Annotated in this window: 62 protein-coding genes and 1 tRNA gene (2 of these 63 cut by a window edge); 32 read left to right on the top strand and 31 right to left on the bottom strand. The window is 45.4% G+C overall.

All coding sequences use genetic code 11. The features are described 5' to 3' along the window. Nucleotides 1-615, bottom strand: partial view of a TonB-dependent receptor domain-containing protein gene (locus tag K0O23_RS13430; protein ID WP_219877940.1) — the beginning only. Its footprint begins 1929 nt before the window's first position; only the first 615 of its 2544 coding nucleotides appear in the window; it begins with the start codon at nt 613-615; its stop codon lies off the left edge, out of view. A 452-nt stretch (nt 616-1067) separates the two neighbouring features. Continuing rightward, nucleotides 1068-1787 carry a hypothetical protein gene (locus tag K0O23_RS13425; RefSeq protein WP_219877939.1) on the bottom strand — a complete coding sequence of 240 codons (720 nt, stop codon included), beginning with the start codon at nt 1785-1787 and terminating at the stop codon, nt 1068-1070. 270 nt (nt 1788-2057) lie between these two features. On the opposite strand from K0O23_RS13425, the gene hpf reads away from it, so the two are divergent. Then, a complete protein-coding gene (gene hpf / locus K0O23_RS13420; protein ID WP_219877938.1) occupies nt 2058-2363 on the top strand; it encodes a ribosome hibernation-promoting factor, HPF/YfiA family in 306 nt (101 codons plus the stop codon). A 99-nt stretch (nt 2364-2462) separates the two neighbouring features. Here hpf and K0O23_RS13415 read toward each other — a convergent pair whose 3' ends face one another. The 8 genes from K0O23_RS13415 to K0O23_RS13380 all read right to left on the bottom strand — a co-directional run bounded on the left by K0O23_RS13415 (nt 2463) and on the right by K0O23_RS13380 (nt 6624). Further along, complete coding sequence (locus K0O23_RS13415) at nt 2463-3707, bottom strand: DUF4153 domain-containing protein (protein ID WP_219877937.1); 1245 nt, start codon at nt 3705-3707, stop codon at nt 2463-2465. 90 nt (nt 3708-3797) lie between these two features. Beyond that, entirely contained in the window at nt 3798-4088 is a 291-nt protein-coding gene (locus tag K0O23_RS13410) for a hypothetical protein (protein ID WP_246597096.1), read from the bottom strand. Between the two features lie 74 nt (nt 4089-4162). After that, nucleotides 4163-4453: a hypothetical protein gene (locus tag K0O23_RS13405; RefSeq protein WP_219877936.1), complete on the bottom strand. Its 291-nt coding sequence runs from the start codon at nt 4451-4453 to the stop codon at nt 4163-4165. 44 nt (nt 4454-4497) lie between these two features. Next, complete coding sequence (locus tag K0O23_RS13400) at nt 4498-4827, bottom strand: hypothetical protein (RefSeq protein ID WP_246597095.1); 330 nt, start codon at nt 4825-4827, stop codon at nt 4498-4500. Between the two features lie 54 nt (nt 4828-4881). Continuing rightward, nucleotides 4882-5220, bottom strand: a complete 339-nt coding sequence (locus tag K0O23_RS13395; protein ID WP_219877935.1) for a potassium transporter KefB — start codon at nt 5218-5220, stop codon at nt 4882-4884. Between the two features lie 53 nt (nt 5221-5273). Then, nucleotides 5274-5603: a hypothetical protein gene (locus tag K0O23_RS13390; RefSeq protein ID WP_219877934.1), complete on the bottom strand. Its 330-nt coding sequence runs from the start codon at nt 5601-5603 to the stop codon at nt 5274-5276. An 81-nt stretch (nt 5604-5684) separates the two neighbouring features. Then, on the bottom strand, nt 5685-5993 hold the full coding sequence (locus tag K0O23_RS13385; protein WP_219877933.1) for a winged helix-turn-helix domain-containing protein: 309 nt from the start codon (nt 5991-5993) through the stop codon (nt 5685-5687). Nucleotides 5994-6000: 7 nt separating this feature from the next. Next, a complete protein-coding gene (locus tag K0O23_RS13380) occupies nt 6001-6624 on the bottom strand; it encodes a hypothetical protein (RefSeq protein WP_219877932.1) in 624 nt (207 codons plus the stop codon). Between the two features lie 143 nt (nt 6625-6767). Between K0O23_RS13380 and K0O23_RS13375 the strand changes: the two genes are divergently transcribed. The 3 genes from K0O23_RS13375 (at nt 6768) to K0O23_RS13365 (ending at nt 9270) form a co-directional block, all read left to right on the top strand. Continuing rightward, nucleotides 6768-7550: an SDR family NAD(P)-dependent oxidoreductase gene (locus K0O23_RS13375; protein ID WP_219877931.1), complete on the top strand. Its 783-nt coding sequence runs from the start codon at nt 6768-6770 to the stop codon at nt 7548-7550. Nucleotides 7551-8045: 495 nt separating this feature from the next. Continuing rightward, the gene (locus K0O23_RS13370; RefSeq protein WP_219877930.1) at nt 8046-8684 is read left to right on the top strand and encodes a DsbA family protein; all 639 of its coding nucleotides are present in this window, start codon (nt 8046-8048) and stop codon (nt 8682-8684) included. A 226-nt stretch (nt 8685-8910) separates the two neighbouring features. Beyond that, the gene (locus K0O23_RS13365) at nt 8911-9270 is read left to right on the top strand and encodes a DUF1801 domain-containing protein (RefSeq protein WP_219877929.1); all 360 of its coding nucleotides are present in this window, start codon (nt 8911-8913) and stop codon (nt 9268-9270) included. On the opposite strand, the gene K0O23_RS13360 is transcribed toward K0O23_RS13365, so the two are convergent. Continuing rightward, nucleotides 9267-10196 carry a cation diffusion facilitator family transporter gene (locus K0O23_RS13360; RefSeq protein WP_219877928.1) on the bottom strand — a complete coding sequence of 310 codons (930 nt, stop codon included), beginning with the start codon at nt 10194-10196 and terminating at the stop codon, nt 9267-9269. The genes K0O23_RS13365 and K0O23_RS13360 overlap by 4 nt on opposite strands. Nucleotides 10197-10355: 159 nt before the next feature. Here K0O23_RS13360 and K0O23_RS13355 point away from each other — a divergent pair, with 159 nt between their 5' ends. The 3 genes from K0O23_RS13355 to K0O23_RS13345 all read left to right on the top strand — a co-directional run bounded on the left by K0O23_RS13355 (nt 10356) and on the right by K0O23_RS13345 (nt 14133). Continuing rightward, nucleotides 10356-11033: a response regulator transcription factor gene (locus tag K0O23_RS13355; RefSeq protein WP_219877927.1), complete on the top strand. Its 678-nt coding sequence runs from the start codon at nt 10356-10358 to the stop codon at nt 11031-11033. A 3-nt stretch (nt 11034-11036) separates the two neighbouring features. Beyond that, entirely contained in the window at nt 11037-12428 is a 1392-nt protein-coding gene (locus tag K0O23_RS13350; protein WP_219877926.1) for a HAMP domain-containing sensor histidine kinase, read from the top strand. Nucleotides 12429-12564: 136 nt separating this feature from the next. After that, nucleotides 12565-14133 (top strand): SulP family inorganic anion transporter, encoded by a 1569-nt coding sequence (locus K0O23_RS13345; protein WP_219877925.1) that lies wholly within the window; start codon nt 12565-12567, stop codon nt 14131-14133. Nucleotides 14134-14232: 99 nt separating this feature from the next. Here K0O23_RS13345 and K0O23_RS13340 read toward each other — a convergent pair whose 3' ends face one another. Next, on the bottom strand, nt 14233-14838 hold the full coding sequence (locus K0O23_RS13340) for a porin family protein (RefSeq protein ID WP_219877924.1): 606 nt from the start codon (nt 14836-14838) through the stop codon (nt 14233-14235). A gap of 189 nt (nt 14839-15027) precedes the next feature. After that, nucleotides 15028-15972 (bottom strand): SWFGD domain-containing protein, encoded by a 945-nt coding sequence (locus K0O23_RS13335; protein WP_219877923.1) that lies wholly within the window; start codon nt 15970-15972, stop codon nt 15028-15030. A 503-nt stretch (nt 15973-16475) separates the two neighbouring features. Between K0O23_RS13335 and K0O23_RS13330 the strand changes: the two genes are divergently transcribed. Continuing rightward, the gene (locus K0O23_RS13330) at nt 16476-16877 is read left to right on the top strand and encodes an Ig-like domain-containing protein (RefSeq protein WP_246597094.1); all 402 of its coding nucleotides are present in this window, start codon (nt 16476-16478) and stop codon (nt 16875-16877) included. Nucleotides 16878-16947: 70 nt separating this feature from the next. Here the strand turns inward: K0O23_RS13330 and K0O23_RS13325 are convergent, their stop codons facing one another. Next, a complete protein-coding gene (locus tag K0O23_RS13325; RefSeq protein WP_219877922.1) occupies nt 16948-19389 on the bottom strand; it encodes a type IA DNA topoisomerase in 2442 nt (813 codons plus the stop codon). A gap of 421 nt (nt 19390-19810) precedes the next feature. Here K0O23_RS13325 and K0O23_RS13320 point away from each other — a divergent pair, with 421 nt between their 5' ends. Both K0O23_RS13320 and K0O23_RS13315 read left to right on the top strand, forming a co-directional pair. Next, entirely contained in the window at nt 19811-20029 is a 219-nt protein-coding gene (locus K0O23_RS13320) for a DUF2905 domain-containing protein (RefSeq protein ID WP_219877921.1), read from the top strand. Between the two features lie 73 nt (nt 20030-20102). Further along, entirely contained in the window at nt 20103-20888 is a 786-nt protein-coding gene (locus K0O23_RS13315; protein ID WP_246597093.1) for a YdcF family protein, read from the top strand. Nucleotides 20889-21214: 326 nt separating this feature from the next. Here K0O23_RS13315 and K0O23_RS13310 read toward each other — a convergent pair whose 3' ends face one another. Continuing rightward, a complete protein-coding gene (locus K0O23_RS13310) occupies nt 21215-22579 on the bottom strand; it encodes an NAD-dependent succinate-semialdehyde dehydrogenase (RefSeq protein ID WP_219877920.1) in 1365 nt (454 codons plus the stop codon). 264 nt (nt 22580-22843) lie between these two features. Here K0O23_RS13310 and K0O23_RS13305 point away from each other — a divergent pair, with 264 nt between their 5' ends. From K0O23_RS13305 to K0O23_RS13285, 5 genes are all read left to right on the top strand, one after another. Further along, the gene (locus tag K0O23_RS13305) at nt 22844-23179 is read left to right on the top strand and encodes an arsenosugar biosynthesis-associated peroxidase-like protein (RefSeq protein WP_219877919.1); all 336 of its coding nucleotides are present in this window, start codon (nt 22844-22846) and stop codon (nt 23177-23179) included. Between the two features lie 3 nt (nt 23180-23182). Beyond that, nucleotides 23183-24250, top strand: a complete 1068-nt coding sequence (gene arsS / locus K0O23_RS13300) for an arsenosugar biosynthesis radical SAM (seleno)protein ArsS (protein ID WP_219877918.1) — start codon at nt 23183-23185, stop codon at nt 24248-24250. Nucleotides 24251-24258: 8 nt separating this feature from the next. Then, entirely contained in the window at nt 24259-24771 is a 513-nt protein-coding gene (locus tag K0O23_RS13295; RefSeq protein WP_219877917.1) for a rhodanese-like domain-containing protein, read from the top strand. Then, complete coding sequence (locus K0O23_RS13290; protein ID WP_219877916.1) at nt 24764-25378, top strand: TIGR04282 family arsenosugar biosynthesis glycosyltransferase; 615 nt, start codon at nt 24764-24766, stop codon at nt 25376-25378. The genes K0O23_RS13295 and K0O23_RS13290 overlap by 8 nt, the downstream gene beginning before the upstream one ends. Nucleotides 25379-25754: 376 nt before the next feature. Further along, on the top strand, nt 25755-26330 hold the full coding sequence (locus K0O23_RS13285; RefSeq protein ID WP_219877915.1) for a DUF3109 family protein: 576 nt from the start codon (nt 25755-25757) through the stop codon (nt 26328-26330). An 81-nt stretch (nt 26331-26411) separates the two neighbouring features. Here the strand turns inward: K0O23_RS13285 and K0O23_RS13280 are convergent, their stop codons facing one another. The 10 genes from K0O23_RS13280 to K0O23_RS13235 form a co-directional block, all read right to left on the bottom strand. Further along, nucleotides 26412-27362, bottom strand: coding sequence for a DUF6340 family protein (locus tag K0O23_RS13280; RefSeq protein ID WP_219877914.1), 951 nt, complete (start codon nt 27360-27362; stop codon nt 26412-26414). Nucleotides 27363-27466: 104 nt separating this feature from the next. Continuing rightward, nucleotides 27467-28810 carry an acetyl-CoA carboxylase biotin carboxylase subunit gene (gene accC, locus K0O23_RS13275; RefSeq protein WP_219877913.1) on the bottom strand — a complete coding sequence of 448 codons (1344 nt, stop codon included), beginning with the start codon at nt 28808-28810 and terminating at the stop codon, nt 27467-27469. Between the two features lie 124 nt (nt 28811-28934). After that, nucleotides 28935-29414, bottom strand: a complete 480-nt coding sequence (gene accB / locus K0O23_RS13270) for an acetyl-CoA carboxylase biotin carboxyl carrier protein (RefSeq protein WP_219877912.1) — start codon at nt 29412-29414, stop codon at nt 28935-28937. Nucleotides 29415-29417: 3 nt separating this feature from the next. Further along, nucleotides 29418-29981 carry an elongation factor P gene (efp, locus tag K0O23_RS13265; protein WP_219877911.1) on the bottom strand — a complete coding sequence of 188 codons (564 nt, stop codon included), beginning with the start codon at nt 29979-29981 and terminating at the stop codon, nt 29418-29420. A gap of 311 nt (nt 29982-30292) precedes the next feature. Next, nucleotides 30293-31291 (bottom strand): beta-ketoacyl-ACP synthase III, encoded by a 999-nt coding sequence (locus K0O23_RS13260; protein ID WP_219877910.1) that lies wholly within the window; start codon nt 31289-31291, stop codon nt 30293-30295. 141 nt (nt 31292-31432) lie between these two features. Further along, nucleotides 31433-32374 (bottom strand): phosphate acyltransferase PlsX, encoded by a 942-nt coding sequence (plsX, locus tag K0O23_RS13255; protein WP_219877909.1) that lies wholly within the window; start codon nt 32372-32374, stop codon nt 31433-31435. Between the two features lie 49 nt (nt 32375-32423). Continuing rightward, the gene (rpmF, locus tag K0O23_RS13250; protein WP_219877908.1) at nt 32424-32621 is read right to left on the bottom strand and encodes a 50S ribosomal protein L32; all 198 of its coding nucleotides are present in this window, start codon (nt 32619-32621) and stop codon (nt 32424-32426) included. Nucleotides 32622-32674: 53 nt separating this feature from the next. Continuing rightward, the gene (locus K0O23_RS13245; protein WP_219877907.1) at nt 32675-33223 is read right to left on the bottom strand and encodes a YceD family protein; all 549 of its coding nucleotides are present in this window, start codon (nt 33221-33223) and stop codon (nt 32675-32677) included. Between the two features lie 66 nt (nt 33224-33289). After that, on the bottom strand, nt 33290-34312 hold the full coding sequence (gene pdxA, locus K0O23_RS13240; protein WP_219877906.1) for a 4-hydroxythreonine-4-phosphate dehydrogenase PdxA: 1023 nt from the start codon (nt 34310-34312) through the stop codon (nt 33290-33292). Between the two features lie 7 nt (nt 34313-34319). Then, entirely contained in the window at nt 34320-35753 is a 1434-nt protein-coding gene (locus K0O23_RS13235) for a leucyl aminopeptidase family protein (RefSeq protein ID WP_219877905.1), read from the bottom strand. 160 nt (nt 35754-35913) lie between these two features. Between K0O23_RS13235 and rsmA the strand changes: the two genes are divergently transcribed. From rsmA to K0O23_RS13210, 5 genes are all read left to right on the top strand, one after another. Further along, nucleotides 35914-36699: a 16S rRNA (adenine(1518)-N(6)/adenine(1519)-N(6))-dimethyltransferase RsmA gene (gene rsmA, locus K0O23_RS13230; RefSeq protein WP_219877904.1), complete on the top strand. Its 786-nt coding sequence runs from the start codon at nt 35914-35916 to the stop codon at nt 36697-36699. A gap of 1 nt (nt 36700) precedes the next feature. Next, nucleotides 36701-38050: a magnesium transporter gene (mgtE, locus tag K0O23_RS13225; protein WP_219877903.1), complete on the top strand. Its 1350-nt coding sequence runs from the start codon at nt 36701-36703 to the stop codon at nt 38048-38050. A 249-nt stretch (nt 38051-38299) separates the two neighbouring features. Beyond that, entirely contained in the window at nt 38300-39241 is a 942-nt protein-coding gene (locus tag K0O23_RS13220; RefSeq protein WP_219877902.1) for an NAD(P)-dependent oxidoreductase, read from the top strand. 433 nt (nt 39242-39674) lie between these two features. Further along, nucleotides 39675-40148, top strand: a complete 474-nt coding sequence (greA, locus tag K0O23_RS13215; RefSeq protein ID WP_219877901.1) for a transcription elongation factor GreA — start codon at nt 39675-39677, stop codon at nt 40146-40148. Between the two features lie 3 nt (nt 40149-40151). Next, a complete protein-coding gene (locus tag K0O23_RS13210) occupies nt 40152-40550 on the top strand; it encodes an HIT family protein (RefSeq protein WP_219877900.1) in 399 nt (132 codons plus the stop codon). A 215-nt stretch (nt 40551-40765) separates the two neighbouring features. Here the strand turns inward: K0O23_RS13210 and K0O23_RS13205 are convergent, their stop codons facing one another. The 4 genes from K0O23_RS13205 to ruvC form a co-directional block, all read right to left on the bottom strand. Continuing rightward, complete coding sequence (locus K0O23_RS13205; protein ID WP_219877899.1) at nt 40766-41794, bottom strand: MlaD family protein; 1029 nt, start codon at nt 41792-41794, stop codon at nt 40766-40768. Then, nucleotides 41795-42574 (bottom strand): ABC transporter ATP-binding protein, encoded by a 780-nt coding sequence (locus tag K0O23_RS13200; protein WP_219877898.1) that lies wholly within the window; start codon nt 42572-42574, stop codon nt 41795-41797. It lies immediately after the preceding gene. Between the two features lie 5 nt (nt 42575-42579). Further along, nucleotides 42580-43398 carry an MlaE family ABC transporter permease gene (locus tag K0O23_RS13195; RefSeq protein ID WP_219877897.1) on the bottom strand — a complete coding sequence of 273 codons (819 nt, stop codon included), beginning with the start codon at nt 43396-43398 and terminating at the stop codon, nt 42580-42582. A 227-nt stretch (nt 43399-43625) separates the two neighbouring features. Continuing rightward, nucleotides 43626-44195 (bottom strand): crossover junction endodeoxyribonuclease RuvC, encoded by a 570-nt coding sequence (ruvC, locus tag K0O23_RS13190; protein ID WP_219877896.1) that lies wholly within the window; start codon nt 44193-44195, stop codon nt 43626-43628. A 25-nt stretch (nt 44196-44220) separates the two neighbouring features. Here ruvC and K0O23_RS13185 point away from each other — a divergent pair, with 25 nt between their 5' ends. The 9 genes from K0O23_RS13185 to K0O23_RS13145 all read left to right on the top strand — a co-directional run bounded on the left by K0O23_RS13185 (nt 44221) and on the right by K0O23_RS13145 (nt 52919). Then, nucleotides 44221-45210 carry a lysylphosphatidylglycerol synthase domain-containing protein gene (locus K0O23_RS13185; RefSeq protein WP_219877895.1) on the top strand — a complete coding sequence of 330 codons (990 nt, stop codon included), beginning with the start codon at nt 44221-44223 and terminating at the stop codon, nt 45208-45210. Beyond that, nucleotides 45123-46340: a glycosyltransferase gene (locus tag K0O23_RS13180; RefSeq protein ID WP_317195692.1), complete on the top strand. Its 1218-nt coding sequence runs from the start codon at nt 45123-45125 to the stop codon at nt 46338-46340. The genes K0O23_RS13185 and K0O23_RS13180 overlap by 88 nt, the downstream gene beginning before the upstream one ends. After that, on the top strand, nt 46337-46594 hold the full coding sequence (locus K0O23_RS13175) for a hypothetical protein (protein WP_219877894.1): 258 nt from the start codon (nt 46337-46339) through the stop codon (nt 46592-46594). Before K0O23_RS13180 ends, K0O23_RS13175 begins: the two co-directional genes overlap by 4 nt. Nucleotides 46595-47400: 806 nt before the next feature. Then, a complete protein-coding gene (locus K0O23_RS13170) occupies nt 47401-48624 on the top strand; it encodes a GAF domain-containing SpoIIE family protein phosphatase (protein ID WP_219877893.1) in 1224 nt (407 codons plus the stop codon). 104 nt (nt 48625-48728) lie between these two features. Further along, nucleotides 48729-49364: a polysaccharide deacetylase family protein gene (locus K0O23_RS13165; protein WP_219877892.1), complete on the top strand. Its 636-nt coding sequence runs from the start codon at nt 48729-48731 to the stop codon at nt 49362-49364. Further along, complete coding sequence (locus K0O23_RS13160) at nt 49361-50452, top strand: glycosyltransferase (protein ID WP_219877891.1); 1092 nt, start codon at nt 49361-49363, stop codon at nt 50450-50452. Before K0O23_RS13165 ends, K0O23_RS13160 begins: the two co-directional genes overlap by 4 nt. Before the next feature lie 472 nt (nt 50453-50924). Further along, nucleotides 50925-51692, top strand: coding sequence for a TatD family hydrolase (locus tag K0O23_RS13155; RefSeq protein ID WP_219877890.1), 768 nt, complete (start codon nt 50925-50927; stop codon nt 51690-51692). Between the two features lie 2 nt (nt 51693-51694). Beyond that, a complete protein-coding gene (locus K0O23_RS13150) occupies nt 51695-52762 on the top strand; it encodes an asparaginase (protein WP_219877889.1) in 1068 nt (355 codons plus the stop codon). 69 nt (nt 52763-52831) lie between these two features. After that, nucleotides 52832-52919, top strand: a tRNA-Ser gene (locus K0O23_RS13145). A gap of 96 nt (nt 52920-53015) precedes the next feature. Here K0O23_RS13145 and K0O23_RS13140 read toward each other — a convergent pair. Continuing rightward, nucleotides 53016-54074, bottom strand: a complete 1059-nt coding sequence (locus tag K0O23_RS13140; RefSeq protein WP_219877888.1) for an acyltransferase family protein — start codon at nt 54072-54074, stop codon at nt 53016-53018. Between the two features lie 483 nt (nt 54075-54557). Between K0O23_RS13140 and K0O23_RS13135 the strand changes: the two genes are divergently transcribed. The 3 genes from K0O23_RS13135 (at nt 54558) to K0O23_RS13125 (ending at nt 55801) form a co-directional block, all read left to right on the top strand. After that, nucleotides 54558-54980 carry a PKD domain-containing protein gene (locus K0O23_RS13135; protein WP_219877887.1) on the top strand — a complete coding sequence of 141 codons (423 nt, stop codon included), beginning with the start codon at nt 54558-54560 and terminating at the stop codon, nt 54978-54980. A gap of 29 nt (nt 54981-55009) precedes the next feature. Next, nucleotides 55010-55390 (top strand): Ig domain-containing protein, encoded by a 381-nt coding sequence (locus K0O23_RS13130; protein WP_219877886.1) that lies wholly within the window; start codon nt 55010-55012, stop codon nt 55388-55390. A 66-nt stretch (nt 55391-55456) separates the two neighbouring features. Then, the gene (locus K0O23_RS13125; protein ID WP_219877885.1) at nt 55457-55801 is read left to right on the top strand and encodes a T9SS type A sorting domain-containing protein; all 345 of its coding nucleotides are present in this window, start codon (nt 55457-55459) and stop codon (nt 55799-55801) included. Between the two features lie 255 nt (nt 55802-56056). On the opposite strand, the gene K0O23_RS13120 is transcribed toward K0O23_RS13125, so the two are convergent. Further along, nucleotides 56057-56233, bottom strand: the 3' portion of a protein-coding gene (locus K0O23_RS13120) for a bifunctional metallophosphatase/5'-nucleotidase (protein ID WP_219877884.1). Its footprint extends 1479 nt past the window's final position; the window shows 177 of its 1656 coding nt (coding positions 1480-1656); the start codon falls outside the window, past its right edge; the stop codon is at nt 56057-56059.

The following is a 56233-nucleotide window of genomic DNA, read 5'->3' as shown; positions in this document are numbered from 1 at the left end:
GTTGTTGATAAGTACGCGTACGTTAGAGCTGCCGCGCAGCTGCACGTTACCATCGTTATCCAGCGACAGCGACGGTACTTTCTGTAGCACATCGGCTGCATTGCCACCTGCATTGGTTATGTCTTTTTCTGCGTTGTAAACGGTGCGGTCAATTTTTTCTTCAACCAAAGGCTTCTCGCCAGTAATAACCACTTCGCTCAGGCGCTTTGCATCCGATGCAAGAGACACAGTGCCTATGTTCAGGTCGGCATTGTCGGAATTTACTGTTACATTTTCAATGGTCTGCAGCTTATAGCCCAGAAACGACACGTTCAGTTTATACTGGCCTGCCGCCACTTTGGTAATGGAGAACCTGCCTTTATCGTCGGCCATGGTACCGTCTATGGGCTTACCGGTAGCTACGCTAATAAGTGCCACGGTAGCAAACTCAACAGGTTTGCCGGTTTCAGCATCCAGAATTACACCGCTGATTTTGGCGTTGCCTTTTGGTGCTGTAGTGCCAGGCACGGCAGCCGATTGCTGTTGTGCCGGGCGTGCCTGCTGGCTAGCCGGTGCCTGCGCAAAAGCAGGTGCGGTGCTAAGGCCAAGCAATAATAGTAATAGGTGCTTCTTCATAGTTTTAAAAGGAAAAGAAATTTGCAGATAGTATTTCTGTCTTATTCATATTTAAGTACAAGCAGTTTTATCGCCTCTTTACACAAAGTAAATCTGCTTTTATGACCTGTTAAAACAGAATATACCAGCACATATTAATTCTATATAAATAGGCATAAGTAACCGATGAGCAGTTGGTAGAATTATTTCGGGCTTTGATCGGTTTACTTTGGTGCAATGAAGGGGAAGAAGGAAGGGCAATCAGTCTGATTTCCAGATTGCAAACCCGCGCCAGCGAAAGGCGAAATAAGAGAATGAAACGGCCCTGCTCTTGAGAGGGACGATTAGTAGCTGCAGGAGATACATTTACAGAGAAGATATAAAACAGGACAAGGCATTGCCGCTCGCGCCATGGGTATATTTTACCAGAGCTGTTAAGCTCTGGCATTAAGATGGGGTAAAGTAAGTATAATTTAAGCAGCCAATTGTGCCACATACTTTACCAGCGAGCGTTTGGCAATAGGAAGCAGCGAATGCTCCAGGGGCACCGGGATTTTTGAAACGATGGCAAATGTAGCAGGGTTGGGCAACTCCTGGCGCTCGCGTAAAAGCCTCACTTTCAAATTCTCATGTGTAATAGCCAGCCCTCGCCGTACTGTTTGCAAATGCTGTGTATTTATGCCGCGGTACTTTTCGTAGGTGTTCTCAAAAACGGTAATGCGGTACATGTATACTTGTGTCTCCTTGCCCGGAAAGGCCTCCAGAAAAAGATAGCCTTCGTTGTGGTAAATAGGCGTAATACCCACGGGGCTTATCTCGAGGTGGCGCTCTACAAAATCGTACAGTTCCTTTCCCGATTCCACTGCCTCGCCAAAGAGTGGGGAAGCGTATTGGATGATCTCCTCGATCTGCTGCATCGTCTCATCATCTGCTACAATCTTCTCATACACCAGCTCCAGTTTCTCAAAATCGGCGCGGCTGATGCGCTGCGGAAATGACTCGTACACCAGTTTTTTGTGCTCTTTAACCTGCAGCAGGTTGCGGTAATGCATGATCAGGTCAGAAAATACGGGGTACAGGCGCTGCTGCCCGAATTCTTCTTTAGCTGCCTGCAGGTAGGCCAGCAGCAGGTATTTTTTATACTCAAAATCTATTAGTCCTTCTGTTAGCCAGTTGATGGGGAGGGTGTTCATAGGCCTTCAACTTTAAGGTTTATCTTTCTGTTTTAACGATAAGTAAACAGGTTCGGGTTTGGTACAACGCCTGTTTTTTTGACCACATGAAACGCTTTGTTTGTAGCAAATCGGTACTTCATCATACTTTACCATTTTTCTGCTGTATAAAAAGAGCTCTCTTTAACAAAAGGGAGCACCTTACGTTAATATGGCAATACTGTAAGAAGAGGCTCCGCAGGTTATTGCGCCATGGGCTTCTATAACATTAAATACTAACTACAAAAATTTATGAACTATACAGAGAACTATGAAGGCATCCGGCTTGATGTGCAGGCCGTGGATATTACCATTTCTGAAGATTTACAGCAGCATGTACGCAGCACGATAGATAAGCTTCGCCGGCACTCCAAAAAGATAGACTCGGTGGATGTATACTTTAAAGAGGAAGCGAACCAGGCCACAGACTCCAAGAAAATAAGTATGCGTGTTGGCATACCCGGCAATGATGTATTCGCAGAAGACCAGGGAGGCAACTGGTATGAGCAACTGAAGAACGTAGAAGATAAACTGGCAAAGCAACTGCAAAAACGCTAAACTGCTAAATTATAAAAAGGCGCTGCCACAGTAGCGCCTTTTTTTGTTTTCTCGATTTCTCTGAGAAATTAATTTATACTATACGAGTGGCTATACAATCTACTTAAACCCTAAAAGCACCGGAAACAGAAACACGACAATAACAGTCCAGATAAAGTAGATGGGCAGGAACCTGGCAATGGAGCTCCCCACATTAGTTGTTTCGGACTTTCCCGTTACCGACCTGAACAGCTCAACAGTTACCAGCACAAGGTTTACAAGTATCAGTATATTGCCGCCCAGCACAGCCAGCCTGTTTGGGGTAATGCCCCATTCTGCAATCCTGAACAGGATGGCCGACAGCGCAATACCATTTACAATTATCGTTACCGCAGATAAAAGGAGAAGAACCCAGTTAGCAGTGGTGCTTTCCTTAGTTTTAGAGCTTTCTGCCACCGAAAAGAAAATGATGGCCATAACCCCGATCAGCAGTAGATTAAAGATGATCAGGAATTCACGATCGTTGTAAGGATCTTTGCCGGAGTAAAGTATGGCAAACAGATAAATTACAAGCATTATTAAAACCAGCGGACTGAAGATTTTGGCTATTACCGGCGATACTTTATTTACCAGCTGCGGATTGGTTTGTGTGAGGTAAGTGCCAACGATAGGCGCTGCTGCCAGTCCAAAAATAGCCACATACTCAAAGTAAAACTGCTCTATCTGAAATCCTATCAGTGAAAAAAGGCCAATCGTGAGCCCGGTCATGATGCCGCCTGCAATCAGGATAAGCGTTGTCATCACGATCAGGTCGCCGTTGTATCGTAAGTAATCAAGGCGTTTGTTCTGGTCCTGAAGGTTATTGCCCACAAATGCAGCGCCTAGTAACACCCACAGCAGCAAAGGCAGATGGATACAGGCAAGTATGAGTGTGTCGCTTGTGGTGGAGACAGGGAGGGCATTGATGTAGATAAGCGAGACGAGAATCACCCCGTATATTACAGCGATATACTTCAGTTGCAGGTTATTTTTCCAGGCAAAGTATGCCATTAAGAGTGGCAGAAAAATAAAGCCGATGTTTCTGGGGTAAAAGAACTCAGCGTCTATCTGGAACATAGCTGGTATTTTGGCAATAGTGCCTGCGATTAGGGCAGTTATTATCAAAAGCAATATCTCTCTGCCGGTGCCCCAGTTAATTTCGTCACTTTCGTAATATAGTCTTTCATTCCAGAAATCAGCGAGTGCGTTTCCTTTAAGCTCCGGGTACAGTGTACTAAACTCCCGCTTAAAAGGTGCTTTGTTACTGCGGTACAGCTTTTCGAGTTGTCCGGGGTTATTTAAATGTGTTAATATTTCATCTTTCATGGCTGATCTGTTTTATCTGAAGAAAGTATACTGCTTACCTTTTTACTGACTGGTATTTACCCAACTCTGGCGTTATTATCTCCGCTAGTTTTACAGCTTGTCAATCATATCGCCAAGGTCACTCACCCCTAATGTGAAAAAGAAAATAGCTACACCCAGGATAAGCTTTACTGCAAGCGGTATCGGGAAACCAGTCTTTTTCCTGAAATAGGCATTAGCAGGCGGTAAATAAATTAAAGAGAGCAGGAGGTAGGCTATACCCGGCACCAGGTGTACCAGAAACATATTTAGCAGGCCCACTATAAGCATAACTATTCCAAATAGCCAGCCGCTTATACTCCAGATATCCAGCCTGTTTTCCATTGCTGTGTTATTTCCCATTATTATTTGCTTTTAAATGTTGGTTATACTTTTGTGCAAGCCTCCTGGCTCCAATGTATATTATGTGTTACTGCCTAACTTCCGGCAAAAGGTGTCCCGAAAATGCCGACTGCCAGTTCTGCCCACATCAGGAATAGCACGAAAAGTAAAACTGCAATCAGGCCGATCCTGTAATTCCAATTCGTGACCTTTCGCATGACAAGTTCACAGAGGAGCCCGGTGCCGAGCAACAGAATACCCATGATCACGAAATCTGCCAGTTCCCAGTCTACTTCATCTGTAAACTGCATGGCTATTAAAGGAATGGATAGTAAAAATGCTACTCCGAGCACAATACCGGTAAGTCTTTTGTTTTGCGTTACCATAATAATAAGGTATAAATTTTTGTATATAATTGATCGTTAGTTGTTTAAAAGCTATTCATCATAAGTTCTATCTTGTCGAACAGTTCACCGACGCCCATTGCCGCCCAGATAATAAAGATGCCCAGAAGAATTTTTAGCAGGCGCAGCTTAGGAATTGTGAAGCCGGCTATTTTCCTGAGGATGTCGTTTACCGGAAGAAAGTAAACGAAGGAGAGCAGAAGTATAAATATCCCGAACCCAGGATCGTTTCCCCAAAATGTGTTTACTACACCAATTGCAAAAGCAATTATACCGAACAGCCAGCTGATGATGTTCAGGGCCATATCGCCGTCATTTACAGCTACATCTTCCTTATATCTTTTTTCGTTTTCCATTATTTTATACTTTAAATTTTATTGTTAATAATCAGATACTGATCATTTTGGCATTTAATCCCACATGGTGCCGTTTAGCCCCAGTACAGTGCCCAGCCACAATATAACAAGGAATACAACCAGGCTGATGCTATAAGCCAGTGCCGTTCTCCAGCCGCCCTGTGCGCGAAGATGATCCATGTTGTAATAGAATAGTCCTCCTAATGCGCCGGCTGCCGGAACCACAAGCAGCGGTTTTATCCACCAAAGTTTTAGCCAGGATGGGTCTGGCTCTCCGGCTCCCACCAGGAAAAATGAGATAAGTATAAGGCCAATTATAGCACCCTGCAGCATGCGTTTGCCAACTGATGCTCCATGTATCGGACGGTGTTGTGAATCGTTTCTTAGTGCCATGCTAGTAGTAGTAATAGTTGTGGATTTAAATGGTAGTGAAGTGTTTATCTCCCTTAGTCAGGGCCATTCATGCTTAGTGCAAAACTTATGGCCACCAGCAAAATATAGACAAGTAAACTCAGGATATTAGGGAAGGTAGTATTCCAGCCACCTTTATAGCAGAACAAGGCCAGCATATAATAAAAAGCACCACCAAGCGCACCAGCCGCAGGAGCAAGTGTAACAGGCAGCAGCCACCAGAATTTGGGGGCACCAGCGTTAGGTTCGCCACCTGGCAGCAGAAAGATAATAACCAGTAGCAAAGCTAAACTTGACCCTTGCAAAGCATGCTGGCCAAGTGGAGCCGGTGGTAGCGGTTTTCGGAGTTGGTCTTGTTCAGTCATGAGCTTTATATGTTTAGCGTACTATTTTATACTTTGGTGTTAAAGTACTTTGAATTACAAAGTGTAGCTGCAAAAAAAATATCAGGTGTCTTTCCTGTTGTTTAAAATAAGTTGTTCCAGTGCATCTAAGTGGCTCGTGAAAGCTTCGCGGCCTTCGTCGGTGGCATGGTAGGTAGTGTTTGGTTTACGGCCAACAAACTGCTTTTCCACGCGCAGGTATTTTGCCTCTTCCAGTGCACGCAGGTGGCTGGCAAGGTTACCGTCTGTTAGCTGCAAGGTTTCTTTCAGGGTGTTAAAGTCTACCTTATCATCCACCATTAGTACCGACATAATGCCCAGCCGTGCCCTGCTTTCAAAGGCCTTATTTATATTTTCAAGATAATCTTTCACGGGTCTGCTAGCGTTCGTACTTATAATACACCAACACACCATATACTATGTGCAGTACACCAAACCCCACCGTCCAGGCAAGTAACCCATAACCCACGAAAAAGCTGGCCACCAAACCAAGTATAATCTCAAGTATTCCCAGGTAACGGATGTCGCTTAAGGTATACTTACTTGCATTTAACAAAGCGCATCCATAAAAAATCAGCATCACAGGGGCCACCAGGTACAGCAGGTCGTGGTAAACAAGTATGGCACAAAAAGCTCCGCCGGCTGCCAGGGGTATAAACAGGTTAACAAGCATCCGTTCGGTTTTGCTGTCCCAAACCCGGTAGCTGTTCTTTTTGGCGTTGCGAGCGGTAAAGTATGTAGCCGAGCAAAAGGCAAGTATAAACACAAGGCCCGCTACCGCAACCAAAAAGAGAATAGCATCCCGGGTAAGGTTAAGGCCCAGCGATTGGTTATAGTTTATATTGTGCGAAACCAGGTACCACTTTACAACAGCTGCCCCTAAAAGAGCCGATACACCGGCTGCCACTCCTGAAAGTCCGCTAAGCGAAATAAACCGGGAAGAGCGATCCATGATCTTACGGATCTCGTGCAGGTCTGCTAACTGGTCTTGCTGTTGGTTCATGTTAAAGTACTTTGAATTTCAAAGTTAATACTGCTTTACGTAAAGTCAAGTTAAAAGGTATAAATATTTTACAAAGCTCATATTTATATTTTTGTAAACCGTAAACCTCACCAATTGAGTTTACCAGTTTAAAAGTATAACCTATGAGTAACACATACTATAAAAGCAAAACTGTATTGATTACCGGTGGCGCACAAGGCATTGGCCTGGGCATGGCTGAGGCGTTTACCCGCGAAGGAGCAGCAGTTATCATAACCGATGTAGACCAGGAAGCAGGAAAAGAAGCAGTAAAAAGGCTACAGCAAGGGAAAGGGAATATTGAGTTTATACTTTGCGATGTAAGTGCCGAACATGAAGTTGTGGCGCTGATGGAAAAGGTGGGGGAGAAGTATGGGCTGCTGGATGTACTGGTAAATAACGCAGGTATCGCCGATCCTTTTATGGGTAACCTGCAGGAAATGCTTATGTCTGAGTTCGATAAGATAATGGCCGTAAACCTGCGCGGCCCGGTGATGTGCGCCAAGTATAGTCTGCCGCTTCTTAAAAAGTCAGGATATCCGGTCATTCTTAACATCAGCAGTACCAGGGCGTTTATGTCGGAGCCCAATACATTTGCCTACTCAGCCTCTAAAGGAGGACTCGAAGCATTAACGCACTCGCTGGCCATTAGCCTTGCAGTAGACAGGATACGAGTAAACGCCATTGCACCCGGCTGGATAGAAACAGGTGACTGGCAGAAAAAAAGCCAGAAGTATAAACCGCAGCACAGCAAAGAAGATAAAGAGCAGCACCCCGTTGGCCGCGTGGGAACTCCTGAAGATATCGCCGAGGCTGCGTTGTACCTGTGCTCTGCTAAAGCAGGTTTTATTACCGGCCAAAGTATAACCATAGACGGCGGCATGACTGTGAAGATGATTTATAAGTGATTAATTGCTGTTGTTAGTTGTTGCTTGTTAAATGGGTGGATGGTTTTTTGTTAATGGTTGATCGTTGATTGTTATTCGAATGTAGAGATGCAATACTTTGCGTCTTTTTCTTAAATGTATAGAAGGCTTGCTCAAAGACCTCATAGTGTTTTAAAAACCTGTGAGTGTCTGTGCCCGTGGCCTTTGCTTCGCTTAGACAAGACGCTCACAGGTCTGGAGGACGCTGTGAGGTCATCTCAGCGCATCCTAAAGTATGGATTTATACTTTGCAGAAGTTGAAAGTATGGCTCATGGAAGTCTGAAGACCTCCCATTATGCAGAGTCACAAGTCACCGCTATTGCTAAAGACTTGCGCCAGAAACTTTAATAATTCAACAATCAACAATTCAACCATTAAGCAAGCAACAATTAGCAACCACCAATTAGCAACCACCAATCAAAACCACAACCAAGTGCGGCTACAATCGGTAAATACATAGGCAAAAAGTATAGCCTATGGTTAAAGTATCCGATAATCCGCAGTTGATCTACGTTACCAACCCCATGTGCGTCTGGTGCTATGGTTTCACAGCAGTGGTGCGCCGCCTGCAGGCTTTATGGCAAGGCAGATTAAGAGTGCAGGTGCTGTTCGGCGATTTGCATGCCTATACTAATTCTCCTTTGCAGCAGTCAGAGAAAGACCAATTAGCAGTTAGCTGGCACCAGGTACAGGAAAGAACTTACCTCCCTTTTGATTACCGGTTTTTCAGGCAAGAGAATTTTGTTTATAATACAGAACCGGCCTGCAGGGCAATGCTATGTGTACGTTTACTGCGGCCTGTGCTAACCCTGGAAGTATTGCGCGCTATGCACTCCGCATTTTATGCAGATGGCATGGACATTCGAAACCCGGCAGTTCTTGCCAGAATAGTAGGTATGTTTGGGATCTCTGAAAATCTTTTCCTTACCCTTTTCGAGTCCGAAGAGATTATACAGCAAATGGAAGATGAATTTGGTTATGTGGACGATATTGGAGCAGATGCCTTTCCTAGTATCTTCCTGCTAAGCAACCATGGGGTAGAGCAAATAGCTAAAGGCTACACCGAACTGCACGAGCTGGAGCAGCGCATTTTGCAGGTGCTGGAGCATGCCTGATAAAAAAGAATTTATTCCTGTCCTTTTCCAGTCTTAGATTATCCTTATACATGATGTTGCATATAAGCTTGACAGACAGGGTTATACTTACCTGTTGTGATGGTTTGTCTGTTCGTTTTAGCACACTTCTTTCCTGTAAATGATTTCTGTATTTTTTGTCTGAATATTCAAATGTTTGTATATTTAGCAGCAAGAGCTCTTTTGTGCTGTAACAGAGCTAAACCTTATGAGAAGCAAGACAACAACAAACCAAGTAGACGAGTATCTCGAAAACCTGACTCCTGAGAAACAACAATTGGCGAACGAAGTACGCCGTATCATTCAAGCTTCTGTGGCGCACCTGGAGGAATGCGTACGCTGGGATTGTGCCTGCTACTTTTTTTACGGCCCGGTTTGCTATTTCGCCTCATCGCGCAGCGGCATCCATTTTGGCTTTTTTAGGGGTAAAGAGCTCTCTGATCCGCACCGCAGGCTGGTAAGCCGCAACGGGCAGAATCCGCATGTTAAAATCCGTACGCTGGAAGATATAGATGAGAACTATTTTGTTGAGCTGATACGCGAGGCAGTGCACCTGAACCAGAACTAGGCAGGAGGCTCGCAGCCTTCAAAACTGCATACTTCGCCGGGTACTTCCAGCTCAATTGTTACATGGCTGATGCCTATGTCTGCCATTTCTTTTCGGATTGCCTGTTTTAGTGCGCTGGTTTGCTCAGGCGATATAGTATGCGGAACCACAGCATGCACGCTCATAATGTTGTAAGTGCCGTCCATTGTCCAGATGTGCAGGTCGTGTACCGATGCAATATGCAGCATGGCTTTCAGTTTTGCTTTCACATTTTCAGTACTGATATTAGCTGGTGTACCCTGTAAAAGTATTTTTATACTTTGACGCAGGTTGCGCACTACATTGTATAGCACAAACACTGTAATGCCCAGCGAAAGCAGCGGGTCAATCACTGGCCAGTCAAAAAAGTATAATATAATACCACCTATCAGCACGGCTACCCAACCCAGCACATCTTCCATCAGGTGCAGGCGCACCACTTTTTCGTTTATCGATTCTCCTCCTTTTAAGCGTAGCACCGCAGCACCGTTCACAACCACACCTAGTACAGCAAAGCCCATCATCCCGACTGCGTTTACAGGCTCGGGGTTCCAGATGCGGGGAATGGCCTCGGTAAGTATAATGATAGAGCCTACCAGAAGTACAACCGAGTTTATGACAGCGCCCAGCAGCGAAAAGCGTTTGTAGCCAAAGGTAAATTTAGCGTCGCTCTGCCGCTTAGCAACTTTTTCAAAGTACCAGGCCAGGCCCAGCGAAAGCGAGTCGCCCAGGTCGTGCAGGGCATCCGATAGTATGGCTACGCTGTTTATCCAGAGGCCGCCGATAAGCTCGATAACAGTAAAACTGAGGTTAAGGAAAAATGCTACCTTAATGTTATCGCCGGCTTGATGGTGGTGATGCCCGTGTCCATGCCCCTCTTCGTGCTTATGTATGTTGCTGTTTGCCATTGTATACTTGAAACGAGTGTGGCTAAATTTTGATACCTTCGTAAACTTACCGGTAGCCAGATTGTTCGGTCTTTGGGGATTGCTATATATCTTGCAGCTGTTAAAGTAATTGATACACCGGAGCAAATCCACCCTGCCTGTGCTGCTAATACTGTATTTATGAGAATTTTACTTGTTGAGGACGAACCAAAGGTAGCCGCCTTTATTAAAAAAGGGCTGGAAGAGCAATCCTATGATGTAGATCAGGCTTACGACGGCACGTTTGGCATAAAAATGGCGCTTCAAAATGAGTACGATATCATTTTGCTGGACGTAATATTGCCTCACATGAACGGCCTGGAAGTGTGCCGGGAAATACGGAAGCATAACAGCACTGTGGCCATTATCATGTTAACGGCTTTGGGCAGCACCGACGATAAAATTACCGGGCTGGATGCCGGTGCAGACGATTACCTGACCAAACCTTTTGAGTTTAAGGAGCTGCTGGCACGCCTCAGGGCCCTGACCCGCCGCGGTTCTGAGAATAGCTCTGGCGAAAAGCTGAGCATAGCCGACCTGGAACTGGATGTGTCGAAGAAAACAGTGAACCGAGGTGGTAAGCCTATCAACCTTACAGCCCGGGAGTTTGCCCTGTTATACTACCTGCTACGCAACCAGGGCAAAGTAGTATCCAGGGTAGATATAACCGAACAGGTATGGGAGACATCCTTTGATACGGGCAGCAATGTAATAGATGTGTACATTAACTTCTTGCGAAAAAAGATAGACAAAGGATACGATAACAAGCTGATCCATACTTTGGTAGGTATGGGATATGTGCTAAAAGAGCAGGAGTAATGCATGAAAATAAGGTATAAGCTTTCGCTGCAGTTCACCAGTATATTTGCCCTGATACTGATCTTTTTCTCGCTGGTAATCTACTATTTTACCTCTATTTACCGGCAAGAGGATTTTTATAAGCGCATACACCGGCGTGCGCTTATTACAGCAAAGTATATACTTGATTCTGATAAAATGAGCCCGGCGGAGCGCCGGCAGAGCCAGATAAACTATTACCAGGAATTGCCTTACGAGGCGGTGCGCGTGTATAACAGCAACGGCGATTTATACTTTGCCGAAGGCGACGGCGAAGTAGGCATTAACCCGAAAGTGCTAAGTCGGATTAAGCAGCAGAAGATAGTAGAGTATGAGCAAGGTGTACGGCAGGTTGTAGGTATCTATCATACGGCACAGGCTAGTGGTTTCTATGTGCTGGCCTCTTCAGTGGATGCCTATAGTCTACGTAAATTGCAACACCTCAAAGTGATCCTGATTGTAGGGTTTCTGGGGTCCATGGTGATTGTGATAATAGCCGGATGGGGATTTTCACAACAAGCCCTGAAGCCGATTACTAAGGTTGTAAGTGAGGTAGAAAAAATAAGTGCCAGTGACCTGCACATGCGCCTGAGCAATGCCGATGGAAAAGACGAGATATCCCATCTTGCCCAGACCTTCAATAAAATGCTGGACAGGTTAGAGCTATCCTTCGAAATGCAGAGCACTTTTGTGTCCAGCGCCTCCCATGAGCTGCGAACACCCCTTACAGCCATGATAGGAGAACTGGAAGTTGCCCTGATGAAGCCGCGCGAACCGGAAGAGTATGCACGTGTGCTGCGATCAACCTTAGAGGACGCCCGCCTGCTTACCGAACTCTCGAATGGCCTGCTGCAGATCGCGCAGGCAAGCTTGGACCCCTCCAAGATAAAGCTATCCTACCTTCGGTTTGACGAACTGGTCTGGACAGCCCATGACCAGGTACTTAAGCGTTTGCCTGATGCCCACATAAGTATAAACTTTGCCAATTTTCCGGATGATGAGGACCGACTGATGGTAAAAGGCAACGAAGCGCTTTTGCTTATAGCCGTGGTAAACGTACTGGAAAACGCCATTAAATTTACACCTACAGGCCAAACGGTTAATGCCCTGATCATACTTCGTGACAGCGAAGTGATATTGGAGGTAACCGACCAGGGACTAGGTATTAAAGAGGAAGACCTGAAACATGTATTTGTGCCGTTTTTCAGGGCAGAGAACGTTAGAAATATAACCGGACATGGCATAGGCCTGCCTTTGGCCGAGCGCATACTTAAACTACATAAAGGCCAGATCGTAGTAGATTCCATCCTTGACAAAGGCACAAAGGTTACCATCAAATTACCACAGGCTTACATGTTTATTCCGGCAGTTCCCTGATTTTAATCTGTTTTTAATGTCTTTTTAATTCGCCCTTAATCTCACGGTTATACCTTTGTACCTACATTAAATAAAGTGTGCTCTTATTCTTTCTGTTAGGGTAATCCCACTTTTAAATAGCGTGCAACTTAAACGTATGAATTCAAAAAGATCTACAAATTACATGGCCACGCTAGGTAAGGATATACCTGCAGGACTTGTTGTGTTTTTAGTGGCTTTGCCACTGTGCCTTGGCATCTCTCTTGCCTCTGGGGCGCCACTTTTCTCAGGTATTTTAACTGGTATTGTCGGGGGGGTAATTGTGGCTCTGCTAAGCGGCTCGCAATTAAGCGTTAGTGGTCCGGCGGCTGGCCTTACCGTTATTGTTCTTAATGGTATCGAAACACTGCAAAGCTTTGAGGGTTTTTTACTTGCCGTTGTGCTGGCTGGCTTTTTACAGTTGGTACTGGGCTTTATCAAAGCAGGCGTTATCGGCCTGTACTTTCCGTCATCTGTCATCAAAGGTATGCTTGCCGCGATTGGTCTTATACTTATCCTGAAGCAGATACCTCACTTTATGGGCGCCGACGATGATTTCTTCGGTGAGATGACCTTTATTCAGCCGGATGGCAGAACTACTTTCTCTGAGTTGTTTCATGCTTTTACAGCGATCAATCTTGGTGCCCTGATCGTGGGCATAGTTTCGTTAACTATACTTATCGTATGGGACACAGCGTGGCTTAAGCGTTACAAGTTCTTTAAGCTGGTGCCTGGCGCCCTTATTGTGGTAGTGTTGTCTATTGCCATGAATGAGATGTTTAAGAGCATGGCACCTGGCCTGGCCATCTCATCGTCGCACCTGGTGTCGCTGCCCGTAATCGGCAGTATTACGGATATGGGCAACGAACTCCGTTTGCCAGACTTCTCCATGCTTACCAACCCTCAGGTGTATGTGGTGGCTATTACCATTGCCATTGTAGCCAGCCTTGAGACACTGCTTAGCGTAGAGGCTGTCGATAAACTTGACCCACACAAGCGTCGCACACCAAATAACCGTGAGTTAAAGGCACAGGGTGTAGGTAATATTTTGAGCGGTATGATCGGTGGTTTACCTATGACAGCCGTAATCGTGCGCAGTTCAGCGAACATTGCAGCAGGTGGTGTAACCAAGATGTCGGCTTTTGTGCATGGTATTTTCCTGTTGTTGTCAGTGCTGTTCCTAGCTAACTTTCTTAACCTGATTCCGCTTTCAGCGCTGGCTGCTGTATTACTTGTTATAGGTTTTAAGCTAACAAAGCCAAGCCTGTACAAGTCGCAGCTCAAGATCGGTTCTGAGCAGTTCATTCCATTTGTAGTTACTATTCTTGCTATCCTGTTCACTGACCTCTTGGTAGGTATCTGTATTGGTCTGGCTGTTGGTATATTCTATATCCTGAAGGCTAACTATAAATCGCCATACTTTTACCACAAAGAAGAGCAGCAGGACAGAGAGATTATCCGCATTAAACTAAGTGAGCACGTCTCCTTCCTGAACAAGGCCAGTATTGTTCTTACTCTGGAACACATGCCGAATAACAGCCATGTGATCATCGATGGCGAAAACTCTGAGTACATAGATTATGATGTACTGGAGGCGATACAGGCTTTCAGAAAAACAGCACACGAAAGAAATATTACAGTAGAGGTGCTTAATGTACCGGAAGTATCTGTAATGGATATGCACTAACTCTAAAATGTATTGCGGCTGCCCGACAGCTAGTTCATTACTGTTTTTAACTAAAAAGCCCCTGTTTTCAGGGGCTTTTTAGTTAACTGACAATTAGTGCTACCAGAAAAGATAGCTAAGCATCAGGTTAAAGTGAGAGTTGCGGCGCTGTATACCAACTAATGGACCCTCATCGTCAATTTTTTTAAGGCCGCCGTTATAGCGAAGTTCAATACCGATATTATTCGATGCCCTGAATCCGATGCCAGCTACATAACTGAAGTCTATAGTATAAGGATTATCGGTAATATCAGTTTCAACGGTTGTGGTAGTGCTGTTTGTAGTAGTCTCGCTTATGCGCTTTGCACTTGAGATAAACGATGCCTGAGGCCCTAAATCAATAAACATACCGCCTGCAGATAAATGCAGCATTACCGGAACATCTACATAATTCAATCTGTAAATGTTGTTTATTTCCGTATTTCCGGTTTTGTTTTCAATCTTTGCGCCTTTAGAAGTATAAAGCGCCTCTACCTGCACCCCTACAAGATCAGTGATATGCTGCTGCAGCATTACACCTGCCGTGTATCCTAATCTGTAGTCGTAATTCTTGGCGTCATCGCCTTTAAATGTAGCATAAGTAGCACCTGCTTTCACACCCAGCTGCTGGCCAAAGCCAGTAGAACTTACCAGTGCAAATGCAACTAAGAATAATAGTTTCTTCATAAACGGGTTTAAATATCTTTTAGGGTTTTCTTAAAGTGCAAATGTAAAAAAAGCTAACCGGTTCAGAATCATTTAAACATAAAAAACCCCGCTGCTTTTGCAGCGGGGTTTCCTTGTGGAGTTACATCCACTATCCTAAGTAGGAGTTACCAATGGTAACCGCGGGAAAACGGCTGCCTGTTGGTGTCTCTACCACTCATAGTCTCTTCTCGAAGATGATCCGTAAGAGTAGGGAGGTCCGCTATAGGTGTTTCCGTACGAAGAGGAGCTTCTCCCATATCTGTTGTAATCGCTGTCATGCTCACGGTCGCGCATTTCGTCCATTCTTCTTCTGCGCTCGGCTTCATCATCACCAAACCATGATTTTATCTCATCGCCTGCTCTGTCGAAGAAACCACGCTCATGTCTGTCTCTGTCATAGTCTGAACTATGGCGGTCTCTGTCGTAAGACGACGAAGAGCCATAGCCGCTGCCGTAATTAGAGCCTGATCCGTATCCGGATGAGCCATAGTTAGAAGACGATCCATAACCAGATGATCCGTATCGAGATCCTGAACCGTAACCAGAACCATAGGTATTATAGTTGCGGTTTCTGTAGTCATCTCTGTCATTATCATCTGTTGCTCTGTCCCAGGCATTAGATACGCGGTTCTTGGTGCGCTCCCAGGTATTCTCTATACGGTCGCCGGCGCGATCCCAGGAATCACGTCCAGAGCGGTCTCTGTCGGAACTGCCGCTGCTGTAACGGCTGCTGCCATATCCAGATGATCCGGAACCATATCCTGATCCATAAGAAGAGCCGGAACCATATTGTGATGAGCCATACGATGATGGGCTGGAGCCATAGCCAGAACTTCCGTATCCGGAAGAGCCTGATCCATAGTTAGATGATCCTGAACCATAGTTAGACGAGCCAGCAGAACGACCATAGTTTGATGTGTTACCGTAACCGGAGTTTGCATAAGAATCTCTTCCTGAGCCTAGATCACCGGTTCTGTAGTTAGAGCTACCATAGCTGCGGCTGCGAGGTGAGCTGTCAAAATCACTTGATGAATAGTTTCTGCCTGAGCTTCTTGTCTCAGACCTATAATTGTCGTTGTACGGGTTGTAGCCCGAGTTCTCATAGCTTCTCATAGTTGTTTTTTTATGGTTAAACTTAAAAATTCTACTTACGTGGCATTTATGAAGTGCCGCGACGTGCTTTTTTACGGAGGTAATTCCGTTTAGTTATCAATGCATTAGCTTACTTGTGTTTTAAAATCAGCGATTGCCTCTTCTAAAACTACTTCATTAAATATGCTCACATGTCTTTTGCAGGCAATGGTTGGACCTAACCAGACTCGTGCTTCTCACGATTTTGGACTTTTCTTCTTTGGTATAATATCAAGCTATATGTTGACTTGTCTGTGTTTAGCTCTGTTTCAGTAGATTTGGATGAACTATTATTGTACTTTATTTGATTGTGTAATATGCTTAAATTGTAATGATTACAGCTCGGTGTGTTTTGTAATTCTTATTTTAATTGTAAGTTTACGCCGTGCAACATTAGCCTGTTGCAAGGTGAGATTAGTAAGGTAAAACTACCTGCTTATGCCACCGCCAAAGGAAAATTGAGTTAACTTTTAGTCAAAATATTCATGAAATTGAAAACAATGCTTGCTTCATTGGCAGCCATATGTATGCTTACGGCATGCGAAGATCTTTTTGAGGATGGAAGCATGCAGGCAGATGGTTCAAAGCCAAGCCTTACGATTAATAATCCTTCTAATAACCAGTCTATTTCAACTACACAAGGCCTGCGCGTTAATGTAACGGTTGTAGATAAGGATTTAGTTAAAGACCTTCAGTTTACGGTTAAAGGAGTTAATTCAGAGACGGCCCTAGTTACGTTCTCAAAGTTTCCGGAAAGGAATGTGGTAGAGTTTGATACTACCATTGCCCTTAATAATGTATCTCCGGGCGAGTATAAATTGCAGGTAGCCGCAACAGACAAGCGCACTAACCTGGAGCAAAAAGAGGTACTGTTTACTGTAAAGTAAGTTAAAGGTATACAAAAGTATAAGGGCACCGTGAGGTGCCCCTTTGCTGTTTTAGCATATGCTGTATACTTTAAAACTGGTAAACTACCTGCCACTGCTCGTTAAAGCTTAGTGCGGCATCAAACGGTTCTCCTGTCTTTTCAGAAATAAACCCTTTTATCTTAGGTGTTTTGCCTTTTAAGAGAAGCGCTGCTATCTGTTTATCACTAAGCTCTTTTCCACCTTTTTGGAAGGGTACCAATAGCTGGCAGCCCTCTTTAAACCTGCTGCAGCCATAAGCTGCCTTGCCTTTAAGCAAGCGTCCCTGTTTGCAGCGGGGGCACTGCGCAAACGGATCTGTCTCGGCGGCCTTCTCAATTTTGCTTAACATCGGTTGCATTTTGGCGTCAAGGGTAAGTATGGCATCGTAGCTTTCGCCTTGCTCATTTTTAAAGCCTTTTATCACAGGAGTTTTGCCTTTGCTTAACAGGGCCTGCACCTGCTTCTCTGTTAAGGCCTTACCCTGTTGTTCTATAGGAATCAGAAAACGGCAGCCTTCTTTAAACCGGATACAACCAAATGCCTTGGAGCCCTTAAGTATATGGCCTTCTTTACAGGCCGGGCAATACCCTAAACCTTTTGTGGCTGTCTGTTCTTTTTTAGGAGTGGCTGTAGTGGCCTTTTTCTTTGCAGCGGCTGGTTTGGCCTCTTCCTGTGCTGGTTCCAGCGTTACAGTGGCTTTGTCATACTTTACTTCCTGCACAAGGCTGATAACAAAATCCTGCAGTTCCTTTAAGAAATCCTCTGCCTTAAACTCGCCACCCTCTATCTGCCGCAGTTTGCGTTCCCATTGCCCGGTCATCTCTGCCGACTTCAGTGTCTGGTTCCGGATAACGCCGATCAGGTCTATGCCCATTTGGGTAGGGATGATCTTCTTCTTCTCTTTCCGGATGTACTGGCGTTTGAAGAGGGTTTCGATGATGGCGGCGCGGGTAGATGGCCTTCCGATGCCGTTTTCCTTTAATGCCTCTTTTAGCTCATCGTTATCTACTTGCTTGCCGGCTGTTTCCATGGCGCGTAGCAGCGTAGCCTCGGTATACTCTTTAGGCGGATTGGTCATCTTTTTGTCGAGCAGGGGTGCGTGAGGGCCGTGTTCACCTTTGTCAAAGTGAGGCAAAACGCCGGTTGCTTCTTCCTCGTCTTTATTCTCGCCTTCCTTGCCTGTTGTGTCGGCTTTTACATCTTCGGCACCATACAGTACACGCCAACCCGGTTCCAGTATCTGCTTGCCTCTTACCCTAAAAGAATAACCCGCCGACTCTGCCATAACTGTCGTGTTGCTTACGATACAATCCGGATAAAAAGCAGCTAAAAAACGGCGGGTGATAATGTCATATACATCCGCCTCACGGCCATACAAGCCACCTGCTGCGGCACCTGTAGGTATAATGGCATGGTGGTCGGTTACTTTATTGTTGTTAAAGACCTTTTTTGTTTTCCGGATCTTGGATTGTAAAAGTGGCTCTACTTCCTGTCTGTAATTGCTCAGACCCTGTAGTATACCAGGAATTTTAGGGTAAATATCGTCTGGAAGAAAGGTGGTATCCACACGTGGATATGATACCACTTTTTTCTCGTACAGGCTCTGAACTGTTTTCAAAGTCTCATCGGCAGATAAACTTAGCTTGTTGTTACACTCTATTTGCAATGAGGTCAGGTCGAATAGCTTTGGCGAAGATTCTGTACCTTTTTTTGTCTCGACGTCTGTAATGGTCAGTTCCGCTTCTTTGATCGCCTCCATTATCTTCTGTGCCTCTTCCTCTTTCTGAAAACGGCCGTTGGTGCTGGAGAAAGTGGTGTCGCGGTAAACGGTTTTAAGCTCCCAGAAAGGCTGCGGCACAAAGTTGGCAATCTCGTGGTGGCGGTTCACGATCATGGCCAGGGTAGGGGTTTGCACCCTGCCAATGGAAAGTGTCTGACGGCTGCCGTTGGCATACTTCAGTGTAAACAGGCGTGTGGCATTAAGGCCTAGCAGCCAATCGCCGATGGCGCGGCTTTTACCCGCCTGGTAAAGCGAATCGAAATCAGATCCAGGTTTAAGTTTGGCGAATCCCTGTCGGATAGCGTCTTCGGTGAGTGAAGATATCCAAAGGCGTTTGAAAGGTTTTTTATACTTTGCCTCAGTTAATACCCAACGCTGAATCACTTCACCTTCCTGGCCGGCGTCACCGCAGTTTATCACTTCCTCTGCCTTGTCCAGTAACTGCTGAATGATCCTGAATTGCTTTTGCACTCCGGCATCTTTCATCAGCTTTATGCCGTAACGCTCCGGGAGCATGGGCAGGTCGTAGAGGCTCCAGCGCTTCCACTCGGGGCGGTAGTCGTCGGGTTCGCGTAAAGTGCAAAAGTGCCCAAAGGTCCAGGTTACCTGATAGCCGTTGCCTTCGTAATAACCGTCTTTTTTGGTTTTGGCACCAATTACCATGGCTATTTCACGGGCAACACTCGGTTTCTCAGCAATACAAACTTTCAAGCGAATAGGGATTTAGTTATCTTAACAGATGTCAAATTTAACCTTTTATGGCGTTATTTCCGAAGGTTTTTAAGGATCAGAAGTGGGGTGTTTATTCGTTATTGATTGTTGAAGTGTTGGTGATTAAATTGTTGAATTGTTAAATGGTAATTCGTTGGTCGAATACTTTGTCTTTCTTTCCGCTGATGATAAAGACCTCGCAGCGTCCGGAGGTCCTGCGAGCGTCTGAGATAAAGGCTTTGGATCGTGGGGTGGGTTATTGCTTTGTAACAGGCAGGTTAGACGCTCGCAGGTCATAAAGACGCCGCGAGGTCTTTGTCATTTATCCTTATACATATACAAGGCGTAACATTATTAAGACGTAATAGTATTACGTTTTGCAATCCGAACAACAATCAACTAATAACCAGGATCATAAAAGATGCAGGCCGGAAAAATAATTGTTATCATAGGTATCATTGTTGTTGTTATCGGTCTGCTAGTATGGCTGGCCGGCGATAAGTTTAGCTGGTTTGGGCATTTGCCCGGCGACATCAGAGTAGAGCGGAAGAACATGCGTTTCTTTGCACCTATTACAAGTATGATCTTGCTAAGTATACTACTGTCTATACTCTTGTGGCTGTTCCGCAAATTCTTTTGATCAGATTTAAACCAGGCTATACTTTTAGTATATTTGGCACTCTAAAGCACCTGCTCTAAAGTTTGGTGTTATAATGATCCCAGAGTCCTGCTACATGTTTTTTATACTTTCAAAAACCCTTCATTTCCTGCTGATGCCCATTATCTGGGTGGTGGTATTGTTACTTTTAGCGGTGTTTCTGAAATCACCAAAATGGAAACGTAATTCACTGCTGAGTGCGCTGGGTTTGTTACTGTTATTTTCTAATCCGCTTATCTCAAACGAAGCATGGCGAGCCTGGGAGATAGAAGCAAAGCCTATCAGCGAAGTAGACAACTATGATGTAGCTGTTATACTTACAGGGGTTACCTCGTACCGCGAAGATGTTCCAGACCGCATTCATACTTCCAAAGGCTCTGACCGCTTTCTGCACCCTTTACAACTGTATAGGATGGGAAAGATCGATAAGATCCTTATAACTGGTGGAAGTGGCTATGTGCTGGCAGACAGGATTCCGGAAGCAGAGCAAATCGAAAAAATACTGTTGATGGCAGGTGTGGCTGAAGAAGATATCTTAACCGAAAGCAACAGCCGCAACACCCGCGAAAATGCCACGAATACAGCGGCCTTTTTACAAAAGCACCCCGGTTTTAATAAGGTTTTATTGGTAACCTCAGCTTTCCATATGCGGCGGGCAGCTGCCTGTTTTGAGAAGGCAGGGGTAAAGGCCGATAGTTTTACAGCCGATTTCTATGGGTACGAACGCCGCTTTACACCCGATGAGCTTATCATTCCAAACGCATCAGCCTTTAACACCTGGCATGTACTCATACACGAAGTGGCAGGCTACCTGATCTATAAGTTGTTGGGGTATTGCTAGACCGGTGATTAAGGAGATTAGGATAGATTAAATATGATTTTTTGGATGATTGTTCTTTTAGATTAAGCTGCGGGATTTATAGCAAGTACGTTTAAAGCAGCTTTGGCTAGCCTACCTCTAGTCACCAATAAATGCTCTTCCGGCATCTATGTCTGGAAGCAACCTGCCGGGGACATCTGTGTCCACGGAATATGCGGACACGGATGTCCGCAGCAGTTTTTATTTCGGACATGAATGCCCGAAACAGCAATAAGTTTTAAATAGATTTCTCCCAAAGGTCGAAATAGCTAACCCAGCTTAAGCTAGGTTAGCTTATTAACATACTCCTAAGCTACCCATATACTTTTCTGGTTTACAAACTCACGGATGCCCAGGTAAGACAACTCTCTGCCATAGCCTGATTTTTTAACGCCCCCGAATGGCATTTCCGGAGTGGAGGCAACTAAGGCATTTACGAACATGGCTCCGGTTTCTACTTTACGCGCTACACGCAGGCCCTTTTCTTTGTCCTGTGTCCAGACGGCACCACCTAACCCGAAGCGTGAGTCGTTGGCTATCTTGATGGCTTCTGCTTCGTCTTTTACAACCATTATGGCAGCAACCGGACCAAACATTTCTTCATCGTAGGCAGGCATGCCAGGCTTCACGTTTTTCAGGATCATCGGCTTAAAGTAAGCACTGTCATCTCCGTTGCGGCCACCATCGAGTACTATTTCTGCGCCTTTGGCAACAGATTTCTGCACTTGCTTCTCCAGGTCTTCGGCCAGGTCTTTGCGTGCCAACGGGCCGTAATCTGTCTCTTCTGTTAATGGGTCGCCGGTCTTGAGACTTGCCATCTTTTCCTTCATCTTGTCTAGAAAGGCATCGGCTATACTTTCTACTACGATGAAGCGCTTGGCGGCAATGCAGCTCTGCCCAGTGTTCACCATTCTGGATTTTACAGCAACCTCTGCTGCTTTATCCAGGTCGGCATCTTCCAGTACAATAAATGCGTCGCTGCCGCCCAGTTCCAGTACTGTTTTCTTTATTTCGCGTCCGGCAATGCCAGCCACCTGTGCACCTGCTCCCTCGCTGCCGGTAAGGGTAACAGCCTTTACTATGGGGCTCTCAATTACTGCTTCTACTTCTTTAGAGCCTATGAGTAATGTCTGGAATACGTTTTCAGGAAAACCGGATCTTCTAACGATCTCTTCAACAGCCAGGGCGCATTGCGGCACATTAGAGGCATGTTTCAGAAGTCCAACATTACCCGCCATCAGTGCAGGGGCAAGAAAACGGTATGCCTGCCAGAACGGGAAATTCCAGGGCATAATGGCCAGGACCACGCCCAATGGCTCATATGCGATCATACTTTTAGATGCCTCTGTCTCGATAAGCTCATCCTCCATAAATTCTGCAGCATGATCAGCATAGTAACGGCAGGCTTTGGCGCATTTTTTAACTTCGGCTATGGCATCTTTCAGTGGTTTGCCCATTTCCAGGGTAATGATCCTGCCGTACTTTTCCGCTTCCTGCTCCAGAATATCGGCTTGTTTGTGCATGTATTTTGCACGTTCATCAAAACTTACTTCTTTCCATTGCTGGAAGGCTTTCTCGGCAGCTTCTACTTTAGCGGTAACTTCTTCAGGGCTATCAGCCTGAAAGGTTTTAATAACTTCTCCGGTTGCTGGATTTATACTTTGTATGGCCATAGTTTTGTGTTTGCTTGCGGGATAAATATACAGCTTTACGCGATAATGGTTGGCTTTAGAGGCTAGTAGCCTTTTTTATACTTTGTAAACAGTTCTTATAGTTTTGAGTTATCTGTTCTATGTTTACATAGTTGGTATTAACTACTTTCTGCTTTAAAACTATGACGTGTCTTACACTGTTTCACAATTATAAATCCTAAACCCAAACAATTGTCGTATTTTAACTCTCGTATTTAAATAACAGTAAACTTATACTTCGAAACCATGGATAAGACTTATTATAACCCAGCAGACTTAGCCAAATTTGGAAACATTACAGAGTGGCAGCCTGAGCTAGGCCGCAAATTCTTTGACTACTACGCTGATGTTTTTAAAGAAGGCGCCTTAACTGCACGCGAGAAATCTTTAATTGCGCTGGCAGTTGCCCATGCTGTTCAGTGCCCTTACTGCATAGACGCCTATAGCACCGACTGCCTGGAGAAGGGTGCCGATGAGGCTCAGATGATGGAGGCGCTGCATGTAACAGCAGCTATAAAAGGAGGAGCCGCACTGGTGCATGGCGTGCAGATGATGAACAAGGTGAAAGAAGTAAGTATGTAGCCTATGGTGTTTTCCACAAAGTCTTTAAAAGGGCAGCAACACGAACTAGCCAATTCGCTTTATCAGTTAAATGTACTGCAGCAGCCTAGCAGCCACGGAGAGCAATTTCCGGCGTTTGCAGCACGATTACGTGAGCATGATCTTTTTCCGCTAACACCCACAGGCACTACTATTTTGCAAATAAACGTTGGCAAAATGTGCAACCAAACCTGCAAGCACTGCCACGTAGACGCCGGACCGGACCGCAAAGAGATTATGACCCGCGACACCATGCAGTTGTGTTTAGACGCGCTGCAGCACTCCCCACAAATTACGACTGTAGACCTGACAGGTGGCGCCCCGGAAATGAATCCGGACTTCCGCTGGTTTGTGAAGGAACTTACTAACTTGGGGAGGCAGGTGATCGTGCGCTGTAATCTCACTATTATACTTGCCAACAAAAAGTATAACGACCTGCCTGAGTTCTTTAAACAACATAATGTACACGTAGTATCGTCGCTGCCATATTTTATGGCTTCGCGAACTGATGCACAGCGTGGAGATGGCGTTTTCGAGAAATCGGTTAAGGCACTGCAGATGCTGAATGCCGTTGGTTACGGAAAGGAGGGAAGCGGCCTGTTGCTTGACCTGGTATACAACCCAACCGGGGCCTTTTTGCCCAGTGGGCAAAAAGCGTTGGAAGCAGAGTTTAAGCGCCGTCTTAAAAGTGGCTTTGACATAGAATTTAATAGCCTGTTCTGTATTACTAACCTGCCCATCAGCCGTTATTTGGATTACCTGGTGCAAAGCGGCAACTACGAAAGTTACATGCAAAAGCTGGTAGATGCCTTCAACCCCGCTGCTGCTGCCAGTGTCATGTGCCGTAATACGGTTTCGGTGGGTTGGGATGGCTATCTATATGACTGCGACTTTAACCAGATGCTCGACCTGGGAGTAGCACAAAGTGCACCGCAGCATATCCGCGATTTTGAAACCCATGCATTGGATAACCGCCACATTATACTTAACCAGCACTGCTATGGCTGCACCGCCGGGGCAGGCTCCAGCTGTGGCGGCGAAACCGTGAAATAGTCCGTTACATGATCAGGAAAACAGCTATACTTTTAGCATTCAAATTTATCCTAGTGTTCAATACATTTGGGCAAATCAAAAACAGTGCGTATCATACTGTGCTTAAAGGTTTGTATAATAATACAGTACCTGTTATTACGCCTGCACGTCTGCATCAGAAGCTAGGCAGCCAGAACAATGTTGTGTTGCTGGATACCAGGTCTAAAAGCGAGTACGAAGTAAGTCACCTGAAGGGGGCACTATTAGTTGATTACGATAGCTTTGTTATGGAGCAAGTGCGACATCTGCCTAAAACAACTCTATTGGTGGTATACTGCTCTGTTGGTTACCGCAGCGAAAAGATCGGTGAAAAACTAAAGAAGGAAGGCTATACTAACGTATACAACTTGTATGGCGGTATTTTTGAGTGGGTGAACAACGGTTTTGCTGTTTATAATGCCAAAGGCTCCACACAACGAGTACATGCTTATTCCACCGCCTGGGGTATTTGGCTAACTAAAGGAGAAAAGGTTTATGAGTAATAAAAATTTACTGATGCTATTTGTGCGCAACCCGGAACTGGGAAAGGTTAAAACCCGCCTGGCAGCTTCTGTTGGCCCTGAAGAAGCACTTGCCATTTACATGCACCTGTTGCAGCACACAAAACAGGTTACAGAAAATCTGCCAGTAGATAAAGTTGTATACTACTCCAACGAAATAGATCAGCACGACCTGTGGCCAAACGACAAGTATAAAAAACAGGTGCAGCCCGCCGGCGATTTAGGCGAAAAGATGGAAGTATCCTTCAGAGATGCTTTTGCTCGTGGCTATACTTCTGTGGTCATCATCGGCAGCGATTGCCACCAGCTTACTCCTGATATAATTGAAAAAGCGTTTGATGAGCTTAAAACACATGAGGTCGTAATCGGCCCTGCGCTGGATGGCGGATACTATTTGCTTGGCATGAATCACCTGCACGCGGAGTTGTTCCAGAACAAACGCTGGAGCACCGAACATGTTTTCCCGGATACTTTGTACGATATCGAAAGGCTGCACTTATCCCATAAAGTATTGGCGGAGCTCTCTGACATAGATCATATCGAGGACCTGGATGAGGATTTCTGGGAGCGGGTAGGAGGGGAGGCTTAAGTCATCTACCATTTATAATCTTCCTCTCAAGTATCGATTAGGGCACAAGTATAAATCGTGCTTTGCTCTGCGGGATTTGTAATCCCGAAGCACCTACTATGAGGATTTGCAATCCAATTTTCAGCCGCAGTTCATCAACTGGCAAAGTATGAACACACCCCTATCCTTCTCAAGAGGGGAATGTCTGCTTTAGTGAGCTTAAAAGTATAAGTTTTATAGCAATGCCGTTCATCGGACAGGTCATGACCTGTCCCTACGAGTTACTCTATACTTGCCCATCCATTCAATCATTACCTCTATGCTGGCCCTAAGCCCAGCTGCACCGGAAAATAAACTTATTTCTCCTTACCTTTGTCTCCTTATTTAAATACCACCCATGATAGTACTCCAGAATACCGTTATCAGTGATGACATCCGTGATCAGTTTTTTGTTTGCAATCTTGAGAAATGCAAAGGCGCCTGCTGTGTAGAAGGTGACCTGGGAGCACCTTTGGAGAAAGATGAACTGGCCATTCTGGAAGAAAACTATGAGCACATAAAGCCTTACATGACAGGTGCCGGCAAGCAGGCAGTGGAAGACCAGGGACTTTATATCCAGGATTTTGAAGGCGACTATTCTACACCTACTATCGACAACAGGGAATGCGCCTACGCCATCTACGACGAAAACAAAACATTAAAGTGCGCCATTGAGCAAGCATACTATGATGGCAAGATAGGCTGGAAAAAACCGATCTCCTGCCATTTGTACCCGATACGGGTTACAAAGTATGATGATTTTGAAGCGTTGAATTATGACCGCTGGGGGATTTGCAGCGCTGCCTGCAGTTTTGGTCAGGACCTTGGGGTACGTGTATACCAGTTTCTGAAGGAGCCGCTTATCAGAAAGTATGGCGAAGGTTGGTACAGCGAATTGGAACAACTGATGCAGGAAAAAGAACAGAAAGCATAACAAAGTTTAGAGTATAAAAGCAAAGGCCCGGTTAGTAGCCGGGCCTTTGCTTTTATACTCTATACTCAAAAGGGCATGCGTTTATCTGTCAGTATACTTCTCCAGGTCAGGGAGTAGTAGCATAGCTAATTTATTTCCTTTATCTGCTGCCTGTCTTGCCCATTTTTTAGCTTCGCCTATATCTCCTTTTGCTTCGTGAATTATGGCGAGGTTATAAGCTGCCCTGGCGGCATCTTTTCGTTTTTTTCCTGAAGCAATGGGCATGAGTAAAGCAGTTGCTTTATCCCATTCATTGGCAGCCATACTAAAAGCGGCAGGTGTTAAGTCTTGGCTGGAGTAGTATAAGCGCTCAAAGTATACATGTTTGGGGTGCAGGCGCTGCCAGTAGTCCTGCCCGGTTTGCCAGGCTAACTTGTTTACAACAGGTCCAGCATTTGCCATGGATGGGCCAATGGCAAGCAAGCCACTTAACACGCCTATGGAATTGTACAGCTCATTTCTGGAGAGCGTTATATTATCCAGTACAGTACCTGTGCTGTCATACAGGCTCCAGCTGGTGCGGGTGATCAGGGTGTAAATAGCAGTTTTGGAAACAGATCCGTCGCTATCTTTCTCACGTACCGTTTCCTGGTCAAAAAAGGCCTCGAAGTTTTCCAGCGCCAGTATCAGGTGATTCGGATATTGACTGTAAATAGAGAGCACCTGCTCTGACGTTAGCTTCTTGTTTGGGGCTGTGTGTTTATAGTGCGAAGATGTATCTATGGCTGCCAGGCTAAAGGTTTTGTCTTCTACGATGGCATCTGTAGCACTATAAAGTGCTTCGTTTGCTCCAATCTTAAACACCTCAACCTTTTTGTCTTGGTTAAAAGGTAGCAGGTCAGGGTTAAAACGGTTAACTGCTACCACTTTCCATTGGTTATTGGTAACAGCTACCTCAGGAGGCAAAGTTGTATTGATTTGAAGTACAGAAATGCAACTGTATTGCGTTAAAACGATGGAACAATAGAGCAGTTTCTTTAGTAAGGTATTCATGCTAACTAGAGTATAAAATTAACAGGCAGGTTGCATGGGAGCTATAAAAAACCTCAACTAGCTGGTAGTTGAGGTTTTTGATATATCGTGATACTTAACTTTCCTTACAGGCTGCTGAAATCGTAATTGTCCAGGTAAGCAGTTGTAAAGTTACCTTCCTTAAAGCCTGGGTCATCCATCAGCTTCAGGTGGAATGGAATTGTAGTGTTAATACCTTCAATCACAAACTCACTTAAAGCACGTTTCATCTTTACAAGGGCTTCCTCACGTGTCTGCGCGCTTACGATCAGTTTGGCGATCATAGAGTCGTAGTTTGGCGGAATAGTATACCCTGAGTAAACGTGAGAGTCTACGCGTACGCCATGGCCTCCTGGCATATGTAAGTTAGTAATTCTGCCAGGGCTTGGGCGGAATCCGTTCTTAGGATCTTCGGCGTTAATGCGGCACTCGATAGCGTGCATCTTCGGGTAGTAGTTTTTACCAGTGATCTTCTCGCCGGCAGCTACCTTGATCTGCTCTTTAATAAGGTCGTAATCAATTACCTCTTCCGTAATCGGGTGCTCTACCTGTATACGCGTGTTCATCTCCATAAAATAGAAGTCACGGTTTTTGTCTACCAGGAACTCAATGGTGCCTACACCTTCGTAGTTGATGGCTTTTGCACCGGCAATGGCAGCCTGGCCCATGCGCTCACGAAGATCATCGGTAATGAACGGAGAAGGTGTTTCTTCTACCAGTTTTTGGTGGCGGCGCTGAATAGAGCAGTCACGCTCAGAAAGGTGCGCTACCTGGCCATGCTGGTCACCGATCAGCTGAATTTCAATGTGGCGTGGCTCAACCACAAATTTCTCCAGGTAAATGCCATCGTTACCAAAGGCTGCTTTTGCTTCAGCACGCGCATCTTTCCAGCCTTTCTCAAATTCAGCATCATTTTTAGCAATTCGCATACCCTTACCGCCACCTCCGGCAGTTGCCTTCAGTATAACCGGGTACTTAATCTTATTAGCCAGCTTAATACCTTCCTCCATCGACTTTAACAAGCCATCAGAGCCAGGTATGGTTGGTACTCCTGCTTTCTTCATGGTGTCTTTCGCAGAAGCCTTATCACCCATCTTGTTGATCATTTCTGGGGAGGCACCAATGAACTTAATGTTATTTTCAGCACATATACGTGAGAATTCAGCATTCTCTGACAAGAAACCGTAGCCTGGATGGATAGCATCGGCATTGGTAATCTCGGCAGCTGCGATAATGTTTGGTATGTTCAGGTAAGACTGTGCGCTTGGAGGAGGACCTATACAAACGGCCTCGTCTGCAAAGCGAACGTGCAGGCTTTCTTTATCTGCGGTAGAGTATACGGCCACCGTTTTTACACCCATCTCTTTGCAGGTACGGATAATGCGAAGCGCTATCTCGCCACGGTTAGCAATTAGTATTTTTTTAAACATATAATCAGATTTGGGGATTTGAAGATTTGTAGATTTGAAAATTGTAAACAATGAAAATGGAGACGTTAATCATAGCATCTCCATTTTCAAATTTTCTCATTTTCAAATTTTCAAATTTGAGATATTAGCTAGGATCAACCAGGAACAATGGCTGGTCATACTCTACAGGAGAAGAGTTATCTACCAACACTTTCACGATTTTACCAGAAACTTCAGACTCGATCTCGTTGAATAGCTTCATGGCCTCGATGATACAGATAACCTGGCCTTTTTTTACCTCGTCGCCAATATTTACAAAGGCAGGAGTTTCAGGGCTTGAAGAACGGTAGAATGTTCCAATCATTGGTGCTTTGATGGCAATGTACTTGCTATCGTCAGAAGCGGCCGGAGCTGGTGCAGCAGCCGGAGCTGGGGCAGGGGCCGGGGCAGCAGGAACTGGTGCTGCCTGCAGGGCAGGAGCCGGGGCTGGCTCGCTAACATACTTTACTTTCTGGTTTGGATCGCGCTGTACAGATATCTTAAATTCTTCTGTCTCGATGTTAACTTTGTTCAAGCCGGATTTGGCGATAAAGTCGATCAGGTCCTGGATTTCTTTAGCTTTCATGGGTTATTTTACTCTTTCTGCGTATGAATAAGTACGAGTGTCTACTTTTATTTTTTCGTCCTGGCCAATGAAAAGCGGCACCTGAATGGTAGCGCCTGTCTCTACAATGGCTGGTTTTGAGGCGTTGGTAGCTGTATCGCCTTTAATGCCTGGCTCCGTATACGTAATTGTCAGCTCTACAAAAGGAGGGATCTCGCAGGTAAGCGGAGTCTCTGTCTCTGCATGGAAAAGTATAGTTACTTCCTGGCCTTCTTTCATCAGATCTGCAAATGGAACCATAGCCTCATTTAACGTTACCTGCTCAAAGGTGTTCATGTCCATAAAGTTATAGCCCATGTCATCTTTGTAAATAAACTGGTGAGGGCGCTGCTCTACACGGGCAGTTACGATCTTGTGACCAGCTGAGAAGGTATTGTCTAATACTTTACCGGATCTGATGTTTCTCAGCTTGGTTCTAACAAACGCAGGACCTTTTCCTGGCTTTACGTGCTGGAAGTCGATTACCTGGTAAAGGTCGTTGTTGTATTCAATCACAACGCCGTTTTTAATATCAGCTGTGGTTGCCATAGGTTATGGTTATGTTTTGTAATGTAAATTTACAGGGTAAAAGTATATCTCAAAATGCTGTGTTGCAAGCAAAGTTAGTTAATATGCCCAAAATGTTATTAAAAAAGACTGCTAAATAGCAGGGTATAAGATAGTGACACCCGCTGCCGGCAAGGAGTTTAGCTAGTGATAATCTTGTATTTGGTTGCTGTAGCTATACTTTCAAGTCCAAAGCTGCGGCGTTAATCAGTTCTTTTACTTTGTTTGGGCGCAGTTACAAAAAAAGCGGCCATTGGCCGCTTTTAGACAAAAAGTTTAGTTTAAGTTAGCTGTTACTTTGGATCGTAGGCCCACTTCAGGTAGATGGCGCCCCATGTAAAGCCACCGCCAAAAGCAGCCAGTACAATGTTATCGCCTTTCTTCAACTGGTTTTCGTACTCCCACAGGCAAAGCGGAATAGTGCCGCTGGTTGTGTTGCCATACTTGTGTATGTTCAGCATTACCTTTTCGTTGCTCAGGCCCATGCGGTTAGCTGTAGCCTCGATAATACGTTTGTTTGCCTGGTGAGGTACCAGCCAGGCCACATCGTCGCCGGTAAGTTTGTTGCGTTCCATTACTTCTGCCGATACGTCGGCCATACCTTTTACCGCAAACTTAAATACCTGCTGGCCTTCCTGGAAAGCATAATGCTCTCTTGCCTGTACAGTTTCTATAGTTGCCGGTTTACGGCTACCGCCTGCTTTCATGTGCAGGAACTGGGCACCTGTACCGTCTGATTTTAGTACAGAGTCAATTATACCGTAGCCTTCTGTGTTTGGCTCCAGCATAACGGCACCGCCGCCATCGCCAAAGATAATGCAGGTAGCTCTGTCGGTATAGTCCACGATGGCAGACATTTTATCGGCACCTACTATAATTACTTTTTTATACTGGCCAGACTCAATAAATTTAGAACCTGTAGCCAGTGCGAACAAAAAGCCTGAGCAGGCAGCCTGCAGGTCGTAACCAAAAGCATTAACGGCTCCTACTTCTGCTGTTATCAGGTTAGCCGTAGCCGGAAAAACCATGTCAGGGGTAGTAGTGGCGCAGATAAGCAGGTCTACTTCTTCCGGCTTTGTATTTGTCTTTTTAAGCAAGTCTCTAACCGCAGGCACCGCAATGTGCGATGTGCCAAGGCCTTCACCTTTCAGAATACGCCTCTCTTTGATACCTGTGCGCGATGTTATCCATTCGTCATTGGTCTCAACCAGTGTCTCAAGTTCTTTGTTTGTGAGCACGTATTCTGGAACATAGCCACTTACACCTGTTATAGCGGCAGTGATTTTACTCATGGTAATGATATTTCGGTTAGAATTAAGTAAGAGGGCAAGTTAACAAAAAAAAATTGGCATAACCTGTCAGATTCTGTAAAAAGAATTGATGAAACAGATTAAGCCAATTAAATATGAATCTATTACCGCTTTAGGTAAAGATTATACGCTGTATTTTTTGTGGAACCGCTCTGAAAGTTTAGAGGATACCATTTTCTGGGCTTGCAGTACCATGTTGCTTATAGCCTTAGGGCTTGATACGCCATGGCCGATAACAGCATTGCCGTTTATACCCAGAATAGGACTACCGCCAACAGCCTCATAGTTAAACTTATCGAAGAATGGGTCATGCATGTTCTTCTCGTTCAGAATGTCGTAGATATTCTCCGCCATCTTGAGGATAATGTTGCCGGTGTAGCCGTCGCATACAATAACATCTGCTTTGTCATTAAAGATATCACGACCTTCAATATTACCGATAAAGTTGATGTTACTGTTAACTTTCAGGCGCTGGTGCGCTGCCTGCGTAGCTACGGTGCCTTTGCCCTCTTCCTCGCCCAGGTTCATTAAACCTACTTTCGGATTCGGTATCTCCAGCACATACTTGGCATAGATAGAGCCTATCTCGCCAAACTGCTCTAACACTTCAGGTTTACAATCAGCGTTGGCGCCCACGTCCAGCATTATTCCATAACCACCGTTTAGTTTCGGAATAAGGCCTCCAATAGAGGGCCTTAGTATACCTTCTACCGCTTTTACACTAAACATAGCCCCTACCAGCATTGCCCCGGTATTACCTGCGCTGCAAAAGGCATCAGCCTTCTGCATTTTGAGCAGGCCGTAACCTACGGCTATGCTGGAGTCGGTTTTTTGGGAAAGCGCCTTTGTAGGGTGCTCGCCCATTTCGATAACCTGACTAGCATGAACAATTTTGATGTTGTTCCCAGCGTAATTGTATTCGTTAAGCAAGGGTTGAATGACGTCCTCTTTGCCTATTAGCAAAATAACGTCATCTTTCTCCAGTTGCTCTGCGGCAAGTATGGCACCTTTAACGACAGCCTCTGGTGCATAGTCGCCGCCCATAGCGTCTAAGGCGATCCTCATGTATGGATGTAGTTAATTATACAGAACTAAAACTAAAGCAGGTTAGTGCTTACTGTGCGTTAGCTGTATAATTTTTGATAGCCAGCTTGCCTTTATGGAACAGGTCACCATCAACCACATAAGCGTGGTGGAAAAGGTGAGGCGTGTCTGTAGTAGGGCAGATTGCGATGGCTTTCTCAGAAAGTTTATAATGAGTTCTTCTCTTATCTCTTCTGGTCTTCGAAATCTTACGTTTAGGATGTGCCATTTTTTAGTTGAAATTACTTACTAGTTTATATTTTTTATACTTCTGAAACTCTTTTAGTTAAGGTTTTTGAGTGCGTCCCAGCGCGGATCTGTGTCCTCGTCATCGTCGTCCTCATCTTCGCCATCGCTTTCGCTTCGCGAAGAATAGATCAGGATATCATCCTCACTTTCTTCATCCTCCTCGTCCATGTCCTCTACAAACCGCGGATGCAGTTTTTTCATAGGCAATGACAGGCTGATGTAATCATATAGGTGCTGTGCAATGTTGATAGCCTGTGTGCCACTTGTGATCTGCCACAGGTCATCGGCAAGCTCCGTGTTTTCATCGCCATACTTTACTCTGAAAACTTCTTGTACATCTACCGGATGGTCAAATTCATCCAGGCTTCTGTCGCAGGTGAGGCGCACATGCCCTTTTATGTCAATTTTGAACGTAAGCAGCGACTCTGTTTTGTCAAGCTCCACGTTAGCCAGCAGTTTTCCTCCTGAAATTATTTCCTTCCCAAAAAGGTCAAAGAAAGAATCGTCCATCTCAAACTCGTAGGTATGTACCTTGTTGCTGAGTTTGGCAATGCCGATTTCATAATCTTTTAGCTTTTTCACAACCGACTTTTTATTGCAAGACGCAAAATTAGGATATAAATCTGATAAAAAAAATACCTGACGCTATTAAACAGCCGGCATTTGTTCTTCTTTACGCATTTTTACAATGTCGCAGGCAAGGAACAACGCTTCCCGGAAAGAGGTTTCATTTGCAATGTGCTTAGCTGCAATATCATAGGCCGTGCCATGGTCGGGAGAGGTGCGTACTATGGGTAAACCTGCCGTATAATTTACGCCGTTCTCAAAGGCTAAAGTTTTAAAAGGTATGAGTCCCTGGTCGTGATACATGGCCAACACCGCGTCTACTTGCTTGTACTGTTGCATGCCAAAAAAGCCATCCGCCGGGAATGGGCCGAACACCAGGTGCCCGCGCTCTTTCATCTGTTGTATGGCAGGACGAATGATTTCCACTTCCTCAGTACCCAGAAGGCCTTCTTCACCGGCATGCGGGTTTAAGCCCAGCACCGCAATGCGCGGCTTCAATATGCCAAAATCCTTTCTAAGCGACTCCAAAAGTATGGTCATCTTGCGGATAAGCAGCTCTGGCGTGAGTTTAGAAGCTACATCTTTTACAGGCATGTGCCCGGTAACTGTTGCCACTCTTAAATCTCCGCTCACTAATAGCATCAGGCTTTCCGGCGCATCGAAGTAGGAGGTAAGAAACTCGGTATGGCCCGGAAAGTTAAACTCCTCGGCCTGTATGTTGTCTTTATTAATAGGAGCAGTAACCAATCCATCCAGTTTTCCGGCTTTCAGGTCGCGGCTAGCAGCTAGTAAGGAATCCAGGGATGCTTTACCTGACTCAGGGGTTGGTGTACCCGGGTTTACTTCCAGTTCTCCGTCCCAGCAGGTTACCAGGTTTATCTTACGCGGTACCAGTGCATCAGCAGAGTTTACCGGCTGGTAAAAGAAGTGCTCTGCACTTAAAGCCTTTCTAATTCTGTTAAGCACACCAGGGGCAGCGTAAATTACCGGTGTGCAGTAATTAAGTACGCGCTGGTCGCTAAGGGTTTTCACGATCACCTCGGGACCAATGCCGTTGGTGTCGCCGATGCTGATGCCTAATTTTACTTTATACTTTGTATCCATTTTATACTTATCGTGCCTGGGTGCTTAGGTAGTTGTAAACCAAACGAACGCCTGAGCCTGTCGCTAACTTGCCTCTGTATGAATCCTCGGCGTGGAGGTAGGCTGTACCGGCAATATCAAAGTGCACCCAAGGGTAATCTGTAAACTCTTCTAAAAACTTGCCTGCCGTAATATGGCCAGCATCTGCGCCACCAAGGTTTTTCAGGTCTGCAATGTCGGAATCAAGTTGTTTTCTGTACTCATCCCACAACGGAAATTCTACGGTACGTTCGTGCACGTTGTCTCCAGCAGCTTTAAGGCCAGCCATTATTTCTTCGCCTGCAGTGCCCATTACTACGAGGCCTTCTTTGCCAACTGCCCGCATCGCAGAGCCAGTTAAAGTAGCCATGTCTATCACCAGTTCCGGGTTATACTTTTTGGCAAAACTTAAAGCATCTGCAAGTATAAGCCTGCCTTCAGCATCCGTGTTCAGTACTTCCACTGTCATGCCGTTGTGCATGGTGATTACATCGCCTGGGGCTACAGCCTGTCCGCCAGGGCGGTTATCGGTTGCCGGAATCAATGCTATAATATGTAAAGGCAGATTGTTTTTAGCAGCGGCATAAAGTACACCGGTTACAGCAGCGGCGCCGGCCATATCAGACTTCATGTAATCCATGGATTGCGGTGTTGGCTTTAAGCTTAGTCCGCCGGTATCGTATACCACGCCTTTGCCTACCAGCACGTAAGGTTTTGAGTTTTTGGCGTTCTCAGGTTTCCACTCTAATATGTTAAAGGTGGCTGGTTCTTCGCTGCCCTGGTTTACGGCCAGTAAGCCACCCATCTTCAGGCTCTGAATTCTCAGCTCATCCAATATCTCAATGTCAAAGCCTCCCTCATTGGCTAGTGCTTCTAACTGCTCGCTAAACTGCGGCGCAGACTGGTGGCTGTGCGGTTCGTTTATCAGGTCGCGTACTTTATATACTGCCTCCAGCACATTGGCCAGTTCCTGCACATCCTGCTCGTTTATACTTTCGTCGGCAATGGTGATGGTTTGCAGGGTAGTTGGCTTCGGGTCTTTGGTTTTATACTTCAGGTGCTGGTAGTTGCTTAAGTATAAGCCTTCGGCTAAGTATAAACTTGCCTGCGAGTTTGTTTTATCAAGTATGGTTACCTGCTCTGCCTTGTCGGTTTTAAGTTGCTTTAATAAGGCATGACCTGCCTGGCGCAGCGCCTCTTTTTTCAGGTTCTCTGTTTTAGCCTCTGGTGTTACCAGCACATATACACGGTGCGAGTAGCGGTTCAGATAAATGAACTTCGCGTCCTGGTCTACCTGCTGCTGCACATAGTTTTGCTCTTCCGGCTGCAGTTCCTGCACCTGACTTACCGCCTCTTTGGCTATTATTATAGCCAGGTCGGTATTTTTAGCTAAGCTTGTGTCGTATTTAAGTTGTGTTGGCATTTGTCGTTCGTATCTTTGAGTGCGCAATATAGTAAGTATAATACGTAATGCGAAAAGCCAGGCTTGCTGCTAAAAGCTTTGCCGGCTTTACAATGTAAGGTATAACGAGATTGAGCCGAAAAGTATACTTTTTGAAACTCAGGCTCCTAAAAAGTATAACGTGGGTAACGTAAGACCAAAAAAGCACCTGGGCCAGCACTTTCTGGTAGACCAGAACATCGCCATAAAAATTGTAGAGCAGCTAACCCTGCACCGTGGCGTGAAGGATGTACTGGAGATTGGTCCGGGCATGGGCGTGCTCACACAGTATCTTATTAAACACCCCGAGTACAGAACTACAGTCGTTGACATCGACAGAGAATCTATTGCGTACCTGCAGGAGCATTTTCCGACTTTGGGTGACCGCATCATCTCTGCTGACTTTCTGAAAACAGATTTAAGTAAGCTGTTTCCTGGTCCGTTTGCCATCATTGGTAACTTCCCTTACAACATATCGAGCCAGATATTTTTTAAAGTGCTGGAGCAGCGCGATGTGGTGCCCGAAGTGGTGTGTATGATCCAGAAGGAAGTAGCGGAGCGTATTGCCGCACCTCCGGGCTCCAAAACCTATGGTATACTTAGCGTACTGCTGCAGGCATTCTATAAGATAGATTACAAGTTTACCGTAGGAGAGAAGGTGTTTAATCCGCCGCCGAAAGTAAAGTCTGCGGTGATTAGCCTGGTGCGAAACGAAGTAGAAAAGCTGGCTTGTAACGAGAAACTATTTTTTCAGGTAGTTAAATTAAGTTTCGGAACAAGACGCAAAACGCTGCGTAACTCACTGCGAAGTTATAACTTGCCACCCGAAGTTACAGTACAGCCTGTTTTCGACAAGCGCGCCGAGCAGCTTTCGGTGCAGGATTTTATAGCATTGACCCAACTTGTAGAGCAGAATACACAGCAATAGTATGCAGCAACTAGAGATTACACGTGATTTTATTGAGCAGGTAGAGCAGGCCATAGAACGCCGGGATAACGACCTTATCCTGAGTTCGATGGAAGACATGCACCCGGCCGATATTACCACGGTGCTCTACGAACTAGATGCCAACGAGTCGAAGTATGTGATGGACCTGCTGCCGCCGGAGGTGGGAGCTGAGATCCTGAGCGACCTGGACTACGATATACGGGAGGATTTCCTGGATTACTTTACCAGCGCCGAGATTGCCCGTTATATCAACCTGATGCATTCCGACGATGCCGTGGATATTCTGAACGAGCAGTCGGTGCAGCGGCGGGAAGAGGTAATTGCCTTAATCGAGAACGAGGATAAAGCAAAGGACATCCTGGACCTGCTGCACTACGAAGAAGACTGTGCAGGTGGTTTGATGGCAAAAGAGCTTATCAAAGTAAACCTGAACTGGCGCGTAAGGCAGTGTATAGAAGAGATTCGCCGGCAGGCAGAGGATGTGTCGCGCATTTATACAGTGTATGTAGTTGATAACCGCGACATATTGGTAGGCCGTGTAAGTGTTAAGGCGCTTTTGCTTTCTAAAGATGATAAGCTGGTAAAGGATATCTACAACCCGGATGTGATCTCGATAGAATCGTTCAGGGATGAGAACGAGGTGGTAAGCGTAATGCAGAAGTATGACCTGGAAGCTATACCTGTAGTAAACATACAAGGCAGGTTGTTAGGCCGCATCACCATCGACGACGTGGTAGACGTTATGCAGGAGCAGGCTGAACTGAGCCGCCAGTTGATGACGGGTATCTCTGAGAATGTAGAAGAAGATGACAGCGTATTCCGTATTTCCCGTTCGCGTTTACCCTGGCTGATCATTGGTATGGTGGGCGGTTTGCTGGCTGCCCAGTTCATGGGTTTCTTTGAAAAAGACATTGCCATACTTCCTGCCCTGGCGCTTTTTGTGCCGCTTATCACAGCAACAGGCGGTAATGTTGGTATACAATCTTCGTCCATTATCATCCAAACCCTATCATCTAACGCGGTAATGTTCGAGAACTTTGCCCAGCGTATTTTCAAGATGGTGCTTGTTGCTCTGCTCAATGCCCTGATCATTTCGATACTGGTGTTCAGTTTTACGTATCTTTTCCGCAACGATATTACTTTGTCTATAGTGGTTTCGGTGGCGCTGTTTTCCGTGGTTATGCTGGCATCGCTTATGGGAACTATTACCCCGATGATCCTCGATAAATTTGGTATTAACCCTGCCGTGGCTGCCGGGCCGTTTATCACCACAGCCAACGACTTACTGGGCCTAACCATATACTTTGGTGTGGCGCACCTGCTGTATTAGGACCACAGATTAAATTGATCTTATCACAGACTAATGATGATTTAATAGATTAAACACGATTTATTTGCAGGTTTAAGAGGATAGGGTCCTTATCAGATGTGCTAAAAGGATTATCTAAAGTATAAATTCGCATCTACTTTATAAATTTCAATTACTCATTTGTGTAGCTTTATACAAGTGAAAGTATACTTCCCGCATCATTCTAAAATGGAATCAATTAATCTGCCTGCTCAATCACATCAGACAAAAATGAAAGTTCTCATCATCGACGAGATTCACCCAAGTATATTTCCGATGCTGGAAAGTATAGGGATGATGGCCGATTACAGACCTGACATAAAACCATTGGATGTATGCGAAGCCCTGGCAGATTTTGATGGCCTGATCGTGCGCAGCAAAATGCGTATCACGGCTGATACTCTAAAGTATGCCGATAAGCTGAAGTTTATAGCCAGAGCAGGAGCCGGCGTGGATAACATTGATGCCGATGCGCTGCAGGAGAGAAATATAGCCCTAATTGGAGCCAACGAAGGCAACAGACAAGCGGTAGGAGAATTTGCCTTAGGGTTGCTGATATCTCTGATGCGAAATATTGTACGAGGCGATAAGCAGGTGCGCGATAAAGTATGGCTGCGCGAAGACAACAGAGGAGAAGAGATAAGTGGTAAAACCGTGGGTATTATCGGCTACGGAAACATGGGCCAGAGCTTTGCCAGAGTACTAAGTGGTTTTGGCTGTCGCATTCTTGCGTTTGATAAGTATGCGCCTGAAAAAATTACTGAACCTGCAGAAAGCGTTTCGCTGGAGCAACTGCAGCAAGATGCTGATATCGTAAGCCTGCATATACCCTACATTCATGAAAACCTGAACTTTGCCAATGATGCCTTTTTTGCTGGCTTCCAGAAACCAATTTGGTTTCTGAATACCTCGCGCGGCGATGTAGCTGACCAGAATGCAGTAGTAGAGCACCTGAAGACCGGAAGTATAAAAGGCGCTGCCCTGGATGTGCTGGAAAACGAGAAGCTCCATACTTTAACTGAGAAGCAGCTACAAACATTTGGTTACCTGGCGCAGGCTAACAATGTTATACTTACCCCACACATCGCAGGCTGGACACACGAGTCTTATGTAAAGATAAATGAGGTGCTGGTAGAGAAGATCAAAAGATTACAGCAAAGCAATTTAACATAATAAACAAACTGAAATTCTTTGGATTGCTTGACTATCAGCTATACCGGATAAAATGGCGGAGAAGTGGGGTAGATTTTAAAATAACTAATTCTCAGCCAACCTTATTGCCCCGTTTAGAAGTATAACCATTACCGCCGGTGCATTTTATACTTTTGTATCGCCCAGTCAGGCTTTGCAGAATCATTTAAAAACATATTGTTTCTTGTGTTCCAAAATTTGTATATTTGCCTAAGTCGAGGCCGATGAGAGTAGCTCCTGGCCCTATTTTAGGATAGAAGTTGGCGCTTATGCTAAAACTTTGGAGGCTTGTTTAAATATACATGCCCCCATACTGGAAAAGGATTAAATAAATTTACATATTTGGCAAAAAGAACGGTTATGCACGCCATAACCGTTCTTTTTGCTTTTGTGTTTTAAACATGATAACATAACTATGAGCAACATTTCTTATTACACAGCAGAAGGTTTGCAGAAACTGAAAGACGAACTGGCTGAGCTCAAGACAAAAGGCCGCTCTGAAGTGGCGCGCCAGCTAGCTGAGGCACGCGATAAAGGTGACCTGAGCGAGAACGCAGAATACGATGCTGCCAAAGATGCGCAAGGGCACCTGGAACTGAAGATCGCCAAAATGGAGGAGATCGTGGGCAATGCCCGTTTGATAGATGAGTCGAACCTGGATGCCAGTAAGGCGTTGATATTATCTAAGGTTAAAATAAAGAACCTTAAGAACAATATGGTAGTAGACTATTTACTAGTGGCAGAGGAAGAGGCTGATTTGGCAGCAGGCAAATTGTCTGTTAAGTCGCCGATTGGTAAAGGTTTGCTTGGCAAATCAGTAGGCGATGTGGCCGAGATCACCATTCCTGCCGGTAAAATACAGTTCGAGATCTTAGAAATAAGCCGATAAACCATGGAGCCTTCGATATTTACAAAGATTGTGAAAGGAGAGATCGCTGCTTATAAAATAGCAGAGAATGAGCGTTTCCTTGCCTTTTTGGATGTTTTTCCGACCACCAAAGGCCATACTTTAGTAATACCGAAGGAGCAGGTGGATTATATTTTTGACCTGGACGATGACTTGTACCTGGGCCTGATGGCTTTTGCGAAAGAAGTATCTAAAGCAATTAAAAAGGCTATACCCTGCAACAGAATAGGCGTTGCCGTAGTTGGCCTTGAAGTGCCACATGCCCATGTGCACCTTATTCCGCTTAACAGCATGCAGGACATGAACTTCGCCAACAAGCAGGAGTTTAGCAAAGAGGAAATGGAAGAGGTTGCAGAAAAGATACGCGCTGAATACCACGTGTAGTCATCTGAAAAGTACAAACAAAAGAGGCGGTGCCGATTCAGATCAGCACCGCCTCTTTTGTTATATGGCCCTTTCTGATTTGTGACAGCCTTTGTTCGGTATACTTTGGTTAAGAGCAAGCAGCAACTCAGCTTTTGCGAGCTTTCGAGGCTATTGTTTCATAGGGAGACGCAAAGTATTGCGTCTCTACATTTCGAATAAAGATTAACCAAAAGCTACTGCCGGTTTGTAGTGTCAGGCTGTGATTCCAGTAGTTCTTTTAACTGTTCCTGTTGCTTTTCCTGCTCTTTTGCCTGTTTCCTGAAAAAGCCCCTGAAAAGGATGTTGCTTTGCAGTGCTTCCATGTTCTGGTCAAACTTCTGGCTGCTTGTTTCCAGGTTCTGCATGGTGCGCTGTAGCTGGCGCGCAAACTGTTCGTCTGAGAGCAGAACACCCGCCGCATTATTCTGGTTGTTGAGGCGCTTGCTTGTTGTCTCCAGGGTTTCCATCATTGAGGCGGCCGCTTTAGTGGCCTCATTCAGTTCGGCCATAGAGCTTCTTAGCCTGCTGTAAACCACGGTGTCGGTTGCAATATTGTTGGCCAGGCCATTGGGGCTGTTAAGCTTGGAAGTAAATCTGGATAGCTCATTAGATGCCGCCACTGTTCTTCTGGAAGTCTGCTGCAGGTTGGCTACCATCGTCCTGAAGTTATCAGCCATTACGGTATCCGTAAGTATGGCGCCTATAGTTCCCTCGCCCTCCACGAGCCGGGAAGTAAGTACTTTAAAATCGTCGGTAATGGCTACCAGGTTCTTGTTGTTCTTCTGGAGTGTCTCCATCAGGTCGTCGGTGTTCAGGGGGTTAATGGCCGTTATTACGTCGCCGTCCTCTATCGCGGCTGCCGATTGTGTGCCTCCTTCAATTACAATATTCTTGTTGCCGATAAAGCTTTCGGAGCTGATGCGGGCAACAGAGTTTTCGCGGATATACTGCTGGGCACTTTCCTCAATATTCATGGTTACCTTCACCTGCGCATCGCCATACAGGTCAATCGACTTAATTGTACCGATCTTCACTCCCGAGAACCATACATTATTTCCCTTCTTAAGACCAGCCACATCATCAAAAATGGCTATAACGGAAATAGTGCTGATCAGGCGCTTCTGCTGGCCAGCCAGTGTAAAAATGCCTGCCACCAGGATTACAATAGCCAGGAATACGAAAATACCTACTATTATGGTACGTTTATTATCTGCAGAACTCATTTAGTCTATAAAGTTGTAGTTATAAAAAGCCTTTACGCGTTCATCTTTGGTGTCAAACACATCCTCAAATTTGCCTTGGCGCTGAAACTGGCCTTCGAGCAACATCACTACTCTGTCTCCTACGGCACGCGCGCAGGTTAGGTCATGGGTGATGATGATAGAGGAGGTATTGAACCTGCGCTGAACTTCGTTTATCAGCTTGTTAATTTCTATACTTGTAATTGGGTCAAGGCCTGCTGTCGGTTCGTCGTACAGCATGATCTCGGGTTTAAGGATTAATGTACGCGCAATACCAATACGTTTACGTTGCCCTCCGGAAAGCTCTGATGGCATCTGGTTGATGGCCTGTGAAAGTCCCACTGCCTCCAGCACAAAACGTATTATCCGGTCGCGGTCCGCTTCTGTCATCTCTTTAGCATGCCTTACCAACGGAAACTCCAGGTTTTCTCGCACCGTCATACTATCGTACAAAGCACTGTTCTGGAAAGAGAAGCCGATCTTTAGCCGTAGCGCGTCCAGTTCTTTCGGGGTAAGGTTTCCTACTTCTCTGCCAAGTACGTTCACTTGTCCTTCGTCGGCCTGCAGTAAACCGGATATTATCTTTATCAAAACAGATTTACCCGTACCTGACCGCCCCAGCACCACCAGGTTCTCGCCTTTGTACAAGTCAAGGTCCACACCCTTTAGCACCTCAAAATCGTCGAACGCCTTTTTAAGGCCCCGGATAGAGATCACTTTCTCGGTTCTATCTATATTGGGGTTTATCTCTTTTGCCTCCATAGGTGTTAAACAGCTCTTATCGCGTTAATGATCTGCATAATGAGCAGCTCTTCAATAAAAATAAGGAACATAGCCGTTACCACCGACGAGTTGGCTGCCTTGCCTACACCTTCTGTGCCTTTAGATGAGTTGTAGCCTTTATAGCAGCCCACCATGCCGATCGTAAATCCAAATATCACCGACTTAACCGAAGAGGCAATGATATCGAGAAACGTAATGGCGTCGAACACCTGGTAAAAGAACGTGGTAAGGGTGGTAAGTTCGTTCTGGTGCACGTTTAAATAACCACCTAGTAACGATACGAACGTGGTATACATTGTTAAGGCCGGAATCATGAAAGTAGATGCCAGCACCCGGCTTACCACAAGAAACTTGAATGGGTTAGTGGCAGACACCTCCATGGCATCTATCTGCTCGGTAACGCGCATAGAGCCCAGCTCGGCACCGATGTTAGAGCCAACCCTGCCAGCGGCAATAAGCGCCGTTACAAGCGGCCCCATGGCCCTTACAATAGCTACCGAGATAAGCGCCGGCAACAAAGCAGTTGCACCAAACCCTGCCAGCGAAGGCCGCGACTGGTTGGTGAATACAATGCCAATGATAAAGCCTGTTAAAGAGATAAGTGGCAGAGAGCGCACCCCAATTTCGTAGCATTGCTTGATGATCTCTTTAAACTCATAAGGAGGAAACCACACCTCTTTAAAGAAACGTGCAATAAAGCGATACACACTGGCCAGCTCCACAAACATCCTGTCGAGCCTGCGTGTTGTCACAAATCTGCGTCGGGTAGGGGCGGTTCCCGGTTTATTATCGTCTAAATCCATTTATGCCGTTTAGAACCCATTTATACTTTTGTGTTAACAAAGAGAACGACAAAAGTACTTTTTATTTTCATACCAGCCGGTGTCGTTTTTAAAAAGGCTTGTTTAAGCCTTACGGAAGAAAGGTACGATTTTTTGCAAAACAGCGAAATTTTTTCGGCGACTTAACCCGGAAGTATGAATAGTGATTGTTGAAGAGCTATTAAGCAGTAAGCTTTACTCTACCTTGATTATCCTGATACTCTGTCCGGGTTATCAGTAAGAAATGCTTTCCATGACTTGCCACCCTGCTTGGCATTATTGCCTTTCTGGTAATGGTGGCAGAGGGCCACGCTCAGGGCATCAGTGGCATCGTGCAGTTTAGGGTCAGGCTGAATTTTTAGAATCTGCACCAGCATGCTTGCCACCTGCTCTTTAGATGCATTTCCGTTGCCGGTAACCGATTGCTTTACTTTTTTAGGAGCGTACTCTACGTAAGGTATATCGCGGGAGAGGGCAGCAGCAATAGCCACACCCTGGGCGCGGCCTAACTTTAGCATACTTTGCACGTTCACGCCAAAGAAAGGCGACTCGATGGCCAGTTCGTCGGGCAGGTACTCGTCGATGAGCTGTATCATGCGGTCAAAAATTTTCTTTAACTTGATGGCGTGGTTGCTGTAACTCTTCAGGTGAATAACGCCGTACTGCACCACTTGTACTTTAGAACCAGTTACTTCGATAAGACCGTAGCCCATTACCTGTGTGCCGGGGTCTATGCCAAGTATGAGTTTATTAGGAGGAAGTGCAGAAGAGTAAACCATAAGGCTACAAAATTAAGACAATATCTTGAACATTACCTCTAACAGAAGGTTCCTTTTGCTCTCCGGTAAAATACTGGTGGTGCTGCTCACGCTCTTTCTGCTGCACCAGGCTATTTTTACCGCCCCCGATGCCCTGCTTAGCTGGAGAAATATCCTTCAGACTGCCCTTGATAGTTCGCTTACCGGTTTGTTTTTACTTGTGGCTATACTTATACCTGTTAACTGGGGCTTTGAGGCCAGCAAGTGGCATCTGCTTGGCAATAAACTGGAGCCTATGTCTTATGCCCGTGCTTACCGTGCCGTAATGGTGGGGCTTACCCTTGGCTTTATTACCCCGAACCGATTAGGGGATTATGCAGGCCGGGTGCTGGAGCTTAAGAGCCGGCAGCGCCTTGAAGCCATCGGTGCCATTTTTATAGGGCGCTTCTGCCAACTGGTGGCTACGGTGCTGGTGGGTTCGCTGGGTCTGCTATACTTTATACTTCGGTTTTACTGGGCGGCATACCCAAGGGTGGGGCTGAGCGTGGTATTCCTGCTGCTGGCTTTAACTGCTGCCATGCTGGTGCTGCTCTTTCATTCTAAAGCCATGGTGGCGGTGGTAGCTGCTATTAAACCGCTACGCCCGTTCGTGCATTATGTAGCTATCATGGGAGAGTATACAACTTCGGAAATATCAAGGTTACTGCTGCTCTCTTTAGGCAGGTACTTTGTATTCTTAATTCAGTTTATACTGCTGCTTATACTTTTTGGCGTAAGGCTAAACCCGGTGGAGTATGCAAGCGGTGTGGCAGGTACGTTTTTTCTTAAATCGGTGGTGCCATCGGTTAGCCTGCTCTCAGACCTGGGCGTGCGGGAGCTTTCGGCCATGTATCTGTTTGGCTTGCTGGGGGAGGAGAGGCTGCATGTGCTTAGTGCCAGCCTTAGCCTGTGGCTGCTGAACATTGCCGTGCCAAGTGCAGTGGGCTTATACTTTGTGCTGCGCCTGCGCCTTGCCCGGAAAGGAGTAACCGCATGATCTGGCTGTTGTCGTTTTCTTTACTGGCCTATGCCTGGGTGGTGCTGCGCCGGCTGGTGGCTTGGGTACGAATGGCTGTTACGGCTTTGCCCGATAACTACACGCCTGTAACTTCTATCTCTGTTATTATACCTGTACGAAACGAGGCCGCTAATATTGTGGCGTTGCTGCAGGATCTGGAAGCGCAGCAATACCCTAAGGAGCTGTTTGAGGTGCTGATAGTAGACGATCATTCTACAGACGATACACTTAAACTAATACATCAATATAATTCAGGTTCCACAATGAGTTCTAGTGTGTTAGAGCTTAAGCATGTGGCTGGTTTAAGTATGAAGAAGGCTGCAGTAAAGTATGGCGTGGAACAGGCAAAAGGAGAACTGCTGGTGCTAACCGACGGCGATTGCCGTGTGGGCCCGGAGTGGCTGAAACAGTATGCTTATACTTACGAAACAAAGCAGCCATACTTTATAAGCGGGCCTGTTTGCCTCCAGAATACCTATACGACGTTTGAGCGGATGCAGTTGGTGGAGTTTGCCAGTTTAATAGGTATAGGAGGTGCTTCCATGGCAATAAACAGGCCTAATATGTGTAATGGGGCTAATCTTGCCTATCCAAAGCATGTTTTCGAACAGGTAGGAGGCTTTACAGGCAACGACGGCATTGCCAGCGGCGACGATGAGTTTCTGCTACACAAGATTCATCAGCAGAATCCTGGCAAAGCTGTATTCTTGAAATCACCTGAAGCAGTGGTTTATACGGAAGCGCGTAAAAACCTGGTTTCCTTTATGTCGCAGCGGATCAGGTGGGCAAGTAAGTGGCGTGCTTACCAGAGTGTTCAAGTACAGTTAGTGGCTCTTATTGTGTTCCTGGTTAATTTTTTGCTGTTTCTAAGCATTCCGTTTTTCCTGTTCGGGCACTTGCCTTTGCTTGTATTTCTGGGGGCATATTTTACCAAATTTGCAATAGATTTCTTATTTTTAGAACGTATACTAGCCTTCCTGAGCAAAAGGAAGTATATCTGGCATATGCTGCCTTTACAACTGGTTTATGTACCCTATGTGGTGTTTACCGGTATCGGAGGCTTGTTTGGCAGGTACCATTGGAAAGGAAGATCAATCAGAAACTCATGAGCGATAACGAATTCGATATACTGGATGAACTATACTTTGTGGTCTCTTACCCGGACCTCAAAAGAACCTTGTCCTTAACAGACAGCGAGATATGCGCGGCATTGCAATCACTTATTAAACGAGGCTATGTAAAAATACTCTACCCTGACCACGACACGGAGCACGAATACAACGAGGCTACCTTTGGGCAGCATTGCCAGGAGTATTTTTACCTGGCTACTAAGGCAGGCCTGGTTGTGCATAACTCTATCTGATCCCAGTTAAAGACATCTTGAATATTTGATGGCATAACGGTTAAACTGTTACCAGGTATGGTAGCCCTACAAAAATTTCATACCGAATTATTTTTTTTGCAGTTTTGGGTGCCTGGCCTAAAAATGTAATGCCTCCTGAAAACAGATACTATTTTTCACTTAAAGTGTTATTGTTTATGGCTGTGTTTAGATGGTTGAATATCAGTGATTAAAACGTTTTTATTTCCTCGTGATTAGTGTTGGTTTTAGGACTTGTAACTTTAATGTCGGCTATGTAGGATCTAAGTTGAGCATGCCTGGCACGCCCTTTTGCAGGTTAGCAGACTGATTTTTATGAATGGCATGCATAACAATTACCACGGCTAATAGTTACAGTCTCAATAAGGAGCTATTTGAAAGCATTTAGTTGGCAGTGTAATAGTTTGCGTAGACACTGGCAGATCGAGAGGTAAGGGAAAATGCGGGCAGTTTAATCGAAAAAAAAGCTAACAACATACCGGAAATATTGCTGCGAACTAGTAAATTTCAGGATGGTCAACTCAATATGTCTGTTTAAATAGCTATTATGGCATCATTGGCAATAGCCCCGGCTTTAATTACTGAGGCAGTTGTTTTTTACCTATGGTTAGCGTGCAACTTCATGCAACGATGTATGGTATGAGTTTAGACGAAGGTGTTCAGCTGGATGGCGCTAAGAGCAGTTTTTTATAGTTTTACAAAGTATAAGCATTCGTTTGCAGGTGCAGGTCTTTAAACCAGTATTAGCGGCCCAGGCAACGTACACGACCTTAAACAAAAGATTTTCAATGGCTGAAGTAACCTTACCGAGTATACAGCAGGAGTTGAACCTGAAGAAGCTGGAGCTATCAGCCTTGCTTGAAATTACGCAGGCCATCAACGATAACCTGCCGGAGCCTGCCCTTTATAAGATTTATCGCTTTACCCTGCTGGCTCAGTTACAGATTAGCCGTCTTGTATTGTTTGTGCACGATGAGAAATGGGAGTGCAAAGTATGTTTCGGTACGGAGCAGGACTTCACAAAACAGGACATTCCGGAAACTATACTTGACCTGAAAGAGATCACGCGGACTTCTAAATTAAGCGTTGATAAAAAGTGGCGTGCCTTCGAAATCGTGATACCGATCTTCCACAACGGCAGGGTGCTGGCTTTTGTCATGATCGGCAAAATTCAGCCGTACTATTCTAACATGGAAGCCTTGAACTTTGTGCAGACCGTCAGTAATATTATGCTGGTGGCGATAGAGAACCATAAAATGGCCCGCCAGCGCCTTGCTCAGGAATCCATCAGGCGTGAGATCGAGATTGCCCGGGAGGTGCAGTCTATGCTTTTCCCGAAGTCGCTGCCCAACGACAAGGATGTAGCCATTTACGCCAGTTACATACCCCATTCTTCTATTGGCGGCGATTACTACGACTTTATTGAGATAGATGCCGATAACTTTGTGTTTTGCGTGGCTGATGTGTCGGGTAAAGGCGTACCGGCTTCGTTGCTAATGTCTAATTTCCAGGCAGGCCTGAGAACCATACTTCGCCAGACCTCTGACCTGAATACCGTAGTTGCCGAACTCAATAACCTGATTTACCGCAACGCGATTGCCGAGAAGTTCATAACCATGTTCCTGGCCCTGTATAACCGCAAAACCAGGGAGATGTGCTATGTAAATGCCGGACACAATTCGCCGATACTGCTTTACGAAGACAATACGCACCGCCTGCTGAACGAAGGCTGTACCATGTTGGGTGTATTCGATGTGCTGCCCTTTATGTCGGTAACGCGCATTACAGTGCCCCGCAATTCGGTGTTGCTGTGCTATACTGATGGCCTTACAGAAGTGTTCGACGAGGACGAGTCTGAGTTTGGGATAGAAGGAAGTATAGAATTCCTGCAGCGTAACCGTTTTCTAAGCTCCAAGATGCTGCACCTGCAACTGCTCCGAGAAATTAACCTCTACAACGAAGAAGCCGCCCTCAACGACGACATTACACTGCTCTCGTGCAGGTTTAAGTGAGTTTAATTGCTGATTGTTGATTGTTTAATTGTTAAAAAGAATAATTGGTAAGTATGCTATCTTTGCAGGTCTAGCAATCAACAATTAACAACCAGCAATCAAGAGTGATCCGCCTTTACAAAACTCCTGCTTTCTTTAAAAAGCTATGGCCGAAGTATACCTGGCACAGGGAAGCTACGGAGGAGAAACTGTTATATTTAACTTTTGACGATGGGCCTGTACCGGAGGCAACACCATGGGTGCTGGACCAACTAGAGAAGTATAAGGCAAAAGCCACTTTTTTTTGTGTTGGAGACAATGTGCGAAAATACCCGGAGATAACCACACAAATACAGCAGCAGGGGCATGTGCTGGCCAATCATACTTATAACCACCTGAATGGCTGGCGTGCAGAGTTAAATCCATATTTAGAGAATGTGGCGCAATGCCAGCAGGAACTAGAAAAGTATACTTTACCAGGCTCAAAGCCTTTGTACAGGCCACCCTATGGCCGCATTACTCAAAACCAGGCAAGGCAGCTCGAAAGTAAGTATGAGATCATTATGTGGGATGTGCTCACCAACGACTACGACAACAGCCTCTCACCTGAAAAGTGCCTGCGTAAATCCATCCAAAGCACCCAAAACGGGAGTATCATCGTATTTCACGACAGCCTTAAAGCAAGACGAAACATGATGTATGCCCTGCCCCGGTACCTGGAACATTTTACTGGTCTCGGCTATACTTTCGAGACCTTATGATCGTATCTGTAGCCTATTTTATACTTTTCTTTACCCTATTCCTGGTGCTGCTGGTCTTGCTACTGGTAAACCGCAAGCGCTATACTTCCGATCCCGATCAACTGCCCCGCATAAGTATACTGATAGCTGCCCGCAACGAGGGGCACACCATTACCCGCTGCCTCACCGCCATAGAAGCGCTGGACTACCCCAAAGTGAAAATAGAAGTGCTGATAGGCAACGACGGCAGCACCGACAGCACACAGGAGGTAATAAAAGCCTTTATAAAGGACAAACCCTACTATACTTGCATTAATATTACCCAAAGTATAAACCAGCTTAAAGGCAAGCAGAATGTGCTGGCGCAACTGTCGAGGTTGGCAACCAGTAATTTATACTTTTATACTGATGCCGATATTGCCGTGCCGCCTACCTGGGTTAAGGGTATGCTGGGTGCGTTAACAGATAAGGTGGGTGTAGTTACGGGTATCACCACCACGCAGGAGCATACCCTCTTTGCAAAGCTGCAGGCCCTGGACTGGCTGTATGCACTGGGCCTGATGCAGGTAGTCTCGGACCTGAATAAGCCTGTTACCACCATGGGCAACAACATGCTGCTGCGCCGCGAAGCTTACGAAGATGTAGGAGGTTTTGAAAGTATACCATTTTCCATCACTGAAGACATTGCCATCTTTAACAAAATTCTCGAAAAAGGCTGGGGCTTCCGGAACGTGTACAGCAATGAAGTACTGGCTTTATCTACACCAGCCACAGACTTTAATCAGTTCATGCATCAACGCAAACGCTGGATGAAAGGCGCCATGCACCTGCCTGTGTATATGACCATCATACTAGTACTGCACTCGGCTTATTATCCCGTGCTGCTGCCGTTTGGCTTTCATACTTCGGCGGGAGTGGTACTGGCCGTTTTTACCGCAAAGCTGATCATGCAAAGCGTTTTCCTGTATGTATGCCTGCGCCGCCTGCACCGTTCTGCAGCCTGGTGGGAGTACTTTGTTTTTGAAATCTACCTCGTGATAACTTCCATCGTTTTGCTGGTGTTCTACTACCTGCCGGTAAAGACAGTATGGAAGGGACGAAAATATTAGGGAGGTTAGAAGCGCAATATCGTTATTCGTTGTTGGTTATTCGTTATTGGTGATTTGTTATTCGGGAATGTAGAGACGCAATACTTTGCGTCTTCTCTGCTACAGAGCGATTGGGTTCGTTATTGGTTGTTGGTTATTCGTTGTTGGTTATTCGTTGTTGGTTCCTTGTTTTTTTATTATTCCATTGCGCAAGTGTTAAACGAAGTGTCACTTGTGCTGGTACATGGAGGCAAGTCTTCAGACTTGCGGAAGTATAGCTGCTATTTTACAAAGTATAAAGTATGGCTCACGGAAGTCTGAAGACTTCCAATCATGACACGTCACAAATCACGCTGCGCTTAAGACTTGCGCCAGGAAAGAAATCAACCATCCAATAATTCAACAATTAAACAATCAGCAATTAACTTTAACTTGCACCCGCAAACTTTGTAGTACTACATTGGTCATTGCCAATGTTAATGATAACCGATAAATGAACTTGATTGATTCGCACGCGCATATTTATGCGGAGCAGTTTAAAGATGATAGGGCAGAGGCCGTAAGAAGAGCAGCAGAAGATGGCGTGAGCAAGATCTACATGCCCAACATCGATCATACTTCCATTGATGTGATGCTGGAAACAGAGGCGCAATTTCCGGGGCAATGCATTCCGATGATGGGCCTGCACCCGACCTCAGTTACTAAGGATTTTGAGCGTGAATTGTACTTAGTGGAGGACTGGCTTAGCAAGCGTTCTTTTGCAGCAGTAGGAGAGTGCGGCATAGACCTGTACTGGGACAAAACCTTTCTGCCACAGCAACAGGAAGCGCTTAAAGTACAGGTAGAGTTGGCCAAAAAGTATAAACTGCCCATCGTATTGCACACCCGCGACTCCTTTAACGAGACCTACGAAATAATTGCAGCAGCACAGGATGGTTCACTCAAAGGTATTTTCCATTGCTTTTCGGGTACAGCAGAGGAGGCGGAGAAAGTAAAAGAGCTAGGCTTTCTGATGGGCATTGGCGGCGTGGCTACTTTTAAGAACGGCGGCCTTGACAAAGTGCTGCCACATGTTGACCTGGATAACCTGGTGCTGGAAACCGATTGTCCGTACTTGGCACCGGTACCGCACCGAGGCAAACGAAACGAGCCCTTGTACTTAACGCTGGTGGCAAAACGCGTGGCCGAACTGATGAATAAAGACCTGGACGAAGTAGCTGAAAAGACAACAGCCAATGCGTTAAACCTTTTCAAACTATAACCATGGAGGTAGTTCAGGTACACATCGATACGGCTACACCGCTGCACCCGGAAGCCTCTATCCTGATCATTTACACAGGTGGTACGGTAGGGATGGTATACGATAAAGTAGAGCAGCACCTGGTGCCGTTCAACTTCTCGCAGATACTGGACCACGTGCCGGAACTGAGCCAGTTTAATTACTTGCTTACCGTCATGAGCATGGAGCCTGCCATTGATTCGTCTAACGTTACCATAGCCGACTGGCTGATGCTGGCCCAGTTAATTGAAGAGAACTATGAAAAGTATGATGGCTTTGTGGTGCTGCACGGAACCGATACCATGGCCTACAGTGCATCGGCGTTAAGTTACCTGCTCGAGAACCTGCAAAAGCCTGTGATATTTACCGGTGCCCAGGTACCGATTGGCCGAATTAGAACAGATGCCCGTGAGAACCTGATCACAGCCTTGCAAATTTCCGGTACAAAGCAAAGTGGCCAGAGCCTAGTGCCCGAAGTGTGCATATACTTCCGGGACCTGTTGCTGCGGGGCAACAGAGCCAAAAAGGTAGAGAGCAGCCATTTTGATGCATTCAAGTCTGATAACTATCCGCCGCTTGCCGAAACAGGAATTGATATAGAGTATGATTCTGAAAATATACTTCCGCACCCAAAGCAACCGCTACGCGTGCACCGCGAGTTAAGCGATAAAGTAGCTATACTTAAGCTTTTTCCGGGTATTACCCCACTAACAGTACAAAGCACCTTACAGGCACCTGGCCTGAAAGGAGTGGTGTTAGAGACATTTGGATCGGGCAATGCACCGTCTGCACCCTGGTTTCTGGAGCTTGTACAGGAGGCATTGGATAAAGGCATACATTTCCTGAATGTGTCGCAGTGTGACGAAGGGCGTGTAATACAGGGGCAATACGAGACCAGCACACACCTGCTGACCATGGGTGTTATTGGTGGTGCAGATATTACCACAGAGGCTGCCATTACCAAGCTGATGTACGTGCTGGGGCTGGATCTGAGCCACGAAGAAACAAGAATGTTACTGTGCGAAAACCTGCGCGGCGAAATAACTTTATAGTTTATAATAAGTATAAAGCACCTTGGTTTGCAGAAGTGCTGCATAATAGCCTATATTTGCAGTACAAAAAGAGAGCTGTCCGAGTGGTCGAAGGAGCACGCCTGGAAAGTGTGTATACCCCAAAAGGGTATCAAGGGTTCGAATCCCTTGCTCTCTGCAACAAATGTTAAAAAAGGGCTTCTGCATTTTGTAGAAGCCCTTTTTCGTATATCCGGGTAAATGTTATTCAAACAAATTATACTTCCTGATTCTTTTAACTGGAAGGGGTAGATTTATTACTGGCAAAACCACTGGCAATGGTTTTCTCGCCATACACTACAGGTGTACCTTGCTTCGCTTTGTACCAGCTCTTCATGAATTTCACAATAGGTTGCTCTATGTAAATTGTAATTGCATACGATGCTGCCAGCGAAAATACCAGTGGCGGAACTATGATAAAGAGGCTGCTGCCAAAGAACTCTTTTGTCTGGTCGATGATGATATAACCAATGTACTGGTGAAAAAGATAGAAGGTATAGGAGATGCTTCCCAGTAATAAAAGCACCTTGTTTGTCAGGAAATCAAGCTTACCGTTTATACCTAAATAAAACAGCACGAAAAAGCTTGTTATTACGGCTACCTGAACGCCTCCTTTGGGCATGTACATGGCAATGGCCGCCAAACAGGTAAAGAGCAGGTGCCCCTGAATAACTTTCCTGTTTTCGGGTGCTTTAAGGTACAGGAAGAACAATATACCAGCGTAAAAAAAGAGGCCGTAGTGTAAGTTAAGTATCGTGGCTGCTGGCCCAAAGCTAAACAAGAATTGATTTATAAGGCCCAGCGTTACCCAGAGTATGCCGATATACAGTATCCTGTTCAGGCTTTTGGTCACAAATAGCACCAGCATCATCAGGTAAAACATCCATTCTGCAAACAGAGACCAGTAAACCCCATCCACATCCTTCACACCGAAAAGCTTTTGGAACATCGTTAAGTTTACCAGCATCTCCGGAATACTGGTTTCAAGCTCGTTAAGACCAAAGCTATGGACTGCAAAAAAAGTAATGATCAGGCAAAACCAGTAAGCCGGGTAAAGCCGGATTGCCCGGTTAAATAAAAATTCTTTGCTGCTCTTTATCCTGTCAAAACTAAAAAAGATAACAAACCCACTGATCATAAAGAACAACTCGACACCATACAGACCATAGTCAAAATCAAAGCTTTCAGAAAAACTGTGTCCGAAATAGCTTCTATATGCTGACGTATAATGAAAAAGGGCAACTGCCAAGGCGGCTAAGCCCCTAAGCGAATCCAAAAAAAGTAATCTGTTCATTTGTAGTAGTAATCTTTTGCATAAATCTTTTTTGTGTTTTACCAATCAGCGCCTAAGCTGCGTAATCAAATAATTAAAAATCTACTGCAGTAATTGTCACCTGTTGATGAGCATGTAAATCATTTTGGCTACGCAGCGGCAGAATAGTATACTTTTCAGGCCAGCATCTGGAGCAGATAACTGTTTCAGCATTCCGGAAAAATAGGACAACAATCCGGAACCAGTGGCTGACATAATGCCTCGGTAAGTGCATTTCCATTGTCTACGTGACTTTCTTTAAAATAGCTTCGACTCAGGTAAATTTTTAACTGGCAACCATGTAACTGCCTATCTTACACAAGCTTTATGAAATAAGTCCGGGCAAAATTGGTGTATGCCACAGGAGCAAGTGTGTGAATACCGCGTAGTTCAGATAATACACCCGTAAGTGACCCAGTTACAGGTACGAGCTCTCAGCTAAACATAGTAACCTACCCATTCACCATGGCAGGGATCAATAATTATTATGTGGCCGTTAGGAAAACAGCTGGTACCTGTACCAATGACTTTAGGCTGTTAAATGAGGTTACTATCGAGGTAAAAGGTAACGCTGTGTCTACTTCGTCTTCAGACTGGTCTATTAAATGCGGGCAGAACCTGACAGCTACTTTAAATGGAAATGTACCGCCTCAAGGTGGCAGTGGGGTATGGACTTTAAGTAGTACTCAGCACACAACAGGAAGTGGTGTTGTGATTGTTTCACCAAACAGCCCAACTACTAGCGTGACAGGTTTAAATTCAGGAACCTACACATTCACCTTGACTGTGACGTCTTCATGCGGTTCAATTACAACTACGGCTACTTCTAGTGTTACTATAACTGTAAACTGCCCAAGTTACTACGAGATGCACCTTCTAAATATGTAGACCAACACAGAACAGGAGATGTGCTTGCAGTGGCAAAAGAGCAAGACAACGGTGTTACAAGCGCTAAGTTAGTTCCAGGGTTCACACTTCCTCCTGGTACTACCATAAATCTTACAAATGGTGTTATCACGGTATCAAACCCATCTGTGCTAGTGGCTGGTACTTATACTTTCCAAGTAGATTTAGTGGATGGTAATGGCTTTACAACCCGTGTGCCAGTAACACTTAGGTTCTTAACCAATGGCCCTGTAAGCGATCCACTTCCAATTGAGTTATTATACTTCAGAGGAAATCTGGCTCAGGGTGTTCCAAGTTTAGAGTGGGCAACAGCCACGGTAAAAGGTAATGTACGCTTCGAGATTGAAAGAAGTACCGATGCCAAGAATTTCGTGAAAGTTGGCACCTTGTAGGAAGGAAATGAAAGCAGTGTTCTAGCCAAGTATAGCTATCAGGATAAATCTGCTACTTCTGGAGTGGTGTATTACCGCCTACAACTCAAAGACGCCTCAGGCAAGACAGCAGTTAGCAAAGTAGTTGTGCTGAAAAGTGAGAAGCATACACAAACTAAGTTACAGCAAGTGTATCCTAACCCTTTTAAGGACAGCTTTAATATCAGTGTTGATGTACAGCAAGCGGGAGAACTATCTATACAATTAGTTAACATGCAAGGACAAGTGGTGCATCAGCAAATAGAGTGGATTACATCAGGATCTCATGAGCTAGAGCTAAAACCAAAACATCTGAACAAAGGCATCTATATCCTAAAACTCAACGGTGCTGGCTTAAATCAAGCTACTAAAGTAGTAAAGGCTTCGAATTAAGGATATTCAGTAAACATAAAACAAGAGAGGGGGCTTTACACGTCCCCTCTTTTGTTTTATGCCTCATTGCAAACCATATCCAATGTTCATCTGCTTCTTATAAAGAGCACTTTGTATTGAATAAAGGGTTAATAAGGTAGCGGTACTTTATCTTAGACTTTTATAAAGGGTAGGCAACCAATGTTGCAGCTAAAAGCAAATGGGGCAGAAAGTATAAACTCTCTGCCCCATTTGCATACTTATAAACTCCAGTTCTTATTGGAACACATAGTTCACGTTAGGAAGCTGTGAAAGCACAGGTGCTGGTAAATCCAGCGCAACCGCCCTGCCATCAGTAACAGGCGACACAGTGCCTTTCTTGCCAAGGTACTCTGTTATCACATCATGGATGGTATAGTCCAGCACCTTAGGGTCTGTGGCACCAGGCATGCG

The organism is Pontibacter aydingkolensis, assembly GCF_019443125.1.
Classification (GTDB): domain Bacteria; phylum Bacteroidota; class Bacteroidia; order Cytophagales; family Hymenobacteraceae; genus Pontibacter; species Pontibacter aydingkolensis.
The sequence above is the reverse complement of the archived record's forward strand: the minus strand, read 5'-3'. Positions and strand labels throughout refer to the sequence as shown.

What these genes read in the sequence shown, in the direction of transcription:
- K0O23_RS13425 (WP_219877939.1), bottom strand. Translation starts at nt 1,787, where the DNA reads ATGAACACCCTCCCCATCAACTGGCTAACAGAAGGACTAATAGATTTT.
- K0O23_RS13310 (WP_219877920.1), bottom strand. Translation starts at nt 22,579, where the DNA reads ATGGCCATACAAAGTATAAATCCAGCAACCGGAGAAGTTATTAAAACC.
- K0O23_RS13410 (WP_246597096.1), bottom strand. Translation starts at nt 4,088, where the DNA reads ATGGGAAATAACACAGCAATGGAAAACAGGCTGGATATCTGGAGTATA.
- K0O23_RS13400 (WP_246597095.1), bottom strand. Translation starts at nt 4,827, where the DNA reads ATGGAAAACGAAAAAAGATATAAGGAAGATGTAGCTGTAAATGACGGC.
- K0O23_RS13285 (WP_219877915.1), top strand. Translation starts at nt 25,755, where the DNA reads ATGATAGTACTCCAGAATACCGTTATCAGTGATGACATCCGTGATCAG.
- K0O23_RS13205 (WP_219877899.1), bottom strand. Translation starts at nt 41,794, where the DNA reads ATGAGTTCTGCAGATAATAAACGTACCATAATAGTAGGTATTTTCGTA.
- K0O23_RS13160 (WP_219877891.1), top strand. Translation starts at nt 49,361, where the DNA reads ATGATCGTATCTGTAGCCTATTTTATACTTTTCTTTACCCTATTCCTG.
- K0O23_RS13340 (WP_219877924.1), bottom strand. Translation starts at nt 14,838, where the DNA reads ATGAAGAAACTATTATTCTTAGTTGCATTTGCACTGGTAAGTTCTACT.
- K0O23_RS13170 (WP_219877893.1), top strand. Translation starts at nt 47,401, where the DNA reads ATGGCTGAAGTAACCTTACCGAGTATACAGCAGGAGTTGAACCTGAAG.
- K0O23_RS13405 (WP_219877936.1), bottom strand. Translation starts at nt 4,453, where the DNA reads ATGGTAACGCAAAACAAAAGACTTACCGGTATTGTGCTCGGAGTAGCA.
- K0O23_RS13370 (WP_219877930.1), top strand. Translation starts at nt 8,046, where the DNA reads ATGGTTAAAGTATCCGATAATCCGCAGTTGATCTACGTTACCAACCCC.
- K0O23_RS13150 (WP_219877889.1), top strand. Translation starts at nt 51,695, where the DNA reads ATGGAGGTAGTTCAGGTACACATCGATACGGCTACACCGCTGCACCCG.
- K0O23_RS13390 (WP_219877934.1), bottom strand. Translation starts at nt 5,603, where the DNA reads ATGACTGAACAAGACCAACTCCGAAAACCGCTACCACCGGCTCCACTT.
- K0O23_RS13320 (WP_219877921.1), top strand. Translation starts at nt 19,811, where the DNA reads ATGCAGGCCGGAAAAATAATTGTTATCATAGGTATCATTGTTGTTGTT.
- K0O23_RS13220 (WP_219877902.1), top strand. Translation starts at nt 38,300, where the DNA reads ATGAAAGTTCTCATCATCGACGAGATTCACCCAAGTATATTTCCGATG.
- K0O23_RS13415 (WP_219877937.1), bottom strand. Translation starts at nt 3,707, where the DNA reads ATGAAAGATGAAATATTAACACATTTAAATAACCCCGGACAACTCGAA.
- accC (WP_219877913.1), bottom strand. Translation starts at nt 28,810, where the DNA reads ATGTTTAAAAAAATACTAATTGCTAACCGTGGCGAGATAGCGCTTCGC.
- K0O23_RS13360 (WP_219877928.1), bottom strand. Translation starts at nt 10,196, where the DNA reads ATGGCAAACAGCAACATACATAAGCACGAAGAGGGGCATGGACACGGG.
- ruvC (WP_219877896.1), bottom strand. Translation starts at nt 44,195, where the DNA reads ATGGTTTACTCTTCTGCACTTCCTCCTAATAAACTCATACTTGGCATA.
- K0O23_RS13375 (WP_219877931.1), top strand. Translation starts at nt 6,768, where the DNA reads ATGAGTAACACATACTATAAAAGCAAAACTGTATTGATTACCGGTGGC.
- K0O23_RS13380 (WP_219877932.1), bottom strand. Translation starts at nt 6,624, where the DNA reads ATGAACCAACAGCAAGACCAGTTAGCAGACCTGCACGAGATCCGTAAG.
- K0O23_RS13140 (WP_219877888.1), bottom strand. Translation starts at nt 54,074, where the DNA reads ATGAACAGATTACTTTTTTTGGATTCGCTTAGGGGCTTAGCCGCCTTG.
- K0O23_RS13175 (WP_219877894.1), top strand. Translation starts at nt 46,337, where the DNA reads ATGAGCGATAACGAATTCGATATACTGGATGAACTATACTTTGTGGTC.
- accB (WP_219877912.1), bottom strand. Translation starts at nt 29,414, where the DNA reads ATGAAAGCTAAAGAAATCCAGGACCTGATCGACTTTATCGCCAAATCC.
- K0O23_RS13290 (WP_219877916.1), top strand. Translation starts at nt 24,764, where the DNA reads ATGAGTAATAAAAATTTACTGATGCTATTTGTGCGCAACCCGGAACTG.
- K0O23_RS13395 (WP_219877935.1), bottom strand. Translation starts at nt 5,220, where the DNA reads ATGGCACTAAGAAACGATTCACAACACCGTCCGATACATGGAGCATCA.
- K0O23_RS13355 (WP_219877927.1), top strand. Translation starts at nt 10,356, where the DNA reads ATGAGAATTTTACTTGTTGAGGACGAACCAAAGGTAGCCGCCTTTATT.
- K0O23_RS13260 (WP_219877910.1), bottom strand. Translation starts at nt 31,291, where the DNA reads ATGAGTAAAATCACTGCCGCTATAACAGGTGTAAGTGGCTATGTTCCA.
- K0O23_RS13305 (WP_219877919.1), top strand. Translation starts at nt 22,844, where the DNA reads ATGGATAAGACTTATTATAACCCAGCAGACTTAGCCAAATTTGGAAAC.
- K0O23_RS13280 (WP_219877914.1), bottom strand. Translation starts at nt 27,362, where the DNA reads ATGAATACCTTACTAAAGAAACTGCTCTATTGTTCCATCGTTTTAACG.
- hpf (WP_219877938.1), top strand. Translation starts at nt 2,058, where the DNA reads ATGAACTATACAGAGAACTATGAAGGCATCCGGCTTGATGTGCAGGCC.
- pdxA (WP_219877906.1), bottom strand. Translation starts at nt 34,312, where the DNA reads ATGGATACAAAGTATAAAGTAAAATTAGGCATCAGCATCGGCGACACC.
- mgtE (WP_219877903.1), top strand. Translation starts at nt 36,701, where the DNA reads ATGCAGCAACTAGAGATTACACGTGATTTTATTGAGCAGGTAGAGCAG.
- arsS (WP_219877918.1), top strand. Translation starts at nt 23,183, where the DNA reads ATGGTGTTTTCCACAAAGTCTTTAAAAGGGCAGCAACACGAACTAGCC.
- greA (WP_219877901.1), top strand. Translation starts at nt 39,675, where the DNA reads ATGAGCAACATTTCTTATTACACAGCAGAAGGTTTGCAGAAACTGAAA.
- K0O23_RS13335 (WP_219877923.1), bottom strand. Translation starts at nt 15,972, where the DNA reads ATGAGAAGCTATGAGAACTCGGGCTACAACCCGTACAACGACAATTAT.
- K0O23_RS13315 (WP_246597093.1), top strand. Translation starts at nt 20,103, where the DNA reads ATGATCCCAGAGTCCTGCTACATGTTTTTTATACTTTCAAAAACCCTT.
- K0O23_RS13365 (WP_219877929.1), top strand. Translation starts at nt 8,911, where the DNA reads ATGAGAAGCAAGACAACAACAAACCAAGTAGACGAGTATCTCGAAAAC.
- K0O23_RS13295 (WP_219877917.1), top strand. Translation starts at nt 24,259, where the DNA reads ATGATCAGGAAAACAGCTATACTTTTAGCATTCAAATTTATCCTAGTG.
- rpmF (WP_219877908.1), bottom strand. Translation starts at nt 32,621, where the DNA reads ATGGCACATCCTAAACGTAAGATTTCGAAGACCAGAAGAGATAAGAGA.
- K0O23_RS13345 (WP_219877925.1), top strand. Translation starts at nt 12,565, where the DNA reads ATGAATTCAAAAAGATCTACAAATTACATGGCCACGCTAGGTAAGGAT.
- efp (WP_219877911.1), bottom strand. Translation starts at nt 29,981, where the DNA reads ATGGCAACCACAGCTGATATTAAAAACGGCGTTGTGATTGAATACAAC.
- plsX (WP_219877909.1), bottom strand. Translation starts at nt 32,374, where the DNA reads ATGAGGATCGCCTTAGACGCTATGGGCGGCGACTATGCACCAGAGGCT.
- K0O23_RS13235 (WP_219877905.1), bottom strand. Translation starts at nt 35,753, where the DNA reads ATGCCAACACAACTTAAATACGACACAAGCTTAGCTAAAAATACCGAC.
- K0O23_RS13155 (WP_219877890.1), top strand. Translation starts at nt 50,925, where the DNA reads ATGAACTTGATTGATTCGCACGCGCATATTTATGCGGAGCAGTTTAAA.
- K0O23_RS13350 (WP_219877926.1), top strand. Translation starts at nt 11,037, where the DNA reads ATGAAAATAAGGTATAAGCTTTCGCTGCAGTTCACCAGTATATTTGCC.
- K0O23_RS13135 (WP_219877887.1), top strand. Translation starts at nt 54,558, where the DNA reads ATGGCAGGGATCAATAATTATTATGTGGCCGTTAGGAAAACAGCTGGT.
- K0O23_RS13195 (WP_219877897.1), bottom strand. Translation starts at nt 43,398, where the DNA reads ATGGATTTAGACGATAATAAACCGGGAACCGCCCCTACCCGACGCAGA.
- K0O23_RS13200 (WP_219877898.1), bottom strand. Translation starts at nt 42,574, where the DNA reads ATGGAGGCAAAAGAGATAAACCCCAATATAGATAGAACCGAGAAAGTG.
- K0O23_RS13330 (WP_246597094.1), top strand. Translation starts at nt 16,476, where the DNA reads ATGAAATTGAAAACAATGCTTGCTTCATTGGCAGCCATATGTATGCTT.
- K0O23_RS13210 (WP_219877900.1), top strand. Translation starts at nt 40,152, where the DNA reads ATGGAGCCTTCGATATTTACAAAGATTGTGAAAGGAGAGATCGCTGCT.